49 protein-coding genes and 2 pseudogenes (1 of these 51 running past the window's edge) are annotated in these 57032 nt (G+C 62.3%); 26 read left to right on the forward strand and 25 right to left on the reverse strand.

Translation table 11 applies throughout. From position 1 onward, the window contains the following. Both VFB05_RS27530 and VFB05_RS27535 read right to left on the reverse strand, forming a co-directional pair. Positions 1–676 (reverse strand): annotated as a pseudogene (locus VFB05_RS27530) (ABC transporter permease); the annotation flags it as partial. Beyond that, a complete protein-coding gene (locus VFB05_RS27535) occupies positions 673–1347 on the reverse strand; it encodes an ABC transporter ATP-binding protein (RefSeq protein ID WP_325018382.1) in 675 nt (224 codons plus the stop codon). The gene VFB05_RS27535 and the pseudogene VFB05_RS27530, both read right to left, overlap by 4 nt. A 228-nt stretch (positions 1348–1575) precedes the next feature. Here VFB05_RS27535 and VFB05_RS27540 point away from each other — a divergent pair, with 228 nt between their 5' ends. After that, positions 1576–2844 (forward strand): MFS transporter, encoded by a 1269-nt coding sequence (locus VFB05_RS27540; RefSeq protein WP_325018384.1) that lies wholly within the window; start codon positions 1576–1578, stop codon positions 2842–2844. A gap of 24 nt (positions 2845–2868) precedes the next feature. Here VFB05_RS27540 and VFB05_RS27545 read toward each other — a convergent pair whose 3' ends face one another. From VFB05_RS27545 to soxX, 8 genes are all read right to left on the reverse strand, one after another. Further along, on the reverse strand, positions 2869–4104 hold the full coding sequence (locus VFB05_RS27545; protein WP_325018386.1) for an MFS transporter: 1236 nt from the start codon (positions 4102–4104) through the stop codon (positions 2869–2871). A 147-nt stretch (positions 4105–4251) separates the two neighbouring features. Continuing rightward, positions 4252–5292 (reverse strand): MBL fold metallo-hydrolase, encoded by a 1041-nt coding sequence (locus VFB05_RS27550; protein ID WP_325018388.1) that lies wholly within the window; start codon positions 5290–5292, stop codon positions 4252–4254. Positions 5293–5361: 69 nt separating this feature from the next. Beyond that, positions 5362–7104 (reverse strand): thiosulfohydrolase SoxB, encoded by a 1743-nt coding sequence (gene soxB / locus VFB05_RS27555; RefSeq protein ID WP_325018390.1) that lies wholly within the window; start codon positions 7102–7104, stop codon positions 5362–5364. Then, positions 7101–7430, reverse strand: a complete 330-nt coding sequence (locus VFB05_RS27560; protein WP_325018392.1) for a hypothetical protein — start codon at positions 7428–7430, stop codon at positions 7101–7103. Before VFB05_RS27560 ends, soxB begins: the two co-directional genes overlap by 4 nt. Next, positions 7427–8251, reverse strand: a complete 825-nt coding sequence (gene soxA / locus VFB05_RS27565; RefSeq protein WP_325018394.1) for a sulfur oxidation c-type cytochrome SoxA — start codon at positions 8249–8251, stop codon at positions 7427–7429. The genes VFB05_RS27560 and soxA overlap by 4 nt, the downstream gene beginning before the upstream one ends. A 63-nt stretch (positions 8252–8314) precedes the next feature. Next, complete coding sequence (soxZ, locus tag VFB05_RS27570; RefSeq protein ID WP_325018396.1) at positions 8315–8626, reverse strand: thiosulfate oxidation carrier complex protein SoxZ; 312 nt, start codon at positions 8624–8626, stop codon at positions 8315–8317. 10 nt (positions 8627–8636) lie between these two features. Beyond that, positions 8637–9131 (reverse strand): thiosulfate oxidation carrier protein SoxY, encoded by a 495-nt coding sequence (soxY, locus tag VFB05_RS27575; protein WP_325018398.1) that lies wholly within the window; start codon positions 9129–9131, stop codon positions 8637–8639. Between the two features lie 38 nt (positions 9132–9169). Then, positions 9170–9493 (reverse strand): sulfur oxidation c-type cytochrome SoxX, encoded by a 324-nt coding sequence (gene soxX / locus VFB05_RS27580; RefSeq protein ID WP_325018400.1) that lies wholly within the window; start codon positions 9491–9493, stop codon positions 9170–9172. A 205-nt stretch (positions 9494–9698) separates the two neighbouring features. Here soxX and VFB05_RS27585 point away from each other — a divergent pair, with 205 nt between their 5' ends. Further along, the gene (locus VFB05_RS27585; protein WP_325018693.1) at positions 9699–10367 is read left to right on the forward strand and encodes a DUF938 domain-containing protein; all 669 of its coding nucleotides are present in this window, start codon (positions 9699–9701) and stop codon (positions 10365–10367) included. Between the two features lie 133 nt (positions 10368–10500). Next, the gene (locus tag VFB05_RS27590; protein WP_325018402.1) at positions 10501–11715 is read left to right on the forward strand and encodes an MFS transporter; all 1215 of its coding nucleotides are present in this window, start codon (positions 10501–10503) and stop codon (positions 11713–11715) included. A 3-nt stretch (positions 11716–11718) separates the two neighbouring features. On the opposite strand, the gene VFB05_RS27595 is transcribed toward VFB05_RS27590, so the two are convergent. The 10 genes from VFB05_RS27595 to VFB05_RS27640 form a co-directional block, all read right to left on the reverse strand. After that, on the reverse strand, positions 11719–12213 hold the full coding sequence (locus VFB05_RS27595) for a VOC family protein (protein WP_325018404.1): 495 nt from the start codon (positions 12211–12213) through the stop codon (positions 11719–11721). A gap of 47 nt (positions 12214–12260) precedes the next feature. Continuing rightward, positions 12261–12806, reverse strand: a complete 546-nt coding sequence (locus VFB05_RS27600) for a carboxymuconolactone decarboxylase family protein (RefSeq protein ID WP_325018406.1) — start codon at positions 12804–12806, stop codon at positions 12261–12263. A gap of 208 nt (positions 12807–13014) precedes the next feature. Further along, positions 13015–14052, reverse strand: coding sequence for an amino acid ABC transporter substrate-binding protein (locus VFB05_RS27605; RefSeq protein ID WP_325018408.1), 1038 nt, complete (start codon positions 14050–14052; stop codon positions 13015–13017). A 57-nt stretch (positions 14053–14109) separates the two neighbouring features. Further along, entirely contained in the window at positions 14110–14703 is a 594-nt protein-coding gene (locus VFB05_RS27610) for a L,D-transpeptidase (RefSeq protein WP_325018411.1), read from the reverse strand. 266 nt (positions 14704–14969) lie between these two features. Next, on the reverse strand, positions 14970–15581 hold the full coding sequence (locus tag VFB05_RS27615; RefSeq protein ID WP_325018413.1) for a sigma-70 family RNA polymerase sigma factor: 612 nt from the start codon (positions 15579–15581) through the stop codon (positions 14970–14972). Positions 15582–15843: 262 nt separating this feature from the next. Beyond that, positions 15844–16440 carry a thioesterase domain-containing protein gene (locus VFB05_RS27620; RefSeq protein WP_325018416.1) on the reverse strand — a complete coding sequence of 199 codons (597 nt, stop codon included), beginning with the start codon at positions 16438–16440 and terminating at the stop codon, positions 15844–15846. Positions 16441–16706: 266 nt separating this feature from the next. Then, positions 16707–17435, reverse strand: coding sequence for a response regulator (locus VFB05_RS27625; RefSeq protein WP_325018418.1), 729 nt, complete (start codon positions 17433–17435; stop codon positions 16707–16709). Between the two features lie 4 nt (positions 17436–17439). Further along, positions 17440–19179: an ATP-binding response regulator gene (locus VFB05_RS27630; protein ID WP_325018420.1), complete on the reverse strand. Its 1740-nt coding sequence runs from the start codon at positions 19177–19179 to the stop codon at positions 17440–17442. Next, positions 19149–21155 (reverse strand): HAMP domain-containing sensor histidine kinase, encoded by a 2007-nt coding sequence (locus tag VFB05_RS27635; protein ID WP_325018695.1) that lies wholly within the window; start codon positions 21153–21155, stop codon positions 19149–19151. Before VFB05_RS27635 ends, VFB05_RS27630 begins: the two co-directional genes overlap by 31 nt. A gap of 94 nt (positions 21156–21249) precedes the next feature. Next, positions 21250–22203 carry a TRAP transporter substrate-binding protein gene (locus VFB05_RS27640; RefSeq protein ID WP_325018422.1) on the reverse strand — a complete coding sequence of 318 codons (954 nt, stop codon included), beginning with the start codon at positions 22201–22203 and terminating at the stop codon, positions 21250–21252. A 579-nt stretch (positions 22204–22782) separates the two neighbouring features. Here VFB05_RS27640 and VFB05_RS27645 point away from each other — a divergent pair. The 8 genes and pseudogenes from VFB05_RS27645 to VFB05_RS27680 all read left to right on the forward strand — a co-directional run bounded on the left by VFB05_RS27645 (position 22783) and on the right by VFB05_RS27680 (position 30944). Beyond that, a complete protein-coding gene (locus VFB05_RS27645) occupies positions 22783–24399 on the forward strand; it encodes an ABC transporter substrate-binding protein (RefSeq protein WP_325018424.1) in 1617 nt (538 codons plus the stop codon). Positions 24400–24431: 32 nt separating this feature from the next. After that, complete coding sequence (locus tag VFB05_RS27650; RefSeq protein ID WP_325018426.1) at positions 24432–25439, forward strand: ABC transporter permease; 1008 nt, start codon at positions 24432–24434, stop codon at positions 25437–25439. Then, the gene (locus VFB05_RS27655; RefSeq protein ID WP_325018428.1) at positions 25436–26338 is read left to right on the forward strand and encodes an ABC transporter permease; all 903 of its coding nucleotides are present in this window, start codon (positions 25436–25438) and stop codon (positions 26336–26338) included. Before VFB05_RS27650 ends, VFB05_RS27655 begins: the two co-directional genes overlap by 4 nt. Before the next feature lie 62 nt (positions 26339–26400). Continuing rightward, a pseudogene (locus VFB05_RS27660) lies at positions 26401–28215 on the forward strand (dipeptide ABC transporter ATP-binding protein); the annotation flags it as partial. Positions 28216–28230: 15 nt separating this feature from the next. After that, positions 28231–28413 carry a DUF4089 domain-containing protein gene (locus VFB05_RS27665; RefSeq protein ID WP_325018430.1) on the forward strand — a complete coding sequence of 61 codons (183 nt, stop codon included), beginning with the start codon at positions 28231–28233 and terminating at the stop codon, positions 28411–28413. 25 nt (positions 28414–28438) lie between these two features. Beyond that, entirely contained in the window at positions 28439–29815 is a 1377-nt protein-coding gene (locus VFB05_RS27670) for an AtzE family amidohydrolase (protein ID WP_325018432.1), read from the forward strand. Between the two features lie 2 nt (positions 29816–29817). Then, complete coding sequence (gene hpxZ, locus VFB05_RS27675; RefSeq protein ID WP_325018434.1) at positions 29818–30213, forward strand: oxalurate catabolism protein HpxZ; 396 nt, start codon at positions 29818–29820, stop codon at positions 30211–30213. Positions 30214–30308: 95 nt separating this feature from the next. Further along, positions 30309–30944 (forward strand): GntR family transcriptional regulator, encoded by a 636-nt coding sequence (locus VFB05_RS27680; RefSeq protein WP_325018697.1) that lies wholly within the window; start codon positions 30309–30311, stop codon positions 30942–30944. A 216-nt stretch (positions 30945–31160) separates the two neighbouring features. Here VFB05_RS27680 and atzF read toward each other — a convergent pair whose 3' ends face one another. Both atzF and VFB05_RS27690 read right to left on the reverse strand, forming a co-directional pair. Continuing rightward, positions 31161–32948, reverse strand: a complete 1788-nt coding sequence (gene atzF, locus VFB05_RS27685) for an allophanate hydrolase (RefSeq protein WP_325018437.1) — start codon at positions 32946–32948, stop codon at positions 31161–31163. Between the two features lie 233 nt (positions 32949–33181). Next, on the reverse strand, positions 33182–34465 hold the full coding sequence (locus tag VFB05_RS27690) for an NAD(P)/FAD-dependent oxidoreductase (protein WP_325018439.1): 1284 nt from the start codon (positions 34463–34465) through the stop codon (positions 33182–33184). A 304-nt stretch (positions 34466–34769) separates the two neighbouring features. On the opposite strand from VFB05_RS27690, the gene VFB05_RS27695 reads away from it, so the two are divergent. The 7 genes from VFB05_RS27695 (at position 34770) to VFB05_RS27725 (ending at position 42802) form a co-directional block, all read left to right on the forward strand. Beyond that, positions 34770–35942, forward strand: coding sequence for an ABC transporter substrate-binding protein (locus VFB05_RS27695; protein WP_325018441.1), 1173 nt, complete (start codon positions 34770–34772; stop codon positions 35940–35942). A gap of 60 nt (positions 35943–36002) precedes the next feature. Further along, positions 36003–37172, forward strand: coding sequence for an ABC transporter substrate-binding protein (locus tag VFB05_RS27700; RefSeq protein WP_325018443.1), 1170 nt, complete (start codon positions 36003–36005; stop codon positions 37170–37172). 131 nt (positions 37173–37303) lie between these two features. Continuing rightward, a complete protein-coding gene (locus VFB05_RS27705) occupies positions 37304–38221 on the forward strand; it encodes a branched-chain amino acid ABC transporter permease (RefSeq protein ID WP_325018445.1) in 918 nt (305 codons plus the stop codon). Then, on the forward strand, positions 38218–39162 hold the full coding sequence (locus VFB05_RS27710) for a branched-chain amino acid ABC transporter permease (protein WP_325018448.1): 945 nt from the start codon (positions 38218–38220) through the stop codon (positions 39160–39162). Before VFB05_RS27705 ends, VFB05_RS27710 begins: the two co-directional genes overlap by 4 nt. After that, a complete protein-coding gene (locus VFB05_RS27715; protein WP_325018450.1) occupies positions 39155–39922 on the forward strand; it encodes an ABC transporter ATP-binding protein in 768 nt (255 codons plus the stop codon). The genes VFB05_RS27710 and VFB05_RS27715 overlap by 8 nt, the downstream gene beginning before the upstream one ends. After that, positions 39915–40634 (forward strand): ABC transporter ATP-binding protein, encoded by a 720-nt coding sequence (locus VFB05_RS27720; protein ID WP_325018452.1) that lies wholly within the window; start codon positions 39915–39917, stop codon positions 40632–40634. Before VFB05_RS27715 ends, VFB05_RS27720 begins: the two co-directional genes overlap by 8 nt. A 365-nt stretch (positions 40635–40999) precedes the next feature. Continuing rightward, the gene (locus tag VFB05_RS27725; RefSeq protein ID WP_325018454.1) at positions 41000–42802 is read left to right on the forward strand and encodes a porin; all 1803 of its coding nucleotides are present in this window, start codon (positions 41000–41002) and stop codon (positions 42800–42802) included. Between the two features lie 10 nt (positions 42803–42812). On the opposite strand, the gene VFB05_RS27730 is transcribed toward VFB05_RS27725, so the two are convergent. Then, positions 42813–44249 carry a glutamine synthetase family protein gene (locus VFB05_RS27730; RefSeq protein WP_325018456.1) on the reverse strand — a complete coding sequence of 479 codons (1437 nt, stop codon included), beginning with the start codon at positions 44247–44249 and terminating at the stop codon, positions 42813–42815. 124 nt (positions 44250–44373) lie between these two features. Beyond that, positions 44374–45729, reverse strand: coding sequence for an aromatic ring-hydroxylating dioxygenase subunit alpha (locus tag VFB05_RS27735; protein ID WP_325018458.1), 1356 nt, complete (start codon positions 45727–45729; stop codon positions 44374–44376). Positions 45730–45848: 119 nt separating this feature from the next. Here VFB05_RS27735 and VFB05_RS27740 point away from each other — a divergent pair, with 119 nt between their 5' ends. Beyond that, positions 45849–46646, forward strand: coding sequence for an IclR family transcriptional regulator domain-containing protein (locus VFB05_RS27740; RefSeq protein WP_325018460.1), 798 nt, complete (start codon positions 45849–45851; stop codon positions 46644–46646). A 96-nt stretch (positions 46647–46742) separates the two neighbouring features. Further along, entirely contained in the window at positions 46743–48509 is a 1767-nt protein-coding gene (locus tag VFB05_RS27745) for an adenylate/guanylate cyclase domain-containing protein (RefSeq protein WP_325018462.1), read from the forward strand. 14 nt (positions 48510–48523) lie between these two features. Here VFB05_RS27745 and VFB05_RS27750 read toward each other — a convergent pair whose 3' ends face one another. Then, positions 48524–49429: a helix-turn-helix transcriptional regulator gene (locus tag VFB05_RS27750; protein WP_325018465.1), complete on the reverse strand. Its 906-nt coding sequence runs from the start codon at positions 49427–49429 to the stop codon at positions 48524–48526. A gap of 177 nt (positions 49430–49606) precedes the next feature. On the opposite strand from VFB05_RS27750, the gene VFB05_RS27755 reads away from it, so the two are divergent. The 6 genes from VFB05_RS27755 to VFB05_RS27780 all read left to right on the forward strand — a co-directional run. Beyond that, positions 49607–51154: a benzoate-CoA ligase family protein gene (locus VFB05_RS27755; RefSeq protein ID WP_325018466.1), complete on the forward strand. Its 1548-nt coding sequence runs from the start codon at positions 49607–49609 to the stop codon at positions 51152–51154. Next, on the forward strand, positions 51151–51966 hold the full coding sequence (locus VFB05_RS27760; RefSeq protein WP_325018468.1) for an alpha/beta hydrolase: 816 nt from the start codon (positions 51151–51153) through the stop codon (positions 51964–51966). The genes VFB05_RS27755 and VFB05_RS27760 overlap by 4 nt, the downstream gene beginning before the upstream one ends. Before the next feature lie 25 nt (positions 51967–51991). Next, positions 51992–52510: a DUF309 domain-containing protein gene (locus VFB05_RS27765; RefSeq protein WP_325018471.1), complete on the forward strand. Its 519-nt coding sequence runs from the start codon at positions 51992–51994 to the stop codon at positions 52508–52510. 117 nt (positions 52511–52627) lie between these two features. Then, positions 52628–54316 carry a 2,3-epoxybenzoyl-CoA dihydrolase gene (boxC, locus tag VFB05_RS27770; RefSeq protein WP_325018473.1) on the forward strand — a complete coding sequence of 563 codons (1689 nt, stop codon included), beginning with the start codon at positions 52628–52630 and terminating at the stop codon, positions 54314–54316. Between the two features lie 137 nt (positions 54317–54453). Further along, positions 54454–55905 (forward strand): benzoyl-CoA 2,3-epoxidase subunit BoxB, encoded by a 1452-nt coding sequence (gene boxB, locus VFB05_RS27775; RefSeq protein ID WP_325018475.1) that lies wholly within the window; start codon positions 54454–54456, stop codon positions 55903–55905. 340 nt (positions 55906–56245) lie between these two features. Further along, a protein-coding gene (locus VFB05_RS27780) for an alkane 1-monooxygenase (protein WP_325018477.1) crosses the window boundary here: on the forward strand, positions 56246–57032 show its 5' portion. It continues 380 nt past the right edge of the window; 787 of the gene's 1167 nt are visible here — the first part of the coding sequence; the start codon lies at positions 56246–56248; its stop codon lies beyond the right edge, outside the window.

Genomic DNA, 57032 nt, shown 5'->3' on the forward strand with positions numbered 1-57032 from the left:
TCTCGGCATCGGGCTCGACCAGGCGCAACTTGTTTCCGGCGACCGATTCAAGCTCGGCGCGGGGCCCCTTGCTCTTGCCGACCAGAAGCCGCGAAACCTGATCAGGCATCTTCAAAAGCCGCTGGGCAACACCGATATCGACGACCATTACGCCCGGCGTCAGTTGCGCCGCGAGGCGAAGCGGCGGCAGCCTCAGGTCGTTGCTTGCTTGCAGCGACACGCCTTCCTTCGCGCCGAGCTCGGCCAGGGTCTCGGGCGCCACGCGTGTTTCTCCCGGAGGCGAGACGAAGTTCTGCAAATCGCCGCCGATCGAAGGCGTATCACCGGCTTCCAGTGGAAGAGTAACGGGTTCGATGCCGAGCAGGCGGAATGAGCGGCCGTCGATCTGGATGCGGCTCTCGACAACGGGCGACACTGGCCAGCCGGCGCGGCGCAGCTCGACAAATAGCGCTTGCGGGAACGCGCCGCCATTGCGGGCGACCAGCGTCGCGGTGCGGACGCCGCCGAAAGTGGCCGCTGCGCGATCATAGCTCGCCCGCGCCTGCTGGTTCAACGCCTGTACGCCGCTCCATAGCGCGATTGCCGACACGAGACCGATCACCAGCGTCGCGAACTGCATCGGATGCCGCCGCCAGTGGCTGAGCAGGACCGCGAGAATCCAAGCGGTCCGCATCACGCGATCAATCCCGCGCTGAGGTTGACCTGGCGATCCATCGTCGCTGCCAGCCGATTGGAATGCGTCACCATCAGCAGGCCGCAGCCCGTTTGCGCAACGAGGTCCCGGGTGAGCGCCAGCACGTCGTCGGCGGTTGCCTCGTCGAGATTGCCGGTGGGCTCGTCGGCGAGCAGGAGCAACGGCTTGACCGCCAGCGCCCGGCCGATGGCGACGCGCTGCTGCTGGCCGCCGGAAAGCTGTTCGGGGTAGCGGTTCAGAAGCGAGGTGAGGCCCAGGCGTTGTGCCAGCTCGACCTGCCAGGCGCTATCGTGGCGTCCGGCGATGCGGGACTGGAACGCGAGATTGTCGCGGACATTGAGGCTCGGGATCAGGTTGAATTGCTGGAAAACGAGACCGAGCCGATCGCGCCGCAGCGCTGCGAGACCGGCCTCGTTGAGCTCTGCGATCGGCGCTCCGGCAAAATCGATCTCGCCGCCATCGGCGCGATCGAGCCCGGCGATCAGATGCAGCAGCGTGCTCTTGCCGCTTCCGGATTCGCCGGTCAGTGCGACCCGTTCGCCTGCCGCAACGATCAGGTTCACCCCGCGAAGCACGGCGACTTCTTCGCCGGCCGAACGGTAGGCCTTGGTCAGATTGCGAACGCTCAGCACGATCTCTCTGTCCGACGTCATGCGAAGCGGTGCACCTTTCTCTCCCTGTTCAAGGCCGTTCAGCATAGCAATACGCCAGCCGCATATCACGCCCCGTGGTGGTAACCGCGACGCGATCGTGATCGAGCCTTCATCATATGGTGATAGCCTGAAAGAGACCTCCTTGCCGGACGATCGGTCGCATTTTTCTGCGCCGTTCTGGATGGCATAACGTCGAAGCGGACGGCAAAACGACCGGAAGGGGCGACCATGACCGCGCAGCCGACCCCCAAGGGGGCCTGGAGAATCACGTTTCTCCTGTTTCTTTTCATGCTGATGAATTTCGCGGACAAGGTCGTCGTCGGTCTCGCCGGCGTCCCGATCATGACCGACCTGAAGCTTGAGCCGGACCAGTTCGGCCTGCTCGGTTCTGCGTTCTTCTTCCTGTTTTCCATTTCGGCCGTTGCCGTCGGCTTCCTCGCCAACCGTGTCGAGACGCGCTGGGTGTTGCTGGCGTTGGCGTTGATCTGGGCGCTGTCCCAGTTTCCGATGATCGGCAATGTCGGCTTTGTGACGCTTTTGATCTGCCGCATTGTTCTCGGCGCGGGCGAGGGGCCCGCGGGCGCGGTCGCGGCCCACGCGATCTACAAATGGTTTCCCGACGAAAAGCGGACCTTGCCAACAGCCATTCTGTCGCAAGGATCGGCCTTCGGCGTTATCCTCGCGGTGCCCGCGCTGAACTGGCTCATCGTGCACTACAACTGGCACTATGCGTTTGGTGCGCTGGGTATCGCCGGGCTCCTCTGGGTTGTGGTTTGGCTGATGCTGGGCGAGGAAGGCCCGCTCGTTTCCCCCTCCGCGACGGCAGAAGAGACGCGTATCCCTTACTCGCTGCTTCTAACCTCGCGCACATTCATCGGCTGCTGCGCCGCGACTTTCGGTGCTTACTGGGCGCTCTCGCTGGGCCTCACCTGGTTCACGCCCTTCATCGTGAGGGGGCTCGGCTTTTCGCAAACCGAGGCGGGCGCGATCTCGATTCTCCCGTGGGTATTTGGCGCCGTCGTTGTGCTGCTGACCGGTTGGATCTCGCAAATGCTGATGGCGCGCGGATTTTCGACCCGGGTCGCGCGCGGGATCTTGGGTGCCGCCCCGCTGATTGCCGGCGGCATCATTCTGGGCTTCCTGCCATATGCCGATAGCGCAAGTCTGAAGATCGCCCTGCTGGTCGCGGGTTCCGGGGTTTCCGGATCGATCTATGTGGTCTGCGCCCCCATGATCAGCGAGTTCACGCCCGTCTCCCAACGCGGAGCGGTGATCTCGATCTATGGCGCGATCTATACGCTGGCGGGCGTCCTGGCGCCCTTTGTCATGGGCAGCATGATCCAGCGCGCGTCGGGCGGGACGGAAGGCTACATGACCGGCTTTACGATCAACGCGGTCATCCTCGCCGCGTCGGGCTTGCTCGGCTTGATGCTGTTGTGGCCGAACAGCGAACGCGAGCGATTGCTGGCAGCCGCGCGCCAGCCAAAATTCGCCTGACGGCTAAGTCCGGCGATCGCCTTGTCAGGCGCGCGCCGGCTTGCTTTCTTCGGGGCTGCGCTCGGTGGCGAGCGCGAGCACGACGGTCAGCACCATGAACGCGACCGAGACGCCGAACACCCAATGCGGCATGTTCTGGTCCATGATCCAGCCAAACAGCAGCGGACTGATGATTCCGCCGATATTGAATCCGGTGGAGACGATGCCGAACGCGCGGCCGGCCGCGCCCGCAGGGGCGGCGTTGCGGACCATCATGTCGCGCGAGGGCGCAATCACGCCAGAGAGGAAGCCGGCCAATCCCATCGCGACCACGAGGAGCAGCTGCGGCAGGCTCACCGCGGCGATGAGCAGGAGGATGGCGGCATTTACCGCAAAACACGCCGCCGCCACCTGTCCATGGCGCGCAGTGTGGTCGGCGAGAAATCCGCCGGCGAGAACCCCCACCGCGCTGGCGCCGAGATAGGCGGTCAGCGCCAGATTTGCGGCGGAGAACGTCGCACCATAGCCGCTCATCAGCGCGACGACGCCGAAGTTTGCGATGCCGGCATTGGAAAGCGAGAGCAGCAGGAAGAAAATCGTCAGCACCGCGAGCGCCGGCGTGATGACATTTTGCTTTGAGGCGTCGGCGCCGGCCGTCTTTTTGTCTGCGGCGCTTGCCTCGGGAATGCCGACGACAAGCAGAACAAGCGCAACCAGCGGCCCGATCGCGCCGGCCGCGATCAGTGCGCCATGGCCGCCGACTGTCGCGGTCAGTGCTGCGATAACGGCAGGCGCTACGGCGCCGCCAAGGAATCCAGCGAATGTATGAACTGAAAACGCCCTGCCCATGCGCGCTTCGTTCATATGGGCCGAAAGGATCGCGTAATTGGCGGGGTGATAGACGCTGTTGGCCAGTCCGAGCAGCGCTGCGCTCCCGATCAGCCAGGAATAGCTCAGATGCAGGCCGAGCGCGATCAGCGCGCCGCCACCGAGACAAAGGCCCATCAGGAGAATCTTCCTAGCGCCGAGATGGTCGGCGAGATATCCGATCGGCGCCTGGGTCAGGCCGGACACCACGGCGAAGACGGTCAGTGCAAAGCCAAGCTCGATATAGCCGACATTGAGCTGCTGTTTCAGAAACGGGAACAGCATCGGCAACGCGAAAATATGGAAATGGCTGACCCAGTGTGCAACGGAGATGGCGCCCAGCGTGCGAAACTGGACGTCCTTTTCGGCCTGTCGGGATGAGGCTTGGTGCGGAGTGGCCAGAATATCGGCCATATCGGAGATTTCCTCGCTTTCGGCGAGGGAAAATATCGGCGCTAGCCGTTACTTGTCCATGAATATGGCTGCATGGCAGCCCCTTTGGGGGGTGGACTCAAAAGGCCATATGGCCGCGCTTGAACGGGCTGATCAGCCGTCGTGCACTCAGCCCGTCTGCACAGGGCCGCCGGCTTTCTTCCAGGCATCGATGCCGCCAGCGATGTGGGCCGCATTTGTCAGTCCCGCTTCCTTTGCGGCGTTGACCGCCATCGCCGAGCGCTCGCCATAGGCGCAGAAGAACACGACGCGACGCCCGGTAGCGGTCGCGACCTCGCGCAGCATTCCGCCCGGCTTGAGGTTGTCGTCGATCGAAGGATAGGGCGCATGCAGCGCGCCGGGCAGCGTGCCGTGCTTTAGGCGCTCGCTCGTTTCGCGCAAATCGACCAGCAGAATATCGGGCCGGCCAAGAGTCTTGATCGCGTCAGCGGCAGCGAACGCCAGCCCCTGTTTGGTCAGTTCCTCCTGATGCAAGCCGACGCGGATGTTGGCGGGCACCGCGACATCCATCATTTTCGGATTGGGCAGCTTCAGATTGTTCATCAGCTCGACATATTCATCGACCGAGCGCACCTGTAATCGCGGATTGTGCCGTTTCTCCTCGCCGATGGTAGAGACGGTGTCGCCCTTGTAGTCGTGAGCGGGAAACACGAAGGTTTCTTCCGGCAGTTTCAGCAGACGATTGAAAATCGATTCGTATTGCGCCCGCGCGCTGCCGTTCTGGAAATCGGTGCGGCCGGTGCCGCGGATCAGAAGCGTGTCGCCGGTGAAGACGCGATCCCCCATCAAGTAGCTGTAGGAATCATCGGTGTGGCCGGGCGTGTACATCACATCGAGCGTAATGCCTTCAATGGTCACCTTGTCGCCATCCGACACTCGCATCGACACGACGTCGGCCTTGGTCTCTTCGCCCATGATGGTGATGCAATGGGTGCGGTCGCGCAATTCGCCAAGGCCGGTCACGTGGTCGGCATGCAGATGGGTGTCGACGGCCTTGACCAGTTTGAGGTCGAGCTCGCGCATCAACTGGCAATAGCGGTCGACCCGCTCCAGCACGGGGTCGAGGATCATGGCCTCGCCGCCGGCGCGGCTGGCGAGCAGATAGCTGTAGGTACCGGAAACGCTGTCGAACAGTTGACGAAAGATCATGGCGATAAAGCCCGTGGACTAATTCTGCTATCTTATCACGCGCAAGATAGAAGTGCAGCGTCGTCGCCGCTACTGTTCCACGACACCGGGATTGCCGGTCACGCCCCGCAGCGCAACATTATCCGTGGTTGCTGCGAGCGGCTTGCCGCTTCCGAGCTGTTTGGCGAGGACGTCCCATACCGGTCGTCCCTGCTGCGCGTTGACCGCAGCCCAGCCTGCGACCGAATAGCGCTTGTGCGGCTCGATGGCGCGGCCGTTGCCGAGTTTCAGGTCGGAAATGCGCCGCCCGATGGCTTCGGACGGCGTGCAGCCATAGGTGAGGCCGCCGATGCGGACCATGTCGCCGCCCTGCTGTTGATAGGGATCGGGATTGAACAGATTGTCGCAGACGTCTTCGAGCGTGTTCTTGATCTCGGCGCCGGTCAGCTTTTGGACGTACGTCTCCGGATAGGTGATCGCCGTCTCGGCCAGCACGTCCTCCATGGTCAGCGGGTGGTTGGCGAGAAAGGTCGCGCCCCAGCGAAAGCCCGGCGATAGCGCAATTTCGGCGTCGAATTCGCGGCGCAGCGCCGCACAAATCAGTTGGTCCACACTTCCGGTGAAATTGTCGCGGCGATAGAGCAGGCGGTCGGTCGTGACGATCTTGCCGCTCCATCCGGCGATCTGGGGGGTGCGAATCTTCTCGATCAGCGCGCTCATCTCGGCATCGGGCTTGAGCAATTCCGAAAACACCGGCAGCAAGCGATATCGCATATCCCGCACACGGCCCTTGGCGAGATCGAGATCGAGCACGCCGACGAATTTGCCGTTCGAGCCGGCATTGGTGACGAGCGTGGGGCCGCCAGCATTGGTCACGGAGATCGCTTGCGGAATAGCGTCATGGGTGTGGCCGCCGAGAACGACGTCGAGGCCGCGCACGCGCGACGCCAGTTTCAGATCGACGTCCATGCCGTTATGCGACAAGAGCAGCACCGCGTCGGCTTTTTCGTTTCCGCGAAGGCCGTCGATCAGCGCCTGCAATTCCTGCTCGCGAATGCCAAAGGTCCAGTCCGGCACAAAACGTTTGGGATGGGCGATCGGAACATAGGGAAAGGCCTGGCCGATCACGGCCACACGATAGCCGCCGACGTCCTTGATCACGGCCGGCTTGAACACGCGACCCGATGCGGGATCGAATGCCTTGGCGCCATTGAACGCAGCTTCGTCGGTCAGAAAGACGTTCTGCGCCAGAAACTCGCCCTTGAAGCGCGTGAGGTTGTCGCGCAGCGTGTCCTCGCCATAGGTAAATTCCCAATGCCCGGTCATCGCCTCGACGCCGAGCAGGTTGGTGGCTTCCACCATGTCGGCGCCGCGCAAACTGTTGGCGAGCCCGGTGCCTTGCCAGGAATCGCCGCCGTCGAGCAGCAGCGAATTTCGCTGGCCAACGTCGTTGCGCAAACGGTCGATCAAATTTTTCAGATGGGCGAAGCCACCGAGCTTGCCGAAACGTGCTGCCGATTTCTCGAACTCGAGCGAGGTGAAGGCATAGGCGTCTGCGCTGTCCGGCTTGATGCCGAAACGGTCGAGAAAGGCGTGACCGACCAGATGCGGTGGCTGGCCTGCCATCGCGCCAATGCCGAGATTGACGCTCGGTTCGCGGAAATAACCGGGCAGCAGCTGCGCATGCGTGTCGGTGATATGCAGGATGCGAGCATTGCCGAAGCGCTCGATGTCGTAGACGCCGGGCTCGGCACTGCGGGCTCGGCGCGGCAAACTTCCGGCGAGCGCGGCGGCGCCTGAAAGTTTCAGAAAATCGCGGCGGCGTATGCTCATGGTCTTATTTCGAGATTTTTCCAGGCGTCTTTCTCGCTTGTCGCCTGAAAGATCGAAGCCTTGGCCAGAACCTCTGCCTCTCTTGCGGCGGCGATCGCCTGGTCGAAGTCGTTCTTTTCGGCGGCTTTCCTGGCGTTAGCCAAGGCCGCTTCAGTCGGAAGCCACCGGTTGCGCAGGCGACCTGCTTCCTTTTCAGCGGCGTCCGCCGCGGCATAGGCTTGCTTGAAGTCCGCTTCCGAGCTTGCGGCAAACGCGGAGCGTTCGGCGCCCGCAACGGATGCGAGCAGCCAAAATATTCCAAGCAAGGTTTTCGATAAACGTCTCATGGCCGCGAGCCCGGTCCGGAAATCGGCAAGCCGTTACTGACATAAGACAGAAAATATTCGAGGTCGCGATATTCCTCGCTTTGCGGCTCGAGCGGCACGCTGCGCACCTGGCTGTTGCAAGTGATGAAGCGCCGGCTGATCGTGCCCATGCCGCCCCAATCAGAGCGGTAGATCGGCATCGCGTTGAGAATCCCGAGCGCGGGCGCGAGCACTTCGGCACGCAGCCGCTCGCCGGGATTTTGCACATGGCAGGTCGCGCAGGAAAAATTCAATTGTCCGCGCCGGGTGTAGAAATAGCGCTTGCCGTTTTCGTAAGCCTCGCGCGCGCGTGCGTCATCGGGAAGCTTGACGTCGAACGGCTTGCCGCGGGAGGTGAAAGCCATATAGGCGGTCAGTGCCGCCATATCCTCGCCGGTATAGGAGATGGCTTTCTCGCCGTTTGCCGTCCGACACTCGTTGAGCGCCAGCTCGAGCGTGACGACCTTGCCGCTTGCCGCGTCGAATTGCGGATAGTTTTGCCTGATGCCAATGCCCTGGTCGGGGAAACAGTCGGCATAGTGTTTGCCGTTCGCAAAAGGCTTCGCAAACATTTCCTTGCCGGCTTCGAGTGAAAATTCATAAGGAGGAAATTGCTCCTTCTCCTCCCATTGCCGCCGCATGTCCTCGTTCAGCGCGTAGGGACCGTTGGCGAAATCATCCGCCTTCACGTTGGGAAATTTCTTGAAGAAGTAATCGCGAAAGGCGCGGGCCTCAGCGGCCGGATCGACATTGCCGGCGACTGCCGCCTGTGTGATTGCGAGCAGAAGCACAGCGAGGGGCATCGAAAGACTTCTCACGCCCAACCTACTTCCGGCCCGGCCGATACGCGCCATAAAGACAGGCTCCTACGCAATCTTGAAGGTGGCGCTGTCGCTTCCGCCCTTGTTGTCGATCCAGCTCACTTTCAGATCGTCGCCCTTGGCGGCACCCTTGAAAGCGAATTTGACGTAAGGATCCTTGGAGACCGCCGTGCCCCAGTCGGCAACAAACACCGGCTTGCCGTTGTGCTCGAAGGTCAGCTCCTGGATGAAATGGGCCGGTATGAATTGACCCTTGTCATCCTTGATGAAGCCAGAGTCCATCGGGTGCTGGATCAGCGTCTGAACTTCGGTGGTGTCGCCGTTTGCGATTGCGCGCACGCGGATACTCGATGCCATCACAATTCTCCTAACCGCCGCAGCCGCCGACGGTGACTTTGACTTCCTTGGTCGCGCTGAAAAGCTTGCCGCCGGATTCAACCAACGCGATGATGCTTGTCGTCTTTGCCATTTTCAGGCGATTGGCGATGTTGGGCAATGTGCCCTGCGGAATCCTGTAATAGGCTGCCAGCACGTTTGGATTTTCCGGCACCACGAACGCGATCGAGGTAACGTCCGCAAGGGTCGTCGATACCGAGATCGGCACCACCGCGCCGTTTTCCGCAATCTCCGGCGCATCGAGCTTGATCTTGTCGGAGGGTTCCGCCGTGCGGCCGTAGAGCAGCTTGATCGCTTCCTTGCCGTCTTTCTGCTTGAACGCCTCTTCCGGATATTTGTCGTTGGCGGCGGCAAGAGCCGGCGCGCCGCGAAGTGAAACAACGCCCAGACCCACGAGCGCAATCGCGCCGGCGCCGCGCAAGACAAGACGCCGCGTGATGGGAAAACGCTCTTTTGAACCTGTCATCGTCTCATCTCCGGAATCTGTTGCGCGTTTGTCGCGCTTTATAATGTCTGCAGGAAATCCACGATCGCGTTGATTTCTTCTTCAGTGAGAATCCGATTGCGGCCGAATGGCGGCATCGCTGTTTGTGGATTTCGGCGGGTCTCGTCGGTGAGGATCGCAACAAGGTCCTTGCGGTCAGGATATTTGCTTTTGAGGTCCTTGAGCGGCGGGCCGATAGTGCCGGGAAGGTCGCCCTCCTTGATCGCATGGCAGCTCAGGCAGTTGCCTTTGGTGCGGTCGAAAGCAAGTTTTTGGCCCTCGGCGGCATTGGATTGTGCGTGCGTTGCACCAATCGGCAATAACAGCGCGGCCGTGAGCGCCATCGCGAAAAGTCCGGTTGAGCGGCGGTCGGTCAAGGCGTGTTCCAGCGGCAAATGGGCGAATATAATGGTTCAAATAAAGGTATCGCCTGACGACGCGACGGTACAAGCGAAAATCCGGGATAACTCGTGCGGCGAATTTGAAGGTCCTGGCAGTGCCGCTGCACGTTCGTCACAGGACCTGCGAATTTCGGAGTCGGAGCTTGAGATGGCCGAATATGTCGTCGAATTTGGCAAGGATGGCGGCAGCCGCGAGACGGATGGGCGGCTCGACGCTCCGGCCTTTCACCGTAACCATCAGGCGATCTGTGGCGTTCTGGAACGATACCTGACCGGAAAGTCCGGCGACGCGGTTGAGATCGGCAGCGGCACGGGGCAGCACGTCGTCGAATTCGCCCGCCGATTTCCTCAACTGATCTGGTGGCCGAGCGATCTCAACGACAATCACCTCACAAGCATCGAAGCGTGGCGCGCGCATTCGCAGCTGGCGAACATCCGCCCGCCGCGGCGCATCGACGTGTCTGACCCGGCGTGGGGCGAGGCTGGGCGAGATGCGGGCGGCGAACTCCTCGCCGTGTTCTGCGCCAATGTCGTCCACATCGCGCCGTGGCCCGTCGCCGAGGGACTTGTTGCCGGCGCCGGGCGCTGCCTGCGCGAAGGCGGGCTGCTTTTTCTGTACGGTCCGTTCCAGCGCGATGGCCGCCATACATCCCAGAGCAACGAAGCGTTTGATGCGCACCTTCACCGCAGCAATCCTGAATGGGGTGTGCGTGATGTCGCGGCCGTCAGGGAGCTGGCTGAATGCGCCGGTCTTTCGCTGGTCGAAATTGCCGACATGCCGGCGAACAATTTTACGCTGGTGTTCGCTCGGGACTAGGCGCGATCCGATGCCAGCGCATAGCGCGCGCCCGTTTCCAACGGTTGATCGCGCAGAATGATCATTTCATATTGAGCCCGGATTGAAGGACGAATCGACCTCTGGTCCTGCCTTGTCGGGATAGAAATCGCTCATGATCGATGTGACCGCAGCCGCGGCAGACGCGGATGATACCCGCGTCCGCGCCAATGTGATGCGGCTCGCCGCGGCGCAGGCGCTGACGGGCGCCAACTCGGCGGTGATCTTTGCGACCGGTTCGATCGTCGGCGCGACGCTGGCGCCTGACGTTTCGCTCGCGACCGTGCCGATCTCGATGTATGTCGCCGGCCTTGCGGCGGGCACCTTGCCGACTGGCATGATCTCGCGCGCCTATGGCCGGCGCGTTGCCTTCATTGCCGGTACGGCATGTGGCGCGCTCACGGGCCTGCTCGGCGCGCTCGCGATCCTGCGCGGCTCGTTCGTTCTGTTCTGCTGCGCGACCTTCCTCGGCGGGCTCTATGGTGCAGTGTCGCAGTCCTATCGCTTTGCCGCCGCCGACGGCGCCAGCACGGCATTTCGCCCGAAAGCCGTGTCGTGGGTGATGGCCGGCGGCGTTTTCGCCGGCGTGCTCGGCCCACAGCTCGTGCAGTGGACCATGGATATCTGGTCGCCCTATCTGTTCGCCTTCAGCTTCATCGTGCAGGCCGCAGTGGCGCTGGTGGCGATGGCTATCCTTGCCGGCGTCGATGCGCCAAAGCCCGCACCGGCCGATCTGCATCGGGGGCGTCCGCTGCTCGAGATCGTGCGGCAGCCGCGCTTCATCGCTGCCGCGCTGTGCGGCGTCATTGCTTACCCCACGATGAATCTCGTGATGACGTCGGCGCCGCTCGCCATGAAGATGTGCGGCCTGAGTTTGAGCGATTCCAATTTCGGCATTCAGTGGCACATCGTGGCGATGTATGGCCCGAGTTTCTTTACGGGGTCGTTGATCGCGCGGTTCGGTGCGCCCAGGGTGGTCGCGACGGGGCTTTTGCTGGAGGCGGCGGCTGCCGTCATCGGCCTGTCCGGCCTTACGGCCATGCATTTCTGGGCAACGTTGATCGTGCTCGGCATGGGCTGGAACTTCGGCTTTGTCGGCGCGTCTGCGCTGGTGCTCGAAACGCATCGACCGGAGGAGCGCAACAAGGTGCAGGCGTTCAACGACTTCCTGGTATTCGGCATGATGGCGGTCGGATCGTTCTCATCCGGCCAGTTGCTGGCGAATTACGGCTGGGCTGCGGTCAACTGGGTGGTTTTCCCGCCGGTCGCTTTGGGCATCACGGTGCTGCTGCTGGTTTCGTTGCAGAGGCGGCGGACGGCTTTGCCGTGAACCTCACGCCTCGCGCGAGCGCAGCAAATCCTCGACATCGAGCCGCCGGGTAAACATCGCGAGCGAACCGTCGGCATTGCGCGGCCATTCGGCTTGCGGCCGATCGCGGTAGAGCTCGACGCCGTTTTCATCTGGGTCGCGCAAGTAGAGCGCTTCGCTGACGCCATGGTCGCTGGCGCCGTCGAGCGGAATGCCGGCACTGATCACGCGATGCAGCGCATCGGCAAGCGCCGGGCGGGTCGGATAAACAATCGCGGTGTGAAACAACCCGGTTGTGCCGGGCGCCGGGGGATGGCCGCCTTTGCTTTCCCAGGTGTTCAGGCCGATGTGGTGATGATACCCGCCCGCCGAGATGAATGCGACGGCCTCGCCAACGCGCTGCATCAGCTCAAAGCCGAGCACGCCGCAATAGAAGCCGAGCGCGCGATCGAGATCGGCCACCTTGAGATGAACGTGGCCGATCCTGGTGCCGGAGATGATGGGCGGATTTTGCGGCATGGCTGCTCCCCTGGTGTGATTATCAGGATCTAGGGAGCGGCCGAGGATCACGCAAGCTCGGACACTTGTCCGTCGGGCAGGCCGAATTCAAACGTGTTCAGCGTCATCGAGACCATGGTGTAGTAGCCGCAGAGGCCGATGACCTCGACGACCCCGCGCTGGGAGAGTACCTCAACCGCCTCGTTATAGAGCGCCTTCGGCACACCATGGCCTTCATGCAGCGATTTGGCGACATCGTAGATCATCTTCGCCTTCGGATCGTCGAAGATGGGCGTGCGGCGATCGCGAATGTCGTCGGCGACCTTCGGGTCCATGCCGCCGGCGAGCGCGAGGCGCTTGTGCGCGAACCATTCATAGTGCGAGGTCCAGTGCCGCGCCGTGACCAGGATCGCAATCTCGGACAGTTTTGCGGGAAAGATCGTATCGAAGCGCAACACCTCGCCGAGCCGCGTGGCGTGACGTGCCATTTCCGGGCTGTTGAGCCAGGCCATCATCGGCGCCGGCGGCTTGCCCCGCTTGCCCGCGATCGCTTCGTCGTATGTTTGCTTCTGCTCCGGGCTCATTTCCTCCGGCGAAAGCAGTTTGATCCGCATGGTTGTTTCCCCTTTTTGTTGTTCTGTTATGCAGAGCACAACGACGCAATCCAGTTCCTGGCTGTCATTCCGGGGCGCGAGTGAAAACGAGCGAGTCCGGAATCCATCGTACCGCATCAATGTTGATGGGATGGATTCCGGGCCTGCACCTTCCGCGCAAAATAGCGTTGCTATTTTGTCGCGTCGGCGCATCCCGGAATGACGAACGTTACCTAATCGGCGGGGCGTATTGAATGCCGCCGGCATTCCAAAGCTGGTTGAGCCCGCGCGGAATCTTCAGCTGCGATTCCGAGCCGACGTTGCGGTCATAGACCTCGCCGTAGTTGCCGACATGACGGATGATGCGGACCGCCCAGTCCTTGGTCAGTCCGATCTCCTCGCCGTAGTTGCCTTCGGTGCCGACCAGCCGCATCACGTCGGGCTTCTTGGATTTCAGCGCCTCGTCGATGTTCTTGGAAGTCACGCCAAGCTCCTCGGCGTTGATCATCGCATAGAGCGTCCATTTCACGATCAGCATCCAGTCGTCGTCGCGCTCCCGCACCACGGGCGCGAGCGGCTCCTTGGAGATCACGTCGGGCAGGATGGCGTGCTCGCCCGGTTTGGCGAAGTTCAGCCGCAGCGCGTAAAGCTGCGACACGTCGGCGGTCAGCGTGTCGCACTGCCCGGACTCGTAGGCTTTGACGACATCGTCCAGCCTGGCGAACTTCTTCTCCTCATACTTCATGTTGTTGGCGCGGAAGTAATCGGCGAGATTGAGAACCGTCGTGGTGCCGTCCTGCACGCAGACCTTGCTGCCATTGAGATCGAGCGCGGAATCGATGTTGCGCGAACGCGGCAACATGAAGCCCTGACCATCATAATAGGCGACGGCCGGGAAATAGAGGTCATAGGACGTCTCGCGCGACATGCTCCAGGTCGAGTTGCGCGAGAGAATGTCCACTTTGCGATTTTGCAGTTCCTTGAATCGTTCATTGGCGTCGAGCGGGACGAATTTTGCCTTCGTCGGGTCGTCGAAGATGGCGGATGCGACCGCGCGGCAGAAGTCGACGTCAAAGCCGGTCCAGTTGCCCTTGTCGTCAGGGATCGAGAAACCCGGCAATCCCCTGTTGACGCCGCACAGGACTTCGCCGCGGCGAACCGTGCGTTTCAAGGTGCGCGTGTCATAGAGCTCGTAGCCGACGGCAATGGCCGCGACCGCGACTGCGACCGCGAGCCCGATCAGCAGGCCGCCCCGAAATGTACGCATGATTGATCCCTCGCCCCATCGGGAAGTTGAAATGGCTTTTCTGAAAGTGCGTCTTGATCACAGCTCCGGCTTTTGCCGGATCACGACCTTGGTGCCGACCGGCACGCGATCGTAGAGATCGGCAACGTCGTTGTTGACGAGCCGGAAGCAACCGGATGACACCTTGGTGCCGATCGTGTCCGGCCTGTTGGTGCCGTGAATGCGGTAGACCGTGGTGCCGAGATACATCGCGCGCGCGCCAAGCGGGTTGCCCGGGCCACCGGCCATGAAGCGCGGCAGATAAGGCTGGCGCTCGATCATTTCCGGCGGAGGCACCCAGTCCGGCCATTCCGCCTTGCGGGTGATGTTCACAAGGCCTTGCCACTGGAAGCCATCGCGTCCGACGCCGATTCCGTAGCGCAGAGCGCGGCCGCCCGGCTGGACCAGATAAAGATGGCGTTCGGCCGTCGAGATGATGATGGTGCCCGGCGGCTCGGTGGTGCGGTAATACACCATCTGCTTCTGCCATTCCGGATCGAGTTGATAGCTGTCGTCGGCGATCAGGCCAGGCTCGTCGCCTCGGTCGGTCTGCTGGGCGAAACTCGAGGAGGATGAAAACATCAGGCCCGCTGCCGCAATCGTCATGCAGATCAGGTGACGAATTTTTGTCATTTTAGACATCTCCCACCGCGCAGGGCGCCCGGTTCTGCCGGGCTCGTTCCCATCAAATCTCAGGGGCAGCATGATGGCAAGCCGCGGCTCTAATCCCAGCGGTTTTCTTATAGATGATGCCGCAATTTTGAAAAAGCTTTTCAGGGCGATGGAGCCCTCGCAGTGGCAAAGCGGCCTTGTTCATGAACGGCGTCAAAAAGCAAAACGGCCGCTCGATGAGCAGCCGTTGGCTTTAAAGTCACTAATGAAACGGTAGCAGGAGGGCCTCAGGCGGCGAGACTCTCCACGCCTGCGACCTTGAGCAGATCGGCCAGCTGCTTGCGGGCATAGAACATCCGGGTCTTCACCGTGCTCTGGGGAATGCCGATGATCTGGCCTGCTTCCTCGACCGACTTCTCATGGTAGTAGACGAGGTTGATGATCTCGCGATGCGCCGGCGACAGCTTGGCGACGCAGGCGCGCAGGATGGCGCTGGTGGTCGATCGGTCGAGGCACGCTTCCGGCGATTCGCTCTCGTCGGCGATCTCCAGCATCTCCTCCCGGTCGATGTCCTCGTGCTTGCGCTGGCGCAAGGCCGTCAGCGCCTTGAAGCGTGCGATCGAGAGCAGCCAGGTGGACACCTGCGAACGTCCCTGGAATTGCTTTGCGGTCCGCCACACGTCGAGGAAAACCTGGCTGGTCAGATCCTCCGCCGTCGAGGCATCACGCACCATCCGCAGGATGAAGCGGTAGACCCGCACATGGTGGCGCGAATAGAGCGTATGCATCGCGGTCCGGCCGCCTTCGGAAATGCTTCCGAGCAGCGCTTCGTCGGAAGTCGCCTGGGCGGCGATGAGGCTCTGCTGGGCGGCGGCGTTGATGGCTACGACTTTCGGCATGACGGTCTCCCGGTGTCGCCCTTGGGCGGCGCTTCGTTGAGACATTGGTAGTAAGTAACGGTTTCGGGATGTCTGCGCGAAAAGGGGAAAATGGTTTCGTTGCCGGGAAAATTGTTTCGTCGCAGGCCGCGCGACGAAACAATCGGGGCCAAAATATCAGCAAATTTAAGAAGATATGCCGGAGATGAACTGGTCACGGACCAGAGGGAACAAAACCCGGAAGGGCTGACGGGCGTGCCGGCCAGCCTTTACCTGTGAAGCCTCAGCGACAGCTCGAATTGGCGGCGAGGATATCGTGCAGGGCCTGGGTCTGGACCGACGGCGCCGTCGTCAGCGAGACGTGCCCATAGTCGCTTTTGCCCATGTCGACATTTTGCAGCGTGCCGTGGAAGTGTCCGCTGCGTTCAGCCGCAACCCCGACGCCGCTGGAAAGATAGTAATTTCGCAAGAGGTGGACGTTGTTCGGCACCACGAGCTTGGTGACCGGGTCCATCGTCACGATCAACGCAACATGAAGGCCAGCCTGCCGCAGTTGTTCGGCCATGTTCACAGCGGCGCTGGCGCCGAGCGAATGACCGGCCAGTACGATGGAAGAGACCCTGCCGCTCTTGCAGTCGTCAGTGGCCTCACGGGCGAGTGATTCCCAAAACGCATGATTGGCGATCGTTACATCGACGCCCCGATGTTGAAGCTCTTCGTTGAGCTGGTCGATGCCCGGCGACAGGATGTTGGTCAGTCCGCGCAGCAGGTAGACTTTCTTGTGCGCGGTGGCCGCGGCCGGCGATGCGACGCTCATCATCAGCACAAATGCCAGAGCGGCAGCCGTAGAACGGAATGTCGCGCGGAGACAAGAGAGCATCGGTGGTCCTCAACATACGATACGACGCGGTCGGGACCGCCATCGCAATTCAAGCCTGTTGCTCTGAGTGTGATGCCGAACTAACGCCCCGTCCGACAGTTTAGCCGGCAAACCGCCGTGGCCCCGTTTGGCGTCCGCCCATCCATCCTTCAATGACTACTGCATCGGCGCAACGAAATCCAGAACGCGCGCGGCGACTGCGACAGTTTGGCGACGCTAGTGCCTTCGCCGCATCAGGAGGCAGGAAAACTACGGAAAGAACCGGCTCAGGCCTTGTCGCCGGCAGGCGAGAACAGGTATCCGCCGCCGCGAATCGTCCGGATCACGGACGGTTTGGTAGGATCGATCTCGATCTTGCGGCGAATGCGCATGATCCGAAGGTCAACGGCGCGATCGAACGCCTCGCTGTCGCGGGCGTTCGCGAGCTCCAGAAGCCGCTCGCGCGACAGCACGCGTTTCGGATTGGCTGCAAACACCTTGAGCAAGCCGAATTCGGAAGCGGTGAGGGGGTGCTCGTTGCCTTCATCGTCGCGCAGCGCCTGTGCCTGAAGGTCGAGCCACTTGGTGCCGAATCGGACCAGCGGATCCTTGGCCTTCGCTCCGCCGGCTTCCGCAGCTCGTGCCGGCGTGCTTCGCCGCAGCACCGAGCGGATGCGCGCCATCAGTTCGCGTAGTTCGCAGGGCTTTGCGACATAGTCGTCGGCGCCGAGCTCGAGACCGACGACGCGATCGATGGGGCTTGCGGTCGCCGTCAGCATGATGACTGGTACGTTGGTACGGCTCTTCAGGTCGCGAATGATGGAAAGCCCGTCTTCCTCAGGCATGTTGAGGTCGAGCACCACGAGATCCGGCACGTTGGCCTCGATCGCTCCGCGCAGGCTCTTGCCGCCGTCGCACAGCGTCACGGAAAATCCATGCATCTTGAGATAGTCGCCGACCATTTCGCGGGCCGGTGCCTCGTCGTCGACAATGATGATGTGCGGACTTTGGCTCATGGAATCACGCCTCTGTCGGCAGAGTGATGGTGAAAGCGGAGCCCTGTCCAGGGCCGGGGCTGTTGGCGGTGACTTCGCCGCCGTGCATGTCGATGATGCGTTTGACGATCGATAGCCCAAGGCCGGTCGAGCTTTCGCCGGCGGTCGGCTTGGCGGACAGGCGCTGGAAGCGCCCGAACAACCGGCCGAGATCCTCCGGCGACAGGCCCGCGCCCTGGTCGACGACCCGGATCACGGTCTTGTTCGCTTCGCGGCCGGCCACGACTGAAATCTTGCCGCCGATCGGGCTGTACTTGATGGCGTTGCTGATCAGATTGTCGATGGCTTCGCGGATCCGGTCTGCATCGCACGCGGTGATCAGGTTCGGGGTGGCCGAAACCGTAATCGATTGCTGCTTGTTGATGGCGAGCGGCTGGTTGGCGTCGACCACCTCAGTGGCGAGGGCCGCAATATCGACCGCCTCGCGGCGGATGGTGATATCGAAGGCATCGGCCATCGCATCGGAAATCAGGTGATCGACCATCGATGTCAGGCGCTTGGTGGCATCGCGAATATGATCGACCTGGGAGGTGATGCTGTCGCGGGAAGTGCCGGCGGCAATCAGCTCGGTTAGCATCTCGGTGCGGCCGAGAATGACGCCAAGCGGATTCTTCAGATCGTGCGCGACGGTGCCGAGGATTTCGTTTTTGAAGCCGTTGGCGCGTTGCAGGCGCAGCCACTGCGCCGAAAGCCGGCGATTGGCCTGCATCAGCGCGCGGGTGCGTTGCGCCACGCGATCCTCGAGCTGGCTGTTGGCGTCCTGCAGCTGCTGGTAAAGGATCACATTGTCGAAGGCGATCGAAAGCCTGCTGCCGAAAATCTCGACCAGCGAGCGGTCGGTTTCCGACAATTGCCGCTCGGCCTGCAGCAGCACCACGACTTCGCGCCCGCTGCCGGTGCGAATATAGAGCACAGTGCGCTGGTCGACGAATTCATGCTTGCGGCGCTTGAAAGCCGCCTCGACCATCGAGCGCAAGTCGGCGTCGAGCGCCTTGGCTCCGGACGCGCCGATGAAGCGGCTGTAGCAGCCCGAACCGGCCAGCACGGAAAAGTCGTGGCTGACTTCGCCGCCGTCGCGCAGCACCAGGATGCCGGCGCAGTCGACATTGAGAAGCGAGGCGATCTGCGTCAGCACGCCCTCGGCCAGCCGCTGCATCGATTTGAAGTCGTAGAGCGTGGAGGCAGCGTCGATGATGATCTCAAGTCCTCGGCGGGTCTGCACCATGCGCTCGAGCTGCTGATAGCTGCGCAGCGCCGCGGTGAGCGAGGTGAACAGCTTGTCCGCCGTCAGCTCCGTCTTCGCCTTGTAGTCGTTGATGTCGTATTGGACGATGACGCGCCGTTCCGGCGCTTGCCCGGGCTGCCCGGTGCGCAGGATGATGCGGACCGTCTCATTGTGGAGCTCGTTGCGAATATATTCGACCAGATCGAGCCCGGCAGCGTCAGTTTCCATGATGACGTCGAGCAGCACCGCGGCGATGTCGGTGTGCGCACGCATCAGCGCCCGGCCCTCGGCGGCGGAGTAGGCCGAGAGGATCTCCAGCGTCTGTCCGTTCAACGTGTAGTCGCTCAGCGCAAAGCGCGTGCCTTCGTGCACCGCCTGATCATCGTCGATGACCGCGACCTTCCATTTGCGCGCGCCGGGGACTTCCGGATCGGCGCCGGCATCCTCGATCAGGTGGAGGACATCGTCCTGTTCGGCCATGCGGAAGTCCTGTCGTGATCCTGGTTTTCGGTTGGTTGAGCGCCCTTGGCGGCCTTGTTGGCTGTCTTGGGCATGATAATGCGAAACGTGGCGCCTTGTCCCGGCCTTGAATCCAGCATCATCCGGCCGCCCAGCTGCTGCGTGACGAGATTATAGACGATGTGCAGGCCAAGTCCCGTGCCGCCCTCGTTGCGGCGCGTGGTGAAGAAGGGATCGAAGGCCTGGCGCTGCACGTCCGGCGTCATGCCGGCACCGTCATCGGAGAAGTTGATCTCGACATCGTCATTGCCGCGCGATTTGGCCGAGATCGTGATGGTGCCGGAGCGCCCGTCGGGGAAGGCGTGGTTAACGGCGTTGAGAAACAGGTTGGTCAGGATCTGGCCGTAGGAGCCGGGATAGCCGTCGATGACGAGGTTTTCCGGCACTTCGACCGATAGCGCGATCGAAGCCTTCTTCAGTGCCGGACGCAAGCTCGCAATGATCTGGTCGGTCGCTTCGCTCAAGGAGAAGGTGCGCCGCTCCGCATGCGAGCGGTCCACGGCGACTTGTTTGAACGACTGGATGAGTTCGCCGGCGCGGTGCAGATTGCCGACCAGTTGCTGCGCGGCATCGCGCGAGGTCTTGACGAATTCGTCGAGCTGCGAGCGCCGCAGGCCGTTGCCGCTCTTGAGTTCGTCTTCGAACGCCTCGGTGCGGCGCGCAAAACTGGAGGCGACCGTCAGGCTGATGCCGATCGGATTGTTCACCTCATGCGCGACGCCCGCGACCAGGCCGCCGAGCGCGGCGAGGCGTTCGGCGTCGATGAGGTTCTGCTGGGCGGTATTCAGTTCATCCAGCGCGTTCTCCGCCTTTTCCTTCGAAGCGCGCAGTTCGTCTTCGGTCTTGCGCTTGGCGATGGCGTTTTCGCGGAACACTTCCACCGCGCGAGCCATCTCGCCGACTTCGTCGCGAGCCCCCAGGCCCTGGACCTTGCGGTTCAGGTCGCCCGATGTGATGGCGTGCATCGCCGTCATGATCTGCTGCAGGGGCAGGCGGATCGACAGCGCGATCAAGACGCCGGCGGTGATGATGATGCCCAGGAAGATCACCGCGATCGAAAGCACCTTGCGGGAGATATCGCCGAGCGTCTGGTCGAAAGTCTCCTGCGCCTTTTGTTCGCGTTGACGCATCTTGACGGAGAGTTCGTCGATGACGCCGGACGCCTCAGCCTGGCTCGCGTCGATCGAATCGCGCAAGAGTTCGGTGCGGCTTGTCAATTGCGCCGACAGCTTCGCAATTCCCTCGCCCAGCGCCTTGCTGCGCGCATCCAGGCGCTGCAACGCCATCCGTTGCAGGTCGTTGTCGGCGAGATCGAGCATCACCGGAATGGTCTGCTGGATGGTCTCGGTATTGCGGCTCGCTTCTTCGGCCGAGGCGGTCGCCAGCGAAAGATAGTAGGAATTGGCAGCGACCAGCATCGTCGTGAAGGCTTCGCGCGATTTGCCGAGCGACGGCCAGATCAGCGCATCGCGGTGGCCGGTGGCGCCCTCGATGATCGAGTAAAGCCCGGCCATGTCGCGGGCGGGGGTGAGCACCTCATCCTCATAGGTCTTGGTGATCGTTGCCTGCACGCCGCGCAATTCGGAGAAGCCGTTGAGGAAGCGCTCGGTGACGCGTTCCAGCCGCTCGACCGATCCCGAAAGCACCGGATCGGCCGTCGCGCGCGTCTTCAGCGTGCCGAGAACCGTCTCGCGTGAGCGCGAGATCTCGCCGAACATTTCGGGGCTCGGCTGGGCGATGTAACGATGGATCAGGTTTTGCAGATGGCCGGTTTCGCTCTCGAGCGTCGCGAGGATCTTGTCGGACTCGCGCACCTGCCGCACGTCGTCCCATGCCGACCCCAGCACCTGGACGCCATTCCAGATCAACGCGACCAGCACCACGACGACCGCCGAGTTGAGCGCTGCGATCGAGAGAATGCGCCAGCGGATCGGCACCGCACGGACGAGGCCGACCAGCCGCGAATGACCGCGTCCCGCGAAGCTCGCGGGCGTCTCGGCCGTCTGGTGCTGGGCGCCTGCCTGATCCAATTCAGTCGACCTTGCGAATTCGTTCGATCAATGCGGCGGCGGCCGGATCGCGCCTCGCCTTGGCATAGATGCCCGCCATCGCCGCTTCAAACGGCTTGCGGTCGAAATCGCTGACGATGGTGACGCCGGCGGCTTCCGCCTCCTTGCGCGATTGCTGCTCGAGGTCTTTCCATCGCTCGCGCATAAAGTGGCTCGATTGCCTCGCAGCGTCGCGGAACACCGCCTGGTCCTCAGGCGACAGGCTCGACCATGCCTTGAGCGACATCACCAGCACTTCGGGGCTCATCGTGTGTTCGGTCAGCGTATAGAAGCCGGCGTATTTGTAGTGCCCGGTGGTGACGAAGGACGGCCAGTTGTTTTCTGCGCCATCGATCAGCTTGGTGGCGAGGCCCGTGCGCACCTGCCCATAGGGCAGTTCGATCGGCTCGGCGCCAAGCGCCTTGATCATGTCAGACATCAACTCCGACTGCTGCACGCGAAGCCTCAGGCCTTTCATGTCGGCGATCGAGCGGACGGCTCTCACGCTGTTGTAGATCGACCGCGCGCCCGAATCGTAGAAGGCGAGGCCTACGAATCCATATGGCTCGAAACTGCCGAGGATCTCGTCGCCGATCGGACCGTCCAGCACCTTCTGCAAGTGGCCGATGGATCGGAACAGAAACGGCATCGCCAGCACATTCATCGACGGCACGAAGGTGCCGATCAGCGCCACGTTGGTGCGATTGAGATCGATGGCACCGGCGCGGGTCTGCTCGATCGTTTCTTTTTCTTCGCCCAGCTGGCGCGAATGGAAGACGCGGATCTGCAGCCGTCCGCTGGTTTTCTCTTCGATGAGCCGGCCCATGAAGCGCAGCGCCTGGACGGTCGGATAATCCTCGCTCTGAGTGTCGGCGGCGCGAAACTCACGGGCCGGAGCCGATGTCGTGGCGGCCGTCAAAAGGAATGCAACGAACATGATGACGGTCCGCGAAAGGCCGGCGCGGGTACAAGCTAGTGCCGCCCATTTGAAGTTCCTGCACCACAAGCGGCGAACTCCATTCAGGAACTTCAAATGGAAGAGCGGCCCTAGAAGTCTAAAATTCCTGGTGCCCATAACTTTCCGAAGTTCGTGAAAGGTGGGTGCTGAGGCGGAACACGAACTTCGGAAAGTGGGCACCAGCAACTTGTCCCCCTGTAATGATGTCTGTGGCGAGAAAAAAAGGTTCAACGCTTTATTCCCGCGATGTTTTTAAAGCACAAATCCGCGCCAGATGTCGCAATTTGCGCGCCTCCGCGCCGCCTTCCTTGGCGAGCGCGATCGGCCGGCCCGAGGTCAAAGCCTCGGACGGGCGGATCCTCTGCCCATTTATTCAGCAAGTTTATCCTGCTGTATGCAATGAGTTTTTGCGGTCAGGGCCTCCGCAAGCAAGGCCGTGGATTCACGATCTGCAAGATGAATCAGGGTTTTAGCCGCCGATTAACGATCCCTTAGGCCTTGGCACGAACCTTGCGACGCCTGCTTCAAAATTGGTCCCCGACTGTTTTGGAGCATCCGATGAAGCGCCGCGATTTTCTCAAATCCGTTTCCGGCCTTGCCGTTGGCGCGGCGGTGCAGGCGCCCGCGATCTTCTCGCCGGCGAAGGCCGATGCGCGATCGGAAACCTTGCTGGTGGTCACGGAAAACGGCCCCAACAATCTCGACGTTCATGGCGTCGGCACCAACCGCCCGGGCTACGAGGTGTCGTGGAATTGCTACGACCGGCTGATTGGCCATGAGACCAGGACATTGGCGGACGGGTCGATGTCCTACGACCGCGACAAGTTCAAGCTGGAGCTGGCCGATGACATGAATGTCAGTGACATGTCGGTGACGTTCAAGCTGAAGAAGAATGCCAAATTCCACGACGGCACGCCGATCACGGCGAAGGACGTCAAGTGGTCGCTCGATCGTTCGGTCACGGTCGGCGGCTTCCCGACCGTGCAGATGAAAGCGGGCTCCTTGTCCGACAGAGAGCAGTTCGTCATCGTCGATGATGCCACCATTCGCGTCGATTTCGCCAAGAAGGATCGTCTCACGCTGCCCGATCTCGCGGTGATCGTCCCCGGCGTCTACAATTCCGAACTCCTGAAGAAGAAGGCCACGGATAAAGATCCGTGGGCGATGGAATACACCAAGAGCAACACCGCCGGCAGCGGCGCCTACAAGGTCACGAGCTGGAAGCCGGGTGTCGAGGTCGTCTACGAGCGCAACGACGATTGGGTTGGCGGCAAGCTGCCGCAGCTCCGACGCGTCATCTGGCGCACCGTTCCCTCGCAGGGCAATCGCCGCGCTCTGATGGAGCGGGGCGACGCCGACATTTCCTTCGACCTGTCCAGCAAGGACACGTCCGAGATGAAGAAAGAGGGCAAGCTCGTCATCCTGTCGCATCCGATCGGCAATGGCATGTATTCGGTCGACATGAACGTGAAGAATCCGCCGTTCGACAATCCCAAGCTTCGTCAGGCTGTCGCTTATGCGCTGCCCTATCGGAAGATCATGGATGCGGCGATGTTCGGCCTCGCCAATCCGCTATTCGGCGGTCCCTCCAATACCATCACCGACATCACGTGGCCCGCGAAGACCGGCTACGTCAGCGATCTCGAGAAGGCCAAGGCGCTGATGGCCGAGAGCGGCGCGTCCGGGATCGAAACCACGATCTCCTATGACCTCGGCACGGCCGATGTTTCGGAGCCGATCTCGGTGCTGGTGCAGGAGGCCCTGGCGCAGATCGGCATCAAGACCACGATCAACAAGGTGCCAGGCGCCAACTGGCGCAGCGAGATGGCCAAGAAGACCATGCCGCTGATGATCAACTTCTTCTCCGGCTGGCTCGATTATCCCGAATACTTCTTCTTCTGGGCCTATTCCGGTCAGAACGCGATCTTCAACACGCCGAGCTACGTCAACGCCGACATGGACGCGCTGATCGACGGCGCGCGTGCGGCGGCCGCGATCGGCGACAAGGAGAAATACGCAAAAGACGTCGAGGGATTTATTTCCAAGGCCTATGTGGAAGTGCCGCGCATTCCGCTGTTCCAGCCGTTCCTCAACGTCGCCACGCAGAAGAACATTTCCGGCTACGCCTACTGGTTTCACCGGCAGCTCGATTACCGCTCGATCGTGAAGGGTTAGGCAGGTCGCGAGCCGGCAGGAGGACGGAGACCATGGTGATCCTCAAGCGGCTCGCAACCGTCGTTCCGACCCTGATTGGCGTGGTCATCGTGACGTTTTTGCTGACGCGCGTCTTGCCCGGCGATCCCGCGGTGTATTTTGCCGGCCCCGCGGCGACGCCACAGTCGATCGCCGAGATACGAAAGAGCCTTGGACTGGATCGCCCGCTCCCGGACCAGTTCCTGCGTTACGTCAACGATCTCGCGCATGGCAATTTCGGCAACTCGCTGTCGACAGGCCAGCCCGTTGCCTCTGAGATCGCAAGCCGCCTGCCGGCATCCGCCGAACTCACGCTAACCGGTCTGTTCCTGGCGATCGCCATCGCCGTGCCGCTCGGCATTTTCGCCGCCGTCAGGCAAGGCTCCTGGATCGATCATCTCTGCCGGGTGATTGCGACCGCCGGCGTCTCATTGCCGGTGTTTTTCACCGGGCTTCTCCTGGTCTACGTGTTCTATTTCCGCCTCGGCTGGTCGCCGGCGCCGCTCGGTCGGCTCGACGCCTTTGCGACATCACCGCCCGACATCACCGGCTTCTTTCTGATCGACAGCCTCATCACCGGGAACTTCGAAACATTCCGCGCCGCGCTTGGCCAGCTCATCCTGCCGGCGGTGACGCTCGCAATCTTTTCATTGGCGCCGATCACGCGTATGACCCGCGCCTCGATGCTGGCGGTGCTGGCGTCCGAATTCATTCGCACGGCGCGCGCCAGCGGCCTCAACCGCCGCACCGTGATCCTGACCTATGCCTTCCGTAACGCGATGCTGCCGGTCGTGACCACACTCGGCATGGTGTTCTCGTTTCTCCTTGGCGCCAATGTGCTGGTGGAAAAAGTCTTCGCCTGGCCTGGTATCGGCTCCTACGCGGTTGAGGCTTTGCTGCAGTCGGATTTCGCGCCGGTGCAGGGTTTTGTGCTGACCATGGCGGTGCTTTATGTCGCGCTCAACTTGATCATCGATATGCTCTACGGCGTCATCGATCCGCGCGTGAGGGTCGAGGCATGAGCCAAGCCAGCCTGACGACGGCGCCAACCGCAAGCGCTCAGCCCAAGCCGCCGAGCAACTCGATCCTTCGCCACGCCATCTATGTGATATCCGACAATCCCGTCACCGGATTGTCGTTCGGCCTGTTTCTGCTGATCGCGGCCTGCGCCCTGTTCGGTCCGTATGTCGTGCCCTACGATCCGCTCGCCAGCGACACCTCGGCAACATTGCAATCGCCATCGCTGCGGCACTGGTTCGGTACGGATCTGTTGGGGCGCGATATTTTTAGCCGCGTGGTAGCTGCAACGCGGCTGGATTTCCTGATCGCGATCACGTCGGTTGCGCTGGTGCTGGTGATCGGCGGGCTCGCCGGCATTGCCGCCGGCTTTTTCGGTGGCTGGACCGATCGCATCGTCGGGCGCATTTCCGATACTATCATGGCGTTTCCGCTGTTCGTGCTCGCCATGGGCATTGTCGCGGCGCTCGGCAACACCGTGACCAATATCGTGATCGCAACCGCGATCATTAATTTCCCGCTTTACGTCCGCGTCGCGCGCGCGGAAGCCAATGTGCGGCGCGAGGCTGGCTTCGTGCAGGCGGCGCGGCTCTCCGGCAACAGCGATATCAGGATTTTGCTGACGCAGATCCTGCCCAACATCATGCCGATCATGATGGTGCAGGTCTCGCTGACCATGGGTTACGCCATCCTCAATGCCGCCGGGCTCTCCTTCATCGGGCTCGGCGTCAAGCCGCCGACGCCGGAATGGGGGATCATGGTCGCCGAGGGCGCGACCAACATCATTTCCGGTGAGTGGTGGGTGGCGTTCTTTCCCGGCGGCGCGCTGATGATCGCGGTGTTCTGTTTCAACCTGCTCGGCGACGGTCTGCGCGATCTGGTCGACCCGCAGCGGAGGACGTAGAGCATGATCCGGAAAAGTGGGCACCGGTTTTCCGATGAGATCATGCTCAAAACAGTGAGTCTGTTATGACCGCCCTGCCGCTGCTCGACGTCAACGACCTCACGGTGGAGTTCGCAACCCGTCGCGGCGTTGTGAAGGCCGTGCAGCACGTCAACATCCAGGTCGGCAAGGGAGAGACGCTCGGCATTGTCGGCGAGTCCGGTTCCGGCAAGTCTGTGACGTCCTATGCGGTGATGCGGATCCTCGATCGCGCCGGCAAAATCGCCGAAGGCTCGGTCCATTTCTCGGGCGTCGACGTGAAGGACGCAACCGAAGACGAGATGCGCGATCTGCGCGGCCGCGAAATGTCGATGATCTTCCAGAGCCCGCGGCTTGCGCTCAATCCGATCCGCAAGATCGGCCACCAGATCGAGGATGTGCTGTTGCAGCATGTCCAGGTCGCGCGCTCGCAGGTCACCGATCGCGCGATCGAGGCGCTCGAACAGGTCAAGATCGCGCGGCCCCGCGAGCGCTACCATGCCTATCCGTTTCAACTTTCCGGCGGCATGTGCCAGCGGGTTGTGATCGCGCTGGCCCTGGCTTGCGGTCCGCGGCTTCTGATCGCCGACGAGCCGACCACCGGTCTTGACGTCACCACCCAGAAGGCGGTGATGGATCTCGTCGTCGAACTCACCAAAGAACGCAACATGTCGACCATCCTGATCACGCACGATCTTGGACTGGCGGCGGCCTATTGCGATCGCGTCGTGGTGATGGAGCAGGGGCGCGTGGTCGAAACCGCTCCTTCGGCCAATATTTTTGCGAAGCCCGAACATCCCTATACGCGCAAGCTGATGCGCGCGACGCCACGGCTCGGCGTGTCCTTGCGCGATCTGTTACCGGAGGGAGAGTCCACCGGCGTCATGGCCGGACATAGCCGTCCGCAGGACGGCGTCGCTTCCGCTAGCCTATGCCCGGCCATCCATCACGCTTTGTCGGACTCTGCTTCAGAAAAGATGGACCCCCGGGTCAAGCCCGGGGGTGACGAGCGCGCATCGGCGAAACCTCTCCTCCTCGTCGAAAAGCTGGTCAAGGAATATCCGCGCCAGGGCGCGCCGGGGACGCTCGCCAAACTGTTCGCGCGCAAGCCGCCGGCCGAGCCCGAGATGTTTCGCGCCGTCGACGGCATCAGCTTTGCGGTCGGCAAGGGCGAAAGCGTCGGCCTGGTCGGCGAATCCGGCTGCGGCAAGTCGACGACATCGATGATGGTGATGCGGCTCTTGGACCAGACGTCGGGGCGCATCCTGTTCGACGGCGAAGAGATCGGCGGCATCATGCCGAATGCCTTTGCGCGCTTGCCGCTTCGCAAAAGCATCCAGATGGTGTTTCAGGATCCGACCGACAGCCTCAATCCGCGGTTTACCGCCGCGCGCGCGATCGCCGATCCGATTTTGCGGCTTGGCGGCATCGAGGGGCGCGCCGCCTTGCGCGACCGCTGTGAAGAGCTTGCAACGCTGGTCGGCCTGCCGCTTCATCTGCTCGATCGCTTTCCACACCAATTGTCGGGCGGGCAAAAGGCGCGCGTCGGCATCGCGCGCGCGATCGCGCTCAATCCCAAACTTGTGATACTTGACGAGCCGACCGCCGCGCTCGACGTATCGGTGCAGGCGGTGGTCCTCAATCTGCTTTCCGACCTCAAGCAATCGCTCGGCATGAGCTATTTGTTCGTCTCGCACGATCTGAACGTGGTGCGGCTGTTGTGCGACCGCGTCATTGTGATGCAGGCGGGGAAGATCGTCGAGCAGGGCACGTCCGACCAGGTCTTGGGCGATCCGCAAAATGCCTATACAAGGGAATTGCTGACGGCGATCCCTCATCCGCCGTTATCGGCTGCATGAAAGAATGTAACAACAATGGCTGACGATTCGCTCGACGACTATATCGACGCCGCTGCAAAGCTCCTGAAGCTTCCGGTCAAGGAGGCCTGGAAGCCCGCGGTGCGCGCCAATCTCGAAGTGTCCGTGCGCCTTGCACGGGTCGTGGATGAGTTTGAATTTTCCGACGAAGCCGAGCCTGCCAGTGTCTTCACAGCCTGATCGCGCAACACACACCGGCGAAGCGATGTCCGCCGTCGACATCGTCCGCGCCGTCAAGGACAGGAAATTGTCGGCGCTTGAGGCGACCGAAGCCGCGCTGGCGCGGATCGCCAAGCGCGATACGGTGCTGAATTCCTTTACCGACGTCACCGCGGACCGCGCACGGGAAAAGGCGCGCGCCGTCGACGCCGCGATTGCGACAGGGAAAAATCCGGGGTCGCTCGCCGGCGTGCCTTTTGCGGTGAAGAATCTTTTCGACGTGAAGGGGCTGCCGACGCGCGCCGGATCGAAGATCAACCGCGAGCGTCCCGCTGCGCCCCGCGACGCCACGCTGGTCGAGCGGCTGGAGGCCGCCGGCGCGGTGCTGGTCGGCGCGCTCAACATGGGCGAATACGCCTACGACTTCACCGGCGAAAACATTCACGACGGTCCCTCGCGCAATCCGCATGATCCGACGCGGATGACCGGCGGCTCCTCCGGCGGCTCCGGCAGCGCGGTTGGCGGCGCGCTGGTGCCGCTCGCGCTCGGCTCGGACACCAATGGCTCGATCCGGGTGCCGTCGTCGTTTTGCGGAATTTTCGGATTGAAGCCGACCTATGGCCGGCTCTCCCGCGCGCGCTCATTCCCGTTCGTGTTCTCTTTCGATCATGTCGGTCCCCTCGCGCGCTCTGCCTCTGATCTCGCGCTCGCCTATGACGCGATGCAGGGGCCGGATGCCGACGATGCCGCCTGTACGACGCGAGCAGCAGAGCCTGTGTCTGGCCTCCTCGATCAGGACGTTGGTAGTCTGCGCATCGCGATTGCCGGCGGCTATTTCCAGAAGAACCTCTTTCCCGAAGCGGCCGAGGCGGTGAACCGCGTCGCCAGGGCACTTAACGTCAGCCGCATCGTTGAAATCCCGCAAGCCGCACGCGCCCGCGCGGCGGCTTACGTCATCTCGACCTGCGAAGGCGCTTCGCTTCACCTCGATCGGTTGCGCACGCGGCCGGACGATTTCGATCCCGCGGTGCGCGATCGCCTGATTGCGGGCGCGATGATCCCGGCGCCGATGGTCGACCGCGCGCAGAAATTCCGGCGCTGGTACCGCGCGCAGGTCCTTGAATTGTTCAAGTCGGTCGACGTCATTCTGGCGCCGGCGACGCCTTGTGTCGCGCCCAAACTCGGCCAGGTCAATTTCACGCTCGACGGCGTCGAAATGCCCGTGCGCGCCAATATCGGTATTCACACCCAGCCGATTTCCTTCATCGGATTGCCTGTCGTCGCAGTGCCGGTGCCGCTCGAGCCGATGCCGATCGGCGTGCAGATCATCGCCGCACCCTGGCGCGAAGATATCGCGCTGCGTGTCGCCGTCGCGCTGGAGCGCCAGGGCGTCGTGTCGGCGCCATCGCCGAGAGGATTTTGAACATGGAGGTCGATCTTCCCGAGGTGCTCGCTGAAGTGACCGCGCAATTTGCGCGTTACGAAGAGGCGCTGGTGAGCAACGACGTTGCCGTGCTCGATGAGTTGTTCCGCGACGACCCGCGCACGCTGCGCTATGGCGGCGGCGAAAATCTCTACGGCTATAAGGAAATCATGGCGTTCCGCGCTGGCCGCTCGCCGGTCGGCCTGATGCGCCGCACCGATCGCACCGTGGTCACGACCTATGGCCGCGACATGGCGGTCGCCTCGACGCTGTTTTATCGCGACAGCGCGCCCGGCAAGGTCGGGCGGCAGATGCAGACCTGGGTGCGATTTCCTGAAGGGTGGAAAATCGTCGCGGCGCATGTCAGCGTGATCAACGAGTCGCGGGACAAGGCATGAGTCTGGACGATCTGCCAGATGTGGCTGCGCTGCTCTCCGCCGAGGGAGCGAAGGCGACGTCACGTCCCGCCGACCGTGTCGTTCGCGCTGACAAGATGACGCGCGCCGAGGAACTACGGCTGCAACTGGCCGACGAGATCGTGAGCGGCGCGCTGGCGCCGGGAGCCGCGCTTGACGAGACCGACATTGCGCGGCGGTTCAGCGTATCGCGCACGCCGGTGCGCGAAGCGCTGCGGCAGCTCGCGGCGTCAGGCCTCGTGGAGGCGCGCGCCCATCGCAGCGCGGTGGTGGCCCAGCCTTCGATCGAACGCCTCAGCGGCATGTTCGAGGCGATGGCCGAGTTGGAGGCCTTGTGTGCGGGGCTTGCCGCAGAGCGGATGACGCCGGCCGAGCGCTATCGGCTGGAAGCGATCCACGAGGAGTTGCGCGTGCTGAGCCATGCCGGCAATCCCGATCGCTTCAACGCGGTCAACGAACAGTTTCATGCCTTCATCTATGCCGGCTCGCAGAACGCCCATATCGCCGAGATCACGCTGGCGACGAGGAAGCGCGTCCAGCCGTTCCGCCGCGCCCAGTTCCGCAATCTCGGCCGGCTTGCGCAATCGCATGCCGAACACGACCGTGTGGTAATCGCGATCATGCGCGGGGACCGCAACGGCGCGGCGAGCGCGATGCGCGCGCATATCGCGCGGGTGCACGGCGAATACGAGATTTACGCCGTTTCGGTGTGAACCTCATCCTGAGGAGCGCGCGCACCCGAGCAGGCCGAGCGCTAGCGAGGCCGTCGCGAACGGTGTAATGAAGCGCGCGTCTCGAAGGATGAGGGCATGGTTCTCTCGGCGATGCAAAGCATCGTCCGAAGACGGCGCGTTTATGTTTGCACCGTTCGCTACCGGTCTCGCAAATAGCTCGACCTGCTCGGGTGCGCGCGCCACCTCACCAAGAGGTCAGGTTTGCGTCACAAACGCCCGCCAGCCGCCGAAGGCCGAGATATCCTTCGCGCCTGATATGTCGGCGGCTTCGACGATAAAGCCCTTGACGCTGCGGCCGTCTTTCAATCGCACCGTGCCGATCGAGAGCGGCGGCGGGATCGCGGCGACAAATTTGCCGAAGGACGCTGCCGGCAGCGCCCATACTTCGAGCGCGATCGACGTGCCGCTACCCGTCTCGACGCGCAGCATGCCCGGCTTTGGCGGCGTGGTCGGCAGCGCATAGAGCTTGTAGTCCGGCGCGGTTGAAGTCGCTTCGAGCAAGCGCCCGCCCAGCGCTTTCAATTCGCCGTTGAGCACCATGCCGGACAGATGCGCGCCGACCACTGCGATCGGAATTTCGTCGCCAGTCAGGCCGGTGTCGAGGTCGGCGAGTGGCGGCATGGCCACCCCCTTGGCACCCAAGGTCAGTTTGGTTTGCGCCTGAAACACACGGCCGATGCTGGCGAGCAATGCGTCCTGGCCGGCGGGTGCCAGCAATGTGATGCCGGAGGGAATTCCGTCGGATCGGATCGTTGAGGGCAATGCGAGGCCGCAGAGATCAAGCAGGTTGACGAAATTGGTATAGGTGCCGAGCCGTGAGTTGAGCTCGATCGGATTGGCCAGAACCTGCGCGGTCGTGTAGGCGGTCGGTGCAGTCGGCAGCACCAGCGCGTCGATATCGGCGAAGGCAAGTTCGGCCGTGCGCCGCAGCGTCTGCAATCGATAGAGCGCGGAGAAGGTGTCGGCAGCCGAGAGGCGGTTGCCGGCGATGGTGATTTCCCGCGTCACGGGGTGGATCGCATCCGGTTGCGAGGCGAGCATGTTGCGGATGACGAGATAGCGCTCGGTGACCCACGGTCCCTCATAGAGCAGCCGCGCCGTTTCATAGAACGGTTCGAGGTCGAAGCTGACGAGGGTCGCGCCGAGCGAACGCCATCGCTCCAGCGCCGCCTGATAAGCCGCTTCCTGCTGTTTGTCGCCGAAAAAGATGAGCTGGCCGTCGCGTGGCACGCCGAGTCGCAAGCCACCTGGAAACGGGCTTAGCCTCGAAAACGTGCGGTCGCGCGAGAATGGATCTGATTTGTCGGGACCGGCCATTGCCGCAAGCGCGGCCACGGCATCGTCGACGGTGAGCGAGAAGATGGAGACGCAGTCGAGCGTCCGGCATGCCGGCACGACGCCTGTGGTCGACACCAGACCGACGCTCGGTTTCAGCCCGACGATGTTGTTGAGCATCGCCGGCACGCGGCCACTTCCCGCCGTGTCGGTGCCGAGCGAGAGCGGCACGAGACCGCTTGAGACCGCAACCGCCGACCCCGAGCTCGAACCGCCGGGAATAAGGTCGGCGCGCATCGGATTGGTCGGGATGCCGTAGGGCGAGCGCACGCCGACGAGACCGGTCGCGAACTGATCGAGATTGGTCTTGCCGATGACGATCGCGCCGGCCTGGCGCAGCCGCGCAATCACTGTCGCATCGCGCGTCGGCAGATAGGAATAGGCCGGGCAGGCGGCGGTGGTGGGCAGTCCCGCCACGTCGATGTTGTCTTTCACCGCGACGGGAACGCCAAGAAGCGGCAATGCGCTTGCGTCTTTTGACGAGAGCGCGTCGGCCTCCGCGATTGCGTCTTTTTCCTCGCGCAGGGAGATGAAGATCGCGCCATCGTTGTGCTCGCGAATGCGCTTGAATGTGCGCGCGACGGTTTGTGCGGGCGACTGGTCCCTCGCGCGATGCGCGGCAACGATGGCGGCAACCGTCTCGGTCACGCGTTATTCCTGATGATTGAAAGCCAAGGGAACACGGTTGACCGCGTTTCCGGGATGAAGAGATTGCGCCTTGTTCGAAGCAATTGGTGTGCCATTGTGTACATGGTTGGGCGATGCCCGTCTGCCTCAATGGCTTCGTATTATCAATTATTTGGCAGGATTTTACGTCGCGCGCGACTTTGCCGTCACATGGTGAGCCGCCGATTTTACGGGCAGGCCGCGTGAGTCTTTCTCTAGCCCGCCACCTTGCTGGAACCCTGGGTAATCAGCCGCGCCGCGCGCTGATCGCGGGCGTGAATCCACAACCAGCTCAAGGCGACGCTGAGACGGTTGCGCAGGCCGATCAGGAAGTAGATGTGGGCGATACCCCAGATCCACCACGCGATCGTGCCGCGCAGCTTGAGCCAGCCGAAATCGATCACCGCCTTGCGCTTGCCGATCTGCGCGAGGCTGCCGGCATGGCTGTAGCGAAATGGCGCGGGCTTCTGGCCTGCAAGCCTCGCCCTGATCGCGGCCGCCACGTGACGTCCTTCCTGCTTGGCCGCGGGCGCAATGCCCGGCACCGGATTTCCGTGTGCGTCGGCAATGGTGATGGTGTCGCCGACAGCGAAGATGTCGGGATGATCCGGCACAGTGAGATCGGGCGCAACTTGCAGTCTTCCGGCGCGGTCGCAAGGGGCGTGTAGCCACTCGGCGGCGCGCGAGGCGCGCACGCCGGCGGCCCAGATCAGGGTCCGCGCATGCAAAGGCTTGCCGCCGAAAACCACGCCATCGGCGGAGCATTCGGTGACGGGCTGGCCGAGAATGACCTCCACGCCGATCTCCTCGAGTGAACGCTGTGCATAGGCCGAAAGGTCTTCGGGAAAGCCTGCGAGGACGCGCGGGCCGGCTTCGATCAGGACCACGCGCGTCTTGTGCGTATCGATATTGCGGAAGTCCGGCGGCAGCGTATCGCGCGCGAGTTCGGCGATGGTGCCGGCAAGCTCGACGCCGGTCGGGCCGGCGCCGATGATGGCGAAGGTCAGAAGCGCGGCGCGCTTGTCCGGATCGCTCTCGCGCTCGGCGCGCTCGAACGCGACCAGGATGCGGCGGCGAAGCGTGGTCGCGTCTTCGAGTGTCTTCAGGCCCGGCGCAAACGGCTCCCATTCGTCGTGACCAAAGTAAGCGTGGCGCACGCCGGTCGCCAGCACCAGCGTGTCGTAGGGGAGCGTGTCGCCATCCTCGAGCAGAACGCGCTTGTTCGCTGCATCGACGCCGTTCACGTTGGCGAACAGGGTCGTGACGTCGCTCCGGTCACGCAGGAGATAGCGGATCGGCCAGGCGATCTCGGACGTCGCGAGCGAGGCGGTCGCCACCTGATAGAGCAGCGGCTGAAACAGATGATGGTTGCGGCGATCCACCAGCGTGATCTTGACGGGGGCGCCCTTCAGTCCCAGCGCACATTCCAGCCCGCCGAAGCCGGCGCCCACGATCACCACGCGATGGAGGTCTTTCCCATGCGGCGCCTCGGATGTCATGTTCGACCCCTGTTTCGAAACGGCTTCGCTCCTTGGTGTAAGCCTTTGTGCTCTGCGCTCAAGACCGCTTTTCCCATGGGCCAATAGCCAAAGCCGATTGCCGCGGGCTGCACTATAATTCTTGATTTCCGAGTTGCCTGCGAATTATGGTGCATAGCCATTGGGGCATGGTCCGAAGGTTCAAAGAGGGAGCCGTCGGTTCGGGCTTGCCGCGTGGCTGCGGTTTCGCGCACAAAACAAAGCAAAAACAGGACGCGCCGATCGGCAAACGGCGACAGTAGAGGATTGAGGAGGAGGGACACCTATGAAGACGGCATTTTCGCTGGCGGGCGCAGCCGCTTTGGCACTGGCCCAGCCCGCGGCGGCGGCGGACACGATCAAGATCGGATTTGTCTCCACGTTCAGCGGGCCGACGGCTGTGATCGGCAACGACATGCGCAACTCGTTCGAGCTCGCGCTCGACCATCTCGGCCGCAAGATGGCCGGCAAGCCGGTCGAAGTGATCTACGAGGACGACGGCCAGAAGCCGGATGTCGGCAAGCAGAAGACCGAGAAACTTGTGCAGTCCGACCATGTCGATTTCATCGTCGGCTATATCTGGTCGAACGTGCTGCTCGCCTCGCTCAAGACTGCAGTGGACTCGCAGACCTTCCTGATCTCGGCCAATGCCGGCCCCAACCAGCTCGCCGGCGAGTTGTGCTCGCCTTATGTGTTCTCGACCTCATGGCAGAACGACCAGACGCCGGCGGCGATGGGCCTTTACATGAACCAGAAGGGCGTCAAGTCGGTGTTTCTGATCGGCCCGAATTACGCGGCCGGCAAGGACATGCTGGCGGGCGTCAAGAGCACCTTCAAGGGCGAGGTGCTGGGCGAAGAATATACGGTGTGGCCGAGCCAGCTCGACTTCTCGGCCGAACTCACCAAGGCGCGCAACTCGAAGGCGGAATCGATCTTCGTGTTCTATCCGGGCGCGGCCGGCGTTCAATTCCTCAACCAATATGTACAGGCCGGCATCAAGCAGCAGATTCCGCTCTATACGGCGTTCACGATCGACGAATTATCGCTGCCGCTGCAGAAGGACAACGCGATCGGCGTTCCCGGCGCGCAGGAGTGGGTGCACGACCTGCCGAACGATCAGAACAAGCGGTTCGTCGAAGATTACAACAAGAAATACGCACCGGCGCGCCCGACCTACTACGGCGCGCAGGCCTATGATGCGGCGCAGCTGATCAACAGCGCGGTGGTCGCGGTGAAGGGCGACACATCGAAGAAAGATGCCATGAAGGCCGAAATGGAAAAGGCCGATTTCAAGTCGCTGCGCGGCTCGTACAAGTACGGCAACAACCACATCCCGATCCAGAATTTCTACCTGCAGGACGTGGTGAAGGGCGCCGACGGCCAGCTCTCGCTGAAGACGGTCGCGACGATCGTCAAGGACAACCAGGATAACTTCCACGACAAGTGCCCAATGAAGTAAGCTCGGGTGCCAGGCACGGCGGTATTTAAGCCGCCGCTGCCTGTCGGGGAGGGGTCCCATATGAGAGCTTTCTGGCTATTGAGTGCGATGGCGATCGCGTTTGCGCGGCCTGCCGTCGCGGCAGATTCCGTCAGAATTGGATTTGTTGACACGTTCAGCGGTCCAACCGCCGCGATCGGCATCGATGCGCGCAATGCGTTCGAACTGGCGCTCGATCACCTCGGCCGCAAGATGGACGGCAAGCCGGTCCAGGTGATTTACGAGGACGACCAGCAGAAGCCTGATGTCGGCAAGCAGAAAACCGAAAAGCTCATTCTCTCTGACAAGGTCGACTTCCTTGTCGGCTATAACTGGTCGAACGTGCTGCTCGCCTCGCTCAAGCCTGCTGTCGATTCCAAAACATTCCTGATCGACATCAACGCCGGTCCATCGCAACTCGCCGGCGAATTGTGCTCGCCTTACGTGTTCTCGACCTCATGGCAGAACGACCAGGAGCCGGGCGCGATGGGTCTTTACATGAATCAGAAGGGCATCAAATCGGTGTTCCTGATCGGCCCCAACTATGTCGCCGGAAAGGAGCGGTTGGCGGGCTTCAAGAGCACCTTCAAGGGCCAGGTGCTCGGCGAGGAGTACACGGTCTGGCCGACCCAGCTCGATTTCTCGGCCGAACTGACCAAGGCGCGCGCCTCGAAGGCGGAAGCGATCTTCGTGTTCTTTCCGGGAGCAGCCGGCGTGCAGTTCCTCAATCAATATGTGCAGGCAGGGATGCGGCAGCAGATCCCGCTCTATACCGACGGTGTGAGCGATGAATTGTCGCTGCCATTGCAGAAGGCGAACGCGCTCGGCGTCCTCAGCGTGATGGAATGGGTGAACGACTTGCCCAATGAGACAAACAAGCGCTTCGTCTCCGACTACCGCAAGAAATATCCCGGCCTGCGCCCCAGCTTTTATGGCGCTCAGGCCTATGACGCCGCGCAATTGATCAACAGCGCCGTGGTCGCGGTGAAAAGCGACCTGACAAAGAAGGACGCGATCAAGGCGGAGATGGAAAAGGCCAATTTCAAATCGGTCCGCGGTCCGTTCCGCTATGGCAACAACCACATTCCGATCCAGAATTTCTATCTCTCGGAGGTGGTCAAAGACGACGATGGCGAGCTTTCGCTCAAGACTGTCACGACTGTCGTCGAGAACGATCAAGATCGGTATCACGACAGGTGCCCGATGAAGTGAGCACGAAACTTGCTTGGGAAAGGCGGTGGCTCCAAATGCTGCGGTCTTTCTCACCCTCCCCCTCCAGGGAGGGTGAACGGAATACGTGGACGATCAGCGGTCGTCCCTAACTTGGATCGTTTCGAACAAAGATGTTGCTTGTCGTCGAACAATTTCTGAATGGCCTGCAATTTGGCCTCTTGCTGTTCCTGCTGGCGGCCGGGCTGACGCTCGTCTTCGGCATCATGGACCTCGTCAATCTCGCGCACGGCTCGCTCTACATGATGGGCGCCTATTTCGCCGCGACCTTCGTCGCCTGGAGCGGCAGTTTCCTGATCGGCATTGGGCTTGCGCTCGGTGCGACGCTGCTGCTCGGCATTGTGCTCGAAGTCGTGGCGCTACGGCATCTCTATGGCCGCGACCATCTCGATCACGTGCTGGCGACTTTCGGGCTGATCTTGTTCTTCAACGATCTGGTGCGGCTGATCTGGGGACCCGCTGGTCTGGCGCTACCGCTGCCGGCGTGGCTCACCGTGCCGGTGCAGATCATTCCCGGCGTGTTTTATCCCGCCTATCGCCTCGCGATCATCACGGTCGCGCTCGCGGTCGCCGCGATGCTGTATTTCGTTGTGATGCGCACCCGCGTCGGCATGCTGATCCGCGCCGGGGCGTCGAACCGCGAAATGATCGGCGCGCTCGGCATCAACATCAAACTGCTCTACACGCTGGTGTTCGGCCTTGGTGCGGCACTCGCAGGTCTTGCGGGAATGATGCAGGCGCCGATCCTCACCGTGCAGATCGGGATGGGTGAGAACATTCTCATTCTTGCTTTCGTCATCATCGTCATCGGCGGCATCGGCTCGATCCGCGGCGCGTTCATCGCATCGATCCTGGTCGGGATGATCGATACGCTCGGCCGCGCCTTCCTGCCTGATCTCTTGCGGAAGGTCCTCAGTTCGGCTGCGGCCTCCACGGCCGCGCCTGCGCTGTCGTCGATGCTGATTTATCTCTTGATGGCGATCGTTCTGGTGGCGAGGCCGGAGGGGCTGTTCCCGGCCAACCGTCGATGAAATCGTTCAATCTTCAAAATGTGGTCGCGGCGGCCGTTGTCGTTGGCCTGCTGGCTTTGCCGCTCGTCTCGCAAGCAACCGGCAACGTGTTCGTGCTGACGCTGTTCACGCGCATCGTGATCTTTGCGCTGGCCGCGGTCAGTCTCAATCTCATCATGGGCTACGGCGGGATGATGAGCTTTGGTCATGCGGCCTATCTCGGCATCGGCGGTTATGCGGTCGGCATCCTCGCCGCCGAGGGCGTCGGCTCGGGCTTTATCCAGTGGCCGGTGGCGCTCGTCGCTTCCGCGCTGTTCGCGCTCGTGATCGGCGCGCTGTCGTTGCGCACGCGCGGTGTCTATTTCATCATGATCACGCTCGCCTTTGCGCAGATGGCCTATTACGTCGCCTCCGGCCTGTCGCGCTACGGCGGCGACGACGGCCTGACGATCTACAAGCGGAGCTCGTTTGGCGGCCTGATCAACCTGTCGAACCGCGTGCAGTTCTATTACCTGTGCCTGTTCTGCCTGTTGGGCGGTGTGTTTCTGGTGTGGCGCATCGTCAATTCGCGTTTTGGCCTCGTCGTGCAGGGCCTGCGCTCGAACGAGCAGCGCATGCAGGCGATAGGCTTTCCGGCGACGCGCTATCAGCTCGTTTGCTTCGTCATTGCCGGCACGATGTGCGGACTGGCCGGCGCGCTGCTCGCCAACAACACCGATTTCATCAGCCCGGCCGTGATGTACTGGACCCGCTCCGGCGATCTCATGGTGATGGTGATCCTCGGCGGCATGGGGTCGCTGTTCGGGCCCGTGGTCGGCGCCATCGTCTATCTCGTGCTGGAAGAATTCCTGTCGCAGGTCACCGAATACTGGGCGATGATCATGGGGCCGCTGTTGCTTTTGATCGTGCTGTTCGGGCGCGGCGGCATCATGGGTCTGATCGGGAGGTTTTCCCGTGGCTGAGCCGTTGCTCCGCATCGAAGGTCTCATCAAGCGGTTTGGCGGCATTGTCGCCACCGACAATCTCTCGCTCGACATCGCGCGTGGCGAACTGCATGCGATCATCGGGCCCAATGGAGCGGGCAAGACCACGCTGATCAGTCAGTTGATCGGACAGTTGCGCCCTTCGGCCGGCACCATCCGCTTTGCAGGCGAGGACGTCACGCATCTGCCGGCCTGGAAGCGCAGTCATCGGGGGTTGGCGCGCTCGTTCCAGATCACGTCGTTGCTGCCGAACTTCACCGCGGCGGAGAATGTCGCGCTCGCCGCCCAGGCCCGCGACGGTCACTCCTTCCGTTTCTTCGGCAATGCCCGCAGGGAGAAGGGCCTTCGCGAGACCGCGCGAGCCGCGCTCGCGCGTGTCGGGCTTTCCGAGCGCGCCGACGTCTTGGTTTCCCGGTTAAGCCACGGCGAGCAGCGCGAGCTCGAACTCGCGGTCGCGCTCGCGACCAAGCCGCAACTTCTCCTGCTCGACGAGCCCATGGCCGGCCTTGGCGCCACCGAATCCGCGCGCATGGTGAAGCTGCTCGCGGATCTAAGGAAAGAAGTCACGATCGTGCTGGTCGAGCACGACATGAACGCGGTGTTCGCGCTCGCCGATCGCATCACCGTGCTGGTCTATGGGCGCGTGATCGCCTCGGACGTGCCGGCGGCGATCCGCGGCAATGAAGAGGTCAAGCGCGCCTATCTCGGCGACCAGCATGTGGTGACGCGCCATGGTTGATACGACGTCCTTGCTTGAAGTCGATGGCATCGAGACCTGCTATGGCCTGAGCCAGGTGCTGTTCGGCCTGTCGCTGTCGGTCCGTGCGGGCGAGATGGTGGCGCTGATGGGCCGCAACGGCATGGGCAAGACCACGACCATCCGCTCGATCATGGGATTGACGCCGTCGCGCGCGGGCGCGGTTCGCTTCTGTGGCCGCGAGGTTCGCGGACTGCCCTCGTTCCGGATCGCGCAGCTCGGTATCGGGTTGGTGCCCGAAGGCCGCCAGATTTTTCCCAATCTCACCGTGCGCGAGAATCTCGTTGCGGCTTCCGCCAATCGCCTGGATTCAGGCGATCCGTGGACTCTGGACAAGATCCACGCGCTGTTCCCGCGCCTTGCCGAGCGCGGCAACAACATGGGCAATCAGCTCTCCGGCGGCGAGCAGCAGATGCTGGCAATCGGCCGCGCGCTGATGACTAACCCGCGGCTTCTCATTCTCGACGAGGCAACGGAAGGATTGGCGCCCCTGATCCGCGAGGAAATCTGGAATTGCCTGTCGATGCTGAAAGCGCGCGGCCAATCCGTGCTGGTGATCGACAAGAATGTCGAAAATCTCGCGCGCATCGCCGATCGTCACTACATCATCGAGCGTGGCCGTAGCGTTTGGAGTGGAACGTCCGAGCAGTTGATCGCGGAGCCCGATCTGCAGCATCGCTATCTCGGGATTTAGACCTGGTGCCCGCTTTCCGAAGTTCGTGTTTTGCCTCAGCACCCACCTTTCACGAACTTCGGAAAGTTACGGGCACTAGCAACTTGTATGATTCTAGTGCCGCTTTCTATTTGAAGTTCCTGGATCGAATTCGCCGCTTATGGGGCAGGAACTTCAAATAGGCGGCACTAGCGCGCTTTTCTGCCACCGCGGCGTCAAGATTTTTTCATGAGAAAAGACTTCTTCCCGGCGCGGCGGAAAAGGCATTCCGTTATCGCCTGATCGACTTTTGCAATCAGCTTCGTCCCCGATTTGACAGCGCTTTTTTCGCTGATCTTGATGCCTGCTCCAGGTTCAAGTTTCCAGGTTCTATTTCGGGGGTCTCTATGCATTCGAAGATTGGCGGCGACGCCGCGCGCGCTCGCTTGCGCGCTTTTACAAGACGCGCGTCATCCATTCTCGTCACGTCAAGCGTGATCTCGCTTGCCGCGACCACCGCGCGTGCCGAAGATGCGGCTGCGCTTCAAAGACTGGAAGCAAAGATGCAGGAGCTGGAAGCGCGGCACGAAAGCGAGATCAAGACCTTGCAAGCGGAGATCCGGCGGTTGCGAAAGGAAAAGCCGGCTACGGCGGCCAGCACGACGCGCCAGCCCGCGACGCGACAGGCTGCGGCTGATCCGGCGTCGTCGATCCTGCCGCCGGGTCTGCCGCCGCCGGCGACGCCCGCCAAGGTGCTGATGACCTATGACCGCGGTTATCACTTCGGCTTTTCCGATGCGACCGGCGACAACACGGTCGAGCTGTTCGGCCGTCTTCAGGTCGATACCGGCGGCTACACCAACTATACACCGGGGCCGGAGACGCTCGATCGTAAAGGGTTATCCGACGGTGTTGATCTGCGCCGCGCCCGCATCGGCGTGATCGGCACCTTCATGAGCGACTGGCACTACGCCTTCGTCTACGACCTCGGCAATTCGTCGGATTCGAGCAACATCAACAACGCGCTCGCCAACGCCAATTCAGGCACCAGCCCGACGACGAGCAACACATTCCTGTCGGGCGTGGAGAACGCGTTCATCACCTATAACGGCCTTTACAGCCACGGCCAGCAATTCCCGGTCGCATTCGATTTCGGCATCATGGACGTACCGTGGACGCTGGAAGAGGCGACCTCGTCGAACGACATCATGTTCATGGAGCGATCGAGTGCGCAGGTCATCGCGACGACGTTCGGCGGCGGCGACTTCCGCTCGGCGATCGACGTGCGATCCAACAACGATCGCTATTGGCTCGGCGCATTCCTGACCGGTCCCAATTCAGGCGACCTGCACACCGCAGGCGCCTCGTGCAACACCGGCACATCAGCAGTGACGCCAGGCACGCCTTGCGTCACAAGCGCGCAGATGACCGGCAACGGACCGCAACTCGCGTTTCTGGCGCGCGGCGCCTATCAGGTGGTTCAGCAAAGGGACGCGAGTTTCCACGTCGGGTTCAACTACGCCAATCTGTTTTCGCCGAGCATCGGCCCCAACTTGCAAGCGATCTCGCTCTCGGACCGGCCAGAGTTGCGCGTCGATCCGACCTCGTTCCTGCAGAGCGGGAATATTCCCGCACGCGGCGGCCAGGTGTTCGGCGCCGAAGTCGCCGCGACCTACAACAACTTCTTCGCGCAGGGTGAATATTATCACTACACCATCGATGCACGCGCGGCCGTCCCGACCTCACCGGGCAATCTGCAAGGCGGCGTCGCAGGTCCGACGCTGAATTTCGACGGCGGCTATGTGCAAGCGAGCTACTCGATCGGCGGCACAAGGCATTATGATCCGACGCGCGGCGCCTACACGGCTGTGATTCCGGAATCGCCTCTGGTGTGGGGATCGTCAGGTTGGGGCGCGCTCGAATTTGCGACGCGCTTCACGGTCGTCAATCTCAACAGCCCGTATCTGACGACGGCTACGCTTGGTCCTGCCTATTCCGCCCCGGGCGTCTTCACGAGCGGCACCACCACCTATGGCGGCGGGAAGCAGACGAGCTATGGCGTCGGTCTCAACTGGTATCCGAACCTGAATATGAAGTTCATGCTCGATTACGAGCATGTCGTCATCGACAACCCGCAGTTCTTCGGCGGCCCGAACTACCGCGGCGCCACCATCGACTGGATCGGCGCACGGACGCAGCTGGTGTTTTGATGAAGCAACCTTAAAACATCTCGAAATATTCGCGGTGCTCCCAGTCTGACACTTCGGCCTGGAAGCGCTCGATCTCCGCATTCTTGATGTGGAGGTAATAGTCGACAAAGCCCGCGCCGAATTTTTCGCGGAAGAACGTGTCGGCCTTCAGCGCATCCAGCGCCTCGCGCAAAGTCTTCGGCAGTGCGGGTGCTTTTGTCTCGTACGGCGTGTCGGCGGGCGGAGGCGGCTCAAGCGCGCGATCGATGCCGTCGAGACCCGCGAGGACCTGCGAGGCCATATAGAGATAGGGATTGGCGGCGGGTTCGCCGATGCGGTTTTCCAGCCGCGTTGCAGGATCATTGGCGCCGCCAAGCATACGCACCATCACGCCGCGGTTGTCGCGGCCCCAGATCGCGCGGTCCGGCGCCAGCGAATAGGCGCGGTATCGCTTGTAACCGTTGATCGTTGGCGTCGCGAACACCGCGGACGCGCGCGCGTGCTGCAGGAGCCCAGCGAGATACTGACGGCCGAGCGTGCTCAATGGCGCATCGGCTTCTTTGCCCATGAAGGCGTTCTCGCCACCATCGCGCGAGACGATCGACTGATGCAGATGCCAGCCGGACGCGAACACGTTCGGAAGTTTCGGCCGGCACATGAAAGTGGCGTGATAGCCGTGACGTCGCGCGATCTGCTTCACGGCGCTGCGAAACAGCACCATGGTGTCGGCGGGCTCGAGCCCCTTGGTCGGCTTGAAGGTGAATTCGCACTGGCTCGGGCCGAACTCGACTTCGACCGAACGAAGCGGCAGGTTGAGCGCAAGAATGTCGCGCCGGATCAGATCGAGCACGGGCGCCATCTGGTCATAGCGCTGCTCAGTCAGATACTGATAGCCATGCGACAGCAGGCTGACGTCCGGCGGCTGGCCGGGCTGGCCTGCATCTTCCGGCGACATCTTTGCATCTTCGAGCTTGAAGACGTGGAACTCGACCTCAAGGCCTGCGACAAAACCGAGACCGCGTTGTCCGAGCTGGTCCAGAACTTTCCGGAACAGATGCCGGGTCGCGAACGGCACCACGCGCCCATCGGCAAAGTACACATCGCACAACAGCCAGCCGCTCTCGGGCGCCCACGGCAAGATGCGAAAGGTCGTGGGGTCGGCGACCATGAGAACGTCGGCCGCGCCTTCCATCTCCGGCATGCCGAAGCCGCCACCCGTGGTGAATACCGGAAACACCGTGCGGTGCGCGGTGTCCTTGGCGAACATCGTCGTGGTGATGGTGCAGCCGCTTTCCAGCGACGCCAGCGCTTCGCTGGCGACCAGCGTCTTGCCGCGCAGGATGCCGTGCTGATCGGGAAACGAAAGCCGGATGGTCTCTAACTTTTGTTCCTCGACGATGCGGCGTAGGCGCGTTGCCGCTTCTTTCTGCTCGGCACTCCAAAGGCCGTGACGCTCGACGAAACTCACGGCGCAGTCATCCCTTGCTCTCCGTCATTGCGAGGAGCGTAGCGACGAAGCAATCCAGAATCCCTTGCGTCCCGGAAACGCTGGATTGCTTCGCTTCGCTCGCAATGACAACTGGATGGATTCATCACACCACCCTCAGGTGCGGCACGGCGTCGGCGATCTCTTCCGGCACCGGCGCGGCCCAGGGCGCGCCACGGCGGCGCTTGACGTCGACTTCCATCCAGAAGGTTTCCCAGCCGCGCGTCGGCCCGATGCCGTCCATCGTCGCCGGGCCCTGAATGCTCCGGGCGTGCGACGCGTCGAGGAACATGAACGGCTTCTCGCCTTTGCTGGCTTTTTCGATCTCCTGACGCAGCAGGCGGCGATACTGCACGATCGCCTTGTCGGCGGTGCCGAGATGCTCGCGGGTGCGATCCTGGATCGGGCCCATCGACTCCACCGCCCACTGGTCGTGCACGTTGATGTCGGTGCCCATGCCGGTATAGGTCGCGGTCTGCTGCTCGTGCGGGTCGAAGCCGTAGTCGTTCGCCTTGTTCTTGCGCGAGACGTAATCCGGCAGCTCATAGAGTTCGAGGCGCTGCTCGCGCATCTTCTGCTTGTCGACAGGCGCAGCGTAAGACGTGAAGATCGCATACCAGTAGCAATTCTCGTCATCGACCGGCACATGCCACTGCGTGATCGTCATCTCCGTGTTCATGGGGATGACGAAGGCGTGTGGGAAAAGCTGGTTGGTGACTCGCACATGCGTGCGCTCGTCGTCGATCTCGCGCAGCGCGATCAGCCGCAGGCCATATTCGGTCTGCTCGACATTGATGATCGGCCGATCGTATTCGCGCAGGATTTTCGTCATCGGCAGGTCGGTGCCGGCGGACGCGCCGCGGAATTGTTTCCCATAGCCCGCGGAGGTGTCCTCGTCCTCGAAGAAGCGATGCAGGAACGAGGCGTGCGATGGATCGATGCCGACTTCAAGCGCCTGCAGCCAGTTGCAGCCGATGTGCCCCTTGAACGCGAAGGTGTGGCTGCCGGGCGCGACGAAGCAGTCGATTTCAGGAAAGGCTGGCGGTTCGCCTTCGCCCAGATAAGCCCAGAGGATGCCGCCTTTCTCGACCACGGGATAAGCGCGCTGCCTAATGCCCTGGCAGAGTTTCGAGCCCACAGGTTCAGCCGGCGTCTCCAGGCATTGGCCGGATGAATCGAACAGCCAGCCATGGAAGGCGCAACGCAAGCCGCCATGTTCGAGCCGGCCGAAGGCCAAATCCGCTCCGCGATGCGCGCAGTGGCGCTCGATCAGGCCGTAGCCTCCTTGCGCGTCGCGAAAGAGAACAAGGTCTTCGCCGAGCAGCTTCACCGGCCGTACGGGACGTGGTCCTTCGAGCTCATCGAGCAGCGCCGCCGGCTGCCAGTACATCCGCATCAGCTTGCCGCAGGGGTCCTTCGGGCCGGTGCGTGTGATCAGGTCGTTCTGTTCCTGGCTCATCATGGCGCGTCACCTCACCCTAAAAAGGCTTGCGATGGAAGGCGGTCGAAGCGTATTGTTCGTCTATTGAACAAATGTTCAATTATCGTAAACACGACATTAGAACTTGGCAAGGGTCTTTCATGGTCAAGCCGAAGCGTACCGACAGGCGACCCGACGGCGAGCCCCGCGCCACCGATTTCGTCGAAAGCCTCGACCGCGGTTTGCGGTTGTTGCAGGCCTTCGGCGAACGCTCGTCACCGATGACGCTGAGTGAAATCGCCGCTCTTGCTGGTCTGCCGCGCGCCACGGCGCGGCGCATCCTCTTGACGCTCGCCCATGGCGGCTACGTCGCGAGCGATGGCAGGCTGTTCGCGCCGACGCCGCATGTGCTGACGCTTGCGGGTAGCTATCTGCGCTCGAACCAGATCGTTGCGGTGCTGCAGCCGGTGCTGGACGAGATCGCGATATCTGCGCAAGAGATCGGTTCGCTCGCGGTGCTCGATGGCGACGACGTCGTGTTCATCGCGCGCGGCAGCCCGACGCGAATCTTTTCAGGCGGCGTCGATATCGGCTATCGCTTGCCCGCTTTCTGCACGGCGGTCGGCCGCGTGCTGCTCGGCCGGCTCGGCGATGCCGAATTGAAAACGCGTTTGGGCGCAATGAATCGCGAGGCGCTGACGCCGCAAACGGTGACGGATCCGAAGCGCCTGCTCTCAGCCATTACCGCCGACCGTGTCCGCGGCTATTCGCTGGTCGATCGCGAGGCCGAGCCGCATTTCCGTTCCATCGCCGTCCCGGTCAAACGCTACGACGGCGCTGTCGTCGCTGCGATCAATATCGGCGCCCATGTCGATCGCATCTCGACCGACGAGATGATCAAGCGTTTCCTGCCCCTGTTGCGCGAGCAGGCAGCGAATGTCACGCAAAGGTTGGTCTGAAGACCGCAGGGTGGCTGCGGCAAGGCGGCAACCGACGTCAAATCCGCAACAACGGCAGCGCTGATCTGCTAGGATTGCTGCGAAGGAATCCGGCGGATGGTTAATCTCGGACCCGAGCGCAGGCTGGCCGCGGTGGTTGCCGCTGACATGGTTGGCTTCAGTCGGCTCATGGAGGTCGACGAGGCGGGCACGCTCGCACGCCTCAAGACCCATCGGATTGAGCTGATCGATCCGGCCATTGCGAAGAATCGCGGACGCATCATCAAGACAACCGGCGACGGCATGTTGCTGGAGTTTCAAAGTGTCGTCGACGCCGTCACATGCGCCGCCGAGATCCAGCGTCGCATGGCGCGACGGAACGCGGACGTCGCGCCGGCGCGGATGATCCAATTCCGTATCGGCATCAATCTGGGCGATGTGATCGTCGATGGCGACGATATCTTTGGCGATGGCGTCAATATCGCGGCGCGCCTGGAAACGCTCGCTGAACCCGGCGGCATCTGCGTCTCCGCCGCTGTATGCGATCAAGTCGGTGGCCGGCTGGAAGACATTCTCTTCGAGGATCTCGGCGATCAGCAGGTCAAGAATATCGCGCGGCCGATCCGCGTTTTCCGGATACGGCTCGAGCAAGGCGCCGCTACCGCGCCGGAGCACGCAAATAACGCCGCAGCAGCCACGGCATCCTCGAAGAAGCCGTCGATCGCCGTGCTGCCGCTCGTCAATATGAGCGGCGATTCCGAGCAGGAGTTTTTCGCGGACGGTCTCACCGAGGACATCATCACGGAGCTGTCGCGCTTCCACGATCTGCTCGTGATCTCGCGCAATTCCGCCTTCGTGCACAAGGGCAAGGCGGTCAAGGTGCAGGACGTCGCGCGTGAGTTCGGCGTCGACTACGTGCTCGAGGGGAGCGTACGGAAGGCTGGTGGCCGTATCCGCGTCACCGTCCAGCTCATCGATGCCGAAACCGACCGGCACATCTGGGCCGAACGCTACGATCGCGAGCTCGAGGATATCTTCGCCATTCAGGATGAGATCACGCGCGCGATCGTCGCGACATTGCAGGGGCGCGTCGAGGCGGCGACGCATGACCGCGCGAAACGCAAGCCTACCGACAACATGATCGCCTACGAGTGCGTGCTGGCCGCCAAGGTGCTGCATCACCGATCGAGGCAAGCCGATAACGAGCAGGCGCTGGCCTTGCTCGACCGCGCCATCGCGCTCGATCCGAACTACGCCCATGCGCACGCCTGGAAAGCCTGCGTGCTGGGCCAGCAATGGGTTCACGGCTGGTGCGCGGATCGCGATGCGACCTTTCGAGAGGTTGCCGCTGAACTGGAAGTCTCGCTCGCGCTGGATGATAATGACAGCGACGTGCACCGGGTTTTCGCTGCGGTGAATCTGAATCGCGACGATCACGACAAGGCCGCGTATCATCAGGAGCGGGCGCTGACGCTCAATCCCAACTACGATCTTGTCGTCGTGCAGCAGGGCGAGCTGCTGACGTGGCTGGGACGGCCGGAGGAGGGGATTGACTGGATCAAGAAGGCGATGCGCCTCAATCCCTATCACCCCGAGCGCTTCTGGAGCCATCTCGGCCGTGCCTGCTACTGCGCCGAAAAATACGCGGAGGCCGCCGAAGCCTTCTCGCGGCTCACTCAGCCCGACCACACGCATCATGCCTTCATGGCCGCCACATTCGCGCAAATGGGCAACGCGGTTGCCGCCGCGGCGCACGCCGCGGAAGTGCTGAAACGCGAACCAAAATTCTCGGTGGCGACGTATCTTCGCACCCAGCACTACAAGCACGAGCACGACCGCAAACGGCACGAGACTGGCCTGCTCAAGGCCGGCCTGCCGGCGTGATTGGAAACCGCGACTTAAACCGCGACGCTCCGCAAGCCAAACGATCGCGCTTCACTTTGCAGCACCGGCCTCACGGTATCGATCAGACGCGCGGCGGCGGCATCGACCGAAAGGCCGGCGGTATCGACCACGGCCGAGGCGCGTGCGTAAAGCGGCTCGCGGCTGGAAAGGATGTTGCGCAACTCCGCCATCGCCGAACGATCGTCGGCCATCGGACGCAGGTCGCCTTGTTTGCGCACGCGCGCCATGTGCTCTTCCGGTTCGGCCTTCAGCCAGATCGTGTAGAACGATGACAGGATGAGATCGAAGGTCACCGGTTCGGAAACGATGCCGCCGCCGGTCGCAAGCACCGTCAGCTCCTTGCTCGCCAGCAGTTGCGTCAGTGCGGCCTGTTCGAGCCGCCGGAAACCTTCCTGGCCGTAAAGCGCGATGATCTCGGCGACGGAAAGACCGTTCTGCGTCTCGATCTCCTTGTTCAACTCGACGAAATTCCAGCCGATTTTTTTGGCGAGCAGTTTGCCGAGCGTCGACTTGCCGGCGCCGCGCAGGCCAATCAGCGCAATGCCGGCAAACGAAGCGCGCTGTGAAGATGCGCCGTGGCCGGCGAGGACGTCTTTGGCCTGCGTAATCTGAGCAGGCGTCGCTTTGCGCAGGAGATCGCGGATGACAGCCCAATCCGGCGACGGTTCGGCGGTCGGAATGAGATCTTCAAGGTGCGCGCCCATCGCGTGCGACACGCGGCGCAGCAGCACGATCGAGACGTTGCCGCGGCCAGCCTCCAGCTGGGCGATGTAGCGTTCGGAAATGCCGGAGACCTTGGCCAGCACCTTGCGCGACATGCCGCGCAGCGCACGCATGGTGCGCACCCGCTGGCCAAGCTGTTCGAGGAATCCGGTTTCGGGATCGCTGGTTTCGGTCATGAACCCCGGGGGCGAAGAACTGCTTATCGATAGTCGTAGACAGGAAACATAATGCCGGAGAGGATTGACAGCAAGCGCACACAGTGCCTTTCTATGCATTATAATTCTTAAAAGCTGGGGATGATGCGCGGTCCTGCGCGCGTTCGTCCGGCGCGAGGGAGCTTTCGGGGAAGCGGCATGAGCGAAACATCCGGCGCTTACAATGCGGTGACCTATCTGCTCGACCGCAACATCGACGAGGGGCGCGCCAACAAGCTCGCCTATACCGACACGGTTTCCGAACTGACCTATGGCGAATTGCAGCGGCAGAGCTGCCGCGTCGCCAATTTGCTGCGCCGGCTCGGCGTCCGCCGCGAAGAGCGCGTCGCGATGATCATGCTCGACACGGTGGATTTCCCTTCCGTGTTTCTCGGCGCGATCCGCGCCGGCATCGTGCCGGTGCCGCTCAACACGCTCCTAACGTCCGATCAATATGCCTACATCCTCGCCGATTGCCGCGCGCGGGTGTTGTTCGTGTCTGAAGCGCTCTATCCAGCCGTCAAAGACATCGTCGGGCGCATGAACGATCTCGAATGCGTCGTCGTCTCCGGCAAGAATGCGTTCGGCCACAAATTGCTGTCGGAAGAACTCAAGGGCGAGAGCGATACCTGTGCGACCGCCGCGACGCATCCGGACGAGCCGGCCTTCTGGCTCTATTCGTCGGGTTCGACCGGCATGCCGAAGGGCGTGCGGCATCTGCATTCCAATCTCGCCGCCACCGCCGAGACCTACGCCAAGCAGGTGCTCGGCATCCGCGAGGACGACGTGTGCCTGTCGGCGGCGAAGCTGTTTTTCGCTTACGGTCTCGGCAACGCGCTGACTTTTCCGATGTCGGTCGGCGCCACCACGGTGCTGAACTCCGAGCGCCCGACGCCGGCTGTGATGTTCGCGCTGATGAACAAGTATCATCCCAGCATCTTCTACGGCGTGCCCACTTTATTTGCCGCGATGCTGAACGATGAATCTCTCAAATCCCAAGGGGGCGGAAAAAGCCTGCGCGTCTGCACCTCGGCGGGCGAAGCGCTGCCTGAATCCGTCGGCAATGCCTGGAAAGCGCGCTTCGGCGTCGACATTCTCGACGGCGTCGGCTCGACGGAGCTGTTGCACATCTTCCTGTCGAACGCGCCCGGCGATATCAGATACGGCTCCTCGGGACGTCCGGTGCCCGGTTATCAGGTGCGGCTCGTCAACGAGGCGGGCGCAGATGTGTCGGACGGCGAGGTGGGCGAACTGCTGGTCGATGCGCCGTCCGCGGGCGAAGGGTACTGGAATCAGCGCAGCAAGAGCCGGCGAACGTTTGAGGGACACTGGACGCGCACCGGCGACAAATACATTCGCGACGCCGACGGGCGCTACACTTTCTGCGGCCGCAGCGACGATATGTTCAAGGTGTCCGGCATCTGGGTCTCGCCATTCGAGGTCGAGAGCGCATTGATCACGCATCCTGCGGTGCTCGAAGCCGCCGTGGTGCCCGAGGCGGACAGCGAAGGCCTGCTCAAGCCGAAAGCGTTCGTGGTGTTGCGCACCGAGGCGAACAAGGCTGGTCTCGACGAGGCGCTGAAGGACTACGTCAAGCAGAAGATCGGCGTCTGGAAATACCCGCGCTGGATCGAGACCGTCGAAGCCTTGCCGAAAACCGCAACCGGCAAGATCCAGCGGTTCAAGTTGCGGGATGACGCGAAGTGACTTTGTCTTCCTCCGGCTTCCTGCGCATCGGCGACAACGATCTCGAATATCGCATGATCGGGCCGCAGCCTTCGGAGGCCCCGACCATCGTGATGTTGCATGAGGGCCTGGGCTCGGCGGCGATGTGGGGCGACTTCCCGGATCGTCTGCAGGCCTCAACCGGCATGGGAGTCTTCGTCTATTCGCGCGCCGGCTATGGCGCCTCGACGCCTGTCACGCTGCCGCGCCCGCTCGACTATATGACCCGCGAAGCGCTCGACGTGCTTCCCGCACTGCTTGACGCGATCGGCTTTCAGCGCGGCGTGTTGCTCGGCCATTCCGACGGCGCATCGATCGCGGCGATCTATGCCGGGGCTACAGGCGATCACCGTCTGCGCGGCGTCGTGCTGATCGCGCCGCACTTCGTCGTCGAAGACGTGTCGGTCGCCTCGATCGCCGAAATCAAGACGCTCTATGAGACGACGGATTTGCGCGCCAAACTGGCGCGCTGGCACCGCAACGTCGACAATGCTTTCTATGGCTGGAATGGCGCCTGGCTTGACCCCGACTTTCGTCGATGGGACATCAGCGACTATCTCGCCTATGTCCGTATTCCCATCGCAATCCTGCAAGGTGAAGCGGACCAATATGGGACAATTCGCCAGGTCGAGATTGCGAAGGAGGAATGTTATTGTCCGGTCGATGTGACGTTAATTCCGCGATGCGGACACTCGCCGCATCGTGAGGCGACTGAACTGACGCTGGCAACAGTCTCAGAGTTCGTCAGGCGTATTTTGATTTTGCATGAAGGCTCGGGTATCCGGGCCGCCTAAGTTTTTGAACGCGTGGTTCTGATCAATGAATATGACGTCTTCGACCGCGGCGCATTTGCCGCTGCCCGGCTGGGCCTACGTGCCCGGCGAAATCGCAGATTCCGAACCCGATCATGAGACGCTTGCGCGCGCGAAGGCGCTGGTGCCGTCGCAATTCTTCGGGCACGTGCCGACCCGGCATCCCGCGCTCCGCTACGGGATGGCGCTGAACGACGCCGGGTATTTCTGGGAATCCCAGCAGGTGCTGGAAACCGTGTGGGCGGCCGCGCCGCAAGGCGGGCGTGAGCGCATTCTGCTGCGCGCCTGCATCCAGGTTGCGGGCGCCAATCTGAAACTGCGGATGCAAAAGGCCAACGCCACCGCGCGGCTGTGGACCGAGGCGCTGGCGGCGATCAACGAACTCTTGGCGCGCCGATCGCCCTCGGTCGGCGATGGCTTTGCCGACCGTTTTCCCGCGGCTCAACTGGCAAGGCTCCTGAAAGCCCGCCTGTCGCAGGCCTCGCTCTCCAAGGCCGACTGGATCGCCCTCGGTTCCCTGGCCTGAGCCTTGGCCTCATATGCATAAAAATGCAGAATTTTGGTCTGCTATTCTCTAGACCTGCCCGGTAACATGCACTATTGTGCATACAACCGTTAACAAGTGATGCCTCAGGGATGGCCCATGGCCGGTGACGAACGCGTTCTCGCAAACGGCGCGAGCTTTATCGATTTCCAGACCGATCCGTCGCGCTACCGGCACTGGAAGCTTGCCGTCGATGGCGATGTCGCGACGCTGACGATGGACGTCGACGAGAACGGCGGCCTGTTCGAAGGCTATCAGCTCAAGCTGAATTCCTACGACCTTGGTGTCGATATCGAACTCGCCGACGCCGTGCAGCGGCTGCGCTTCGAGCATCCGGATGTGAAGGTCGTGATCCTGCGCTCGGGCAAGAACCGCGTGTTCTGCGCCGGCGCCAATATCCGCATGCTGGCCGGTTCAACGCATGCGCATAAGGTCAACTTCTGCAAGTTCACCAACGAAACGCGCAACGGCTTCGAGGATTCGTCGGAAAATTCCGGCCAGCGCTTCATCACCGTCGTCAACGGCACAGCGGCCGGCGGCGGCTATGAACTCGCGCTCGCGACCGATCACATCATCCTCGCCGACGACGGTTCTGCGGCCGTCGCGCTTCCCGAAGTGCCGCTGCTCGCCGTGTTGCCTGGCACCGGCGGGCTGACGCGCGTTGTCGACAAGCGCAAGGTGCGCCGCGATCACGCCGACTATTTCTGCACCATCGAGGAAGGCATCAAGGGCAAGCGCGCGGTCGCCTGGCGTCTGGTCGACGAGATCGTGCCGAACAGCAAGCTCGAAGCCAGGGTCGCCGAGCGCGCCAAGGAGTTCGCGAGCGCCTCCAAACGCAATGGCAATGGCAAAGGCATCGCGCTGACGCCGCTGTCGCGCAAGATCGACGACACGACTATTCGTTATGGCTCCGTCAGCGTCGAGATCGACCGCACGGCCCGCATCGCCACCATCTCGATATCAGCGCCGGAGCAAGCGCCGCCCGCCGACATCGACGGCATGATTGGGCAAGGCGCATCGTTCTGGCCGCTGCAGGTTGCGCGCGAGCTTGATGATGCGATCCTTCACTTGCGCATCAACGAGCTTCAGATGGCCATGCTGGTCTTCAAGTCGCATGGTGAGCCGGCAAACGTGCTCGCTTATGACAATTTCCTCGAAGCCCACAAGGCGCACTGGCTGGTCAACGAGATCAGGCAATACTGGAAGCGGGTGCTGAAGCGCATCGACGTCACCTCGCGCACGCTGGTGGCCCTCGTCGAGCCCGGTTCCTGTTTTGCCGGCACGCTCGCCGAACTCGTATTCGCCGCCGACCGCTCCTACATGCTGATCGGCTCGCGCCAGGGCGACAACCGTCCGCCGCCGTCGCTGCAGCTGTCGGCGCTGAATTTCGGCGCCTATCCCATGAGCCATGGGCTGACGCGATTGGAATCGCGCTTTCAGGCCAATCCTTCCGATCTCGAGCGTGCGCGCGAGAAGATCGGCGAGGCGCTCGATGCCGAAGAGGCCGAAGCGATGGGCCTTGTGACGTTTGCGCTCGACGACATCGACTGGGACGACGAGGTGCGCGTGTTCCTCGAGGAGCGCGCCAGCTTTTCGCCGGATGGACTCACCGGCATGGAAGCGAATTTGCGCTTCGTCGGGCCGGAGACCATGGAATCGAAAATCTTCTCGCGCCTCACCGCCTGGCAGAACTGGATCTTCCAGCGCCCCAACGCGGTCGGCGAGGAGGGCGCATTGCGCCGCTACGGCACCGGTGAGAGGCCGCAGTTCGATACGACGAGAGTTTGACTTCGTGTCCCGGGCGCGGCGCGGCACATCGGTGACGCGCTGCAGAACCGGGACCCACTGGAATTTATAGGTCCCGGCTCTGCGACGCACCGCGATGCGCTGCATCGCGTCCGGGACACGAGATGGAGGAGCACGCCATGAACGTCAACATCATGAATGTCGATTATTCGACCAAGATTCCGAACAATGTGAATCTCAGCGAAGACCGTCAGGTGCTGAAAGCGCTGGAAGGCTGGCACCCCGGTTACATGAACTGGTGGGGCGACATGGGGCCGGAAGGCTTCCAGCAGTCGCTGGTGTATCTGCGCACCGCTTACTCCGTCGATCCGCGCGGCTGGGCCAAGTTCGACTACGTCAAGATGCCCGACTACCGCTGGGGCATTTTGCTGGCGCCGCAGGAAGAAAACCGCGTCGTTCCCTTCGGCGAACATTTTGGCGAGCCTGCGTGGCAGGAAGTGCCGGGCGAATATCGCGCGATGTTGCGGCGGCTGATCGTGATCCAGGGCGACACCGAGCCTGCATCCGTCGAGCAGCAGCGCCATCTCGGCAAGACCGCGCCTTCGCTCTACGACCTTCGCAATCTGTTCCAGGTCAACGTCGAGGAGGGCCGCCATCTCTGGGCGATGGTTTATCTCTTGCAGAAATATTTCGGCCGCGATGGCCGCGAGGAAGCCGACGAGTTGCTGCGCCGCCGCTCCGGCGATGCTGATGCGCCGCGCATGCTCGGGGCCTTCAACGAGGCGACGCCGGACTGGCTGTCGTTCTTCATGTTCACCTACTTCACCGACCGCGATGGCAAGATGCAGCTGCACTCGCTCGCGCAATCCGGCTTCGATCCGCTGTCGCGCACCTGCCGCTTCATGCTGACCGAAGAAGCCCATCACATGTTCGTCGGCGAGACCGGCATCACGCGCGTGGTGCAGCGGACGTGCGATGCGATGAAGGACGCCGGCATTACCGATCCCACCGACATCGCCAAGGTGCGCGCACTCGGAGTGATCGATCTGCCGACCATCCAGAAGAAACTGAACCTGCATTACTCGCTGTCGCTCGATCTCTTTGGCTCGGAAGTCTCGACCAATGCAGCCAATGCCTTCAACGCCGGCATCAAGGGCCGCTATCACGAGACCCAGATCCAGGACGATCACCGCCTGACCAACGACACCTATCCGGTGCTCAAGCTCGTCGACGGCAAGATCACGCGCGTCGACGAGCCGGCGCTGACCGCGCTCAACATGCGCCTGCGCGACGACTACACGCAGGACTGCGTCAAGGGCCTGCTGCGCTGGAACAAGGTGATCTCGACATCAGGCTACGATTTCAAGCTGACCTTGCCGAACGTCGCCTTCCACCGCGCCATCGGCGAATTCAAGGACATCCACGCCACGCCCGACGGCGTCCTGATTGACGATGCTACCTGGGCCGCGAAAAAGGGCGCGTGGCTGCCGTCGACGGAAGACGGTGGCTTCATCGCTTCGCTGATGAAGCCGGTGACGGCGATTGGCGAGTTTGCGTCCTGGATCTCGCCGCCCAAGGTCGGCATCAACAACAAGCCCGGCGATTTTGAGTACGTGAAGATCGAGACTTGAGCAGAACCTTCTTGCCTTCTCCCCTTGCGGGAGAAGGTGTCGCGCGAATAGCGCGACGGATGAGGGGGCTCTTTCCTTGCAAACAACCCCTCACCCAACCGCGCCTTTGTCTTGCAGCGGAGTTGCCCTCTCCCGCCAGGGGAGAGGGCGCAATAATAAGCATCTGATCAACTATCCCAGCCGCCGCCCTCGATGTCGGATTTGCCGCAGATGCGGCCGACGGCCGCAGGGTACCGACAATGCCGCAATTTGATTTGTAGACGGGCGGTGCAAGCCGGCCTCGCGGCATGCTATGATCAAAGAAAAAGCTGTCTCGCAAAAGCGACGCTGGAGGAATGCGATGATCTTCACGGGCACGACGGCGGCTGGCGAAACCATCACCTACCACGACGGCAAACGCTATCTCTGGTTCCTCTCGTTCGTTCCGCCGCTGGTCCCGCTGCTGTCCTACTGGCTCTATCTCAGGACGCAGAATCCGCTGGTGACCCTCATTCCCTTTGTCTTCATTTTCGGCCTGATCCCGCTGCTCGATGTCCTGATCGGCGAAGACACGCACAATCCGCCGGCGGAAGTGGTCGCTGCCATGGAAGCCGATCCCTATTATCTGCGACTTGCGCGCTTCTCCGTGATTTTCCCGTGGGTGAACTACGTCGCTTTGATTGCCTTCTTCGGCACGCAGGACCTGCCGTGGTGGTCCTACGTCGTGCTGCTGCTCGGCGTCGGCACCATAGACGGCGGCACACTGCTGGTTGGGCATGAACTCGGCCACAAGCCTGACCGGCTCAATCGCTTCTTCGGCCTTCTTGCCAACAATGCGGTCGGTTACGCCCACTTCCGCATCGAGCACAATCGCGGTCATCACACCTGGGTCGCGACACCCGAGGACCCCGCCAGCGCGCGCTTCGGAGAATCGATCTATGCTTTCGCATGCCGCGAACTGCCCGGAGCGGCCAAGCGCGCTTGGCGCAACGAGGCCGAACGGCGGACCAAGCGTGGCGAGCGCGTTTGGTCAATCAATAACGAGATCCTGCAGGGCTTTGCGCTCACACTCGTCGCCGCCGCTGCGCTGATTGCCCTGTTCGGCTGGAAGGTCGCACCGTTCATCGTCGCCCATCATTTCCTCGGCT

The sequence above is a fragment of the Bradyrhizobium sp. genome, from assembly GCF_035652035.1.
Lineage (GTDB): Bacteria > Pseudomonadota > Alphaproteobacteria > Rhizobiales > Xanthobacteraceae > Bradyrhizobium.

What these genes read in the sequence shown, in the direction of transcription:
- boxB (WP_325018475.1), top strand. Translation starts at nt 54,454, where the DNA reads ATGAACGTCAACATCATGAATGTCGATTATTCGACCAAGATTCCGAAC.
- VFB05_RS27680 (WP_325018697.1), top strand. Translation starts at nt 30,309, where the DNA reads ATGACGCGCGCCGAGGAACTACGGCTGCAACTGGCCGACGAGATCGTG.
- VFB05_RS27615 (WP_325018413.1), bottom strand. Translation starts at nt 15,581, where the DNA reads ATGCCGAAAGTCGTAGCCATCAACGCCGCCGCCCAGCAGAGCCTCATC.
- VFB05_RS27695 (WP_325018441.1), top strand. Translation starts at nt 34,770, where the DNA reads ATGAAGACGGCATTTTCGCTGGCGGGCGCAGCCGCTTTGGCACTGGCC.
- VFB05_RS27540 (WP_325018384.1), top strand. Translation starts at nt 1,576, where the DNA reads ATGACCGCGCAGCCGACCCCCAAGGGGGCCTGGAGAATCACGTTTCTC.
- soxY (WP_325018398.1), bottom strand. Translation starts at nt 9,131, where the DNA reads ATGACAGGTTCAAAAGAGCGTTTTCCCATCACGCGGCGTCTTGTCTTG.
- VFB05_RS27700 (WP_325018443.1), top strand. Translation starts at nt 36,003, where the DNA reads ATGAGAGCTTTCTGGCTATTGAGTGCGATGGCGATCGCGTTTGCGCGG.
- VFB05_RS27640 (WP_325018422.1), bottom strand. Translation starts at nt 22,203, where the DNA reads ATGTTCGTTGCATTCCTTTTGACGGCCGCCACGACATCGGCTCCGGCC.
- VFB05_RS27630 (WP_325018420.1), bottom strand. Translation starts at nt 19,179, where the DNA reads ATGGCCGAACAGGACGATGTCCTCCACCTGATCGAGGATGCCGGCGCC.
- VFB05_RS27745 (WP_325018462.1), top strand. Translation starts at nt 46,743, where the DNA reads ATGGTTAATCTCGGACCCGAGCGCAGGCTGGCCGCGGTGGTTGCCGCT.
- VFB05_RS27590 (WP_325018402.1), top strand. Translation starts at nt 10,501, where the DNA reads ATGATCGATGTGACCGCAGCCGCGGCAGACGCGGATGATACCCGCGTC.
- VFB05_RS27560 (WP_325018392.1), bottom strand. Translation starts at nt 7,430, where the DNA reads ATGAGACGTTTATCGAAAACCTTGCTTGGAATATTTTGGCTGCTCGCA.
- VFB05_RS27710 (WP_325018448.1), top strand. Translation starts at nt 38,218, where the DNA reads ATGAAATCGTTCAATCTTCAAAATGTGGTCGCGGCGGCCGTTGTCGTT.
- soxA (WP_325018394.1), bottom strand. Translation starts at nt 8,251, where the DNA reads ATGCCCCTCGCTGTGCTTCTGCTCGCAATCACACAGGCGGCAGTCGCC.
- VFB05_RS27755 (WP_325018466.1), top strand. Translation starts at nt 49,607, where the DNA reads ATGAGCGAAACATCCGGCGCTTACAATGCGGTGACCTATCTGCTCGAC.
- VFB05_RS27620 (WP_325018416.1), bottom strand. Translation starts at nt 16,440, where the DNA reads ATGCTCTCTTGTCTCCGCGCGACATTCCGTTCTACGGCTGCCGCTCTG.
- VFB05_RS27605 (WP_325018408.1), bottom strand. Translation starts at nt 14,052, where the DNA reads ATGCGTACATTTCGGGGCGGCCTGCTGATCGGGCTCGCGGTCGCAGTC.
- VFB05_RS27600 (WP_325018406.1), bottom strand. Translation starts at nt 12,806, where the DNA reads ATGCGGATCAAACTGCTTTCGCCGGAGGAAATGAGCCCGGAGCAGAAG.
- boxC (WP_325018473.1), top strand. Translation starts at nt 52,628, where the DNA reads ATGGCCGGTGACGAACGCGTTCTCGCAAACGGCGCGAGCTTTATCGAT.
- VFB05_RS27595 (WP_325018404.1), bottom strand. Translation starts at nt 12,213, where the DNA reads ATGCCGCAAAATCCGCCCATCATCTCCGGCACCAGGATCGGCCACGTT.
- VFB05_RS27655 (WP_325018428.1), top strand. Translation starts at nt 25,436, where the DNA reads ATGAGCCAAGCCAGCCTGACGACGGCGCCAACCGCAAGCGCTCAGCCC.
- VFB05_RS27545 (WP_325018386.1), bottom strand. Translation starts at nt 4,104, where the DNA reads ATGGCCGATATTCTGGCCACTCCGCACCAAGCCTCATCCCGACAGGCC.
- VFB05_RS27625 (WP_325018418.1), bottom strand. Translation starts at nt 17,435, where the DNA reads ATGAGCCAAAGTCCGCACATCATCATTGTCGACGACGAGGCACCGGCC.
- VFB05_RS27610 (WP_325018411.1), bottom strand. Translation starts at nt 14,703, where the DNA reads ATGACAAAAATTCGTCACCTGATCTGCATGACGATTGCGGCAGCGGGC.
- soxX (WP_325018400.1), bottom strand. Translation starts at nt 9,493, where the DNA reads ATGGCGCTCACGGCCGCGCTGTTATTGCCGATTGGTGCAACGCACGCA.
- VFB05_RS27765 (WP_325018471.1), top strand. Translation starts at nt 51,992, where the DNA reads ATGAATATGACGTCTTCGACCGCGGCGCATTTGCCGCTGCCCGGCTGG.
- VFB05_RS27750 (WP_325018465.1), bottom strand. Translation starts at nt 49,429, where the DNA reads ATGACCGAAACCAGCGATCCCGAAACCGGATTCCTCGAACAGCTTGGC.
- VFB05_RS27535 (WP_325018382.1), bottom strand. Translation starts at nt 1,347, where the DNA reads ATGACGTCGGACAGAGAGATCGTGCTGAGCGTTCGCAATCTGACCAAG.
- VFB05_RS27670 (WP_325018432.1), top strand. Translation starts at nt 28,439, where the DNA reads ATGTCCGCCGTCGACATCGTCCGCGCCGTCAAGGACAGGAAATTGTCG.
- VFB05_RS27720 (WP_325018452.1), top strand. Translation starts at nt 39,915, where the DNA reads ATGGTTGATACGACGTCCTTGCTTGAAGTCGATGGCATCGAGACCTGC.
- soxB (WP_325018390.1), bottom strand. Translation starts at nt 7,104, where the DNA reads ATGAGCATACGCCGCCGCGATTTTCTGAAACTTTCAGGCGCCGCCGCG.
- VFB05_RS27550 (WP_325018388.1), bottom strand. Translation starts at nt 5,292, where the DNA reads ATGATCTTTCGTCAACTGTTCGACAGCGTTTCCGGTACCTACAGCTAT.
- soxZ (WP_325018396.1), bottom strand. Translation starts at nt 8,626, where the DNA reads ATGGCATCGAGTATCCGCGTGCGCGCAATCGCAAACGGCGACACCACC.
- VFB05_RS27705 (WP_325018445.1), top strand. Translation starts at nt 37,304, where the DNA reads ATGTTGCTTGTCGTCGAACAATTTCTGAATGGCCTGCAATTTGGCCTC.
- VFB05_RS27585 (WP_325018693.1), top strand. Translation starts at nt 9,699, where the DNA reads ATGGCCGAATATGTCGTCGAATTTGGCAAGGATGGCGGCAGCCGCGAG.
- VFB05_RS27725 (WP_325018454.1), top strand. Translation starts at nt 41,000, where the DNA reads ATGCATTCGAAGATTGGCGGCGACGCCGCGCGCGCTCGCTTGCGCGCT.
- VFB05_RS27740 (WP_325018460.1), top strand. Translation starts at nt 45,849, where the DNA reads ATGGTCAAGCCGAAGCGTACCGACAGGCGACCCGACGGCGAGCCCCGC.
- VFB05_RS27645 (WP_325018424.1), top strand. Translation starts at nt 22,783, where the DNA reads ATGAAGCGCCGCGATTTTCTCAAATCCGTTTCCGGCCTTGCCGTTGGC.
- VFB05_RS27665 (WP_325018430.1), top strand. Translation starts at nt 28,231, where the DNA reads ATGGCTGACGATTCGCTCGACGACTATATCGACGCCGCTGCAAAGCTC.
- VFB05_RS27735 (WP_325018458.1), bottom strand. Translation starts at nt 45,729, where the DNA reads ATGATGAGCCAGGAACAGAACGACCTGATCACACGCACCGGCCCGAAG.
- VFB05_RS27650 (WP_325018426.1), top strand. Translation starts at nt 24,432, where the DNA reads ATGGTGATCCTCAAGCGGCTCGCAACCGTCGTTCCGACCCTGATTGGC.
- VFB05_RS27690 (WP_325018439.1), bottom strand. Translation starts at nt 34,465, where the DNA reads ATGACATCCGAGGCGCCGCATGGGAAAGACCTCCATCGCGTGGTGATC.
- hpxZ (WP_325018434.1), top strand. Translation starts at nt 29,818, where the DNA reads ATGGAGGTCGATCTTCCCGAGGTGCTCGCTGAAGTGACCGCGCAATTT.